This window comes from Prevotella sp. C561, from assembly GCF_000224595.1.
Classification (GTDB): Bacteria; Bacteroidota; Bacteroidia; order Bacteroidales; family Bacteroidaceae; genus Prevotella; species Prevotella jejuni.
On the sequence record NZ_JH114141.1, the window covers coordinates 90,389 to 145,801 of the forward strand.

The following is a 55,413-nucleotide window of genomic DNA, read 5'->3' on the forward strand; positions in this document are numbered from 1 at the left end:
CCCCCAGATGCACACTTCATCAACACCCATCACTCAACACTCATCACTCGTCAAACACGTTCCCTCAGATGCGCACCTCATCAACACCCAACACTCAACACCCACCACCCGTCAAACATGTTCCCTTAGATGCGCACCTCATCAACACCCAACACTCAACACCCACCACCCGTCAAACATGTTCCCTCAGATGCGCACTTCATTAACACCCAACACTCAACACCCATCACCCGTCAAACATGTTCCCTCAGATGCGCACTTCATCAACACCCAAAACTCAATACCCATCACCCAATATTCAACACCCAACACCCATCAAAGGCACCACATACTTTGCAAGACAATACCCTCCACCAATCAGCCAACACCACAGGATAGCGGCCAAGAGGAAAGGCTTAAAGCCAGCTTTCTTAAACTTATCAATACTCGTTTCAGCCCCTAATGCCGACATGGCCATGGTAAGAAGGAAGGTGTCAAACGTATTAATGAAATCAACACATGCCTTCGGAATTAAATTCAAGGAATTGAAACCGATGACTACAAGGAAGAGGATAGCAAACCAAGGGATGTTGATCTTACTACCACCGTTGCCCTCTGCCTCTCGTTCGGCAACATTCTTTGCAACAAAGAAGGCAATGACGAATAATACAGGTACTAACATCATCACACGAATCATCTTAACGATAATCGCTGAGTTGCTCACTGCAGCACCCATCGCATTGCCTGCTCCAACAACATGAGCCACCTCATGAATCGTCGAACCAGCAAAGATTCCCATTTGAGCAGGCGGCAAATCGAATATACCCGCACGATAGAGAATAGGATAAAGAAACATCGACAGTGTACCAAAGATTACTACCGTCGCTACAGCCACAGCTGTTTTATAAGGCTTCGGACGGATAGCACCATCCACACCCAACACTGCTGCAGCCCCACAGATACCACTTCCACAAGCTGCCAAAAGCGCAATGCTACGGTCCATCTTCAATAGTCTTCCCACTAAAACACCTAAGAGAATCGTTCCACATACGATAATCGCATCTACAACAATGGCTGGTAACCCTACTGCAACCACGTCTTGAAAGGTCAAACGAAAACCATAAAGGATAATACCAAAGCGCAACACACGCTTCCCACAGAAGGCAATACCTGGCACCCACGTGTCTGGGAGATTGTTACGAAGGCTGTTGGCATAAAGCATACCTAAGATGATACCAACAACCATCGGGCTCAAAGAGAGTGCTTTCACCCATCCCATATCACCGATATAGAAGGCGGCACACGCAAACAAAGTAATCAGCAGTACACCATGAAGCATACTACTACGCTGTTCTGTTAACTTCATAGACTTATACTATAATTATAGATAAAGTTAAAAATATCCATGCTACAAGACTACAAAAGTAATAAAAACGAGCCAAATAATTAGTCTGAACCTCCTTTTTATCATACACAAGAGAATTTATTTGGGATCTTCTGACCTTAGATGCGATGCTGTAAAGACATTAGAAGAGCAAGATGAAGCAAAATAAATTAGGTGAAGTGTATATTTCACCCACACTTACTTTGAGTTCTTTTACGGTTCTTCCGTTAAATGTGTGGACGCTTTTCGTAGTGCTTTAACGTAAGAGCCAAAGTTACTCATTAAACAAAAATATAGCTGAGACAGTCAACTATCTATCCTATTTTCATCCTCTTTCATTGAAAATCTTTACGTTTTAAGACTTCGAAAATATGCAGACAAGGGATTGAAAAATCATTACATAATTTCAAGGAAAACACCTATAACTAACGGCAAAAACACACACATGAAGCAGGTTTACAATCAACAGGGTATCAATTAGTTACCAAGTATAAAGTAAAAGGTGCTTAATTGGACTTTAAAAGGGCGTTAGCAAGGGTCTTAAAGGGCATCTTTTACAACCCAAAAGGGCGTCTTTTAGAAGCCAAAAGAGCATGTATTGGGTTTGAGCTGTACGAAAACAATTTACAAACATGATTTAATAAGGGAATAAGCAGGTTATAGATGGCAAATAGACATCGCACCTAACTATATTTGTCATGTAGTTTATCCCCCGTTCTTAAGCCATCCAATAGGGGGTAATCATACCATGTATTCAGATTAATCTCATTCTATTAACAATCTACACATTTAACGGAAGAACCTCTTTTACTGCTATCTTATTCAAAAGTCTTGCTGGTAGTGAGTCGTAAAAATCATCTTTAGTCACCCAGGAGGATTAACATTCATTCAATATTCAGCACTTTCTTAAAGTGTACTGATTACATTCTGATATATTTATAACGCTATATAAAATATATTTACGTTATTTTCATACAAAAACTTATACATTATCACCACTCATTATTAATAAATGTAAAAAACCAATCAATTATTTTCTTTTCTGCTTGGAACTTTAAAAATGGTGCACTATCTTTGCAAAGTGTTAAATATAACACCTACCTTTACTCGCATATAGCTTGTGATACCTTACGTTGTTAGTATTTTGGTCTGAAATAGTTTATTTATTATATTAACTAAAGCGAGAATTTATGGAAAAAAGACTAATGATGTTTTTAGTCGGCCTCTTCCTAAGTTTAGGAACAGCGCTGGCGCAAACAGAGATTAGCGGAACTGTAGTTTCCTCAGAAGATGGACTACCAGTCGTTGGCGCTTCTATCCTTGTAGCTGGCACACAGATGGGTACTGTCACTGACATTGATGGTAAATTCCACCTTATTGTACCAGCTGGGAAAAATCAGTTACGTGTACAATATGTTGGCTTAAAAACTCAGCTCGTACCAGTCTCAGACGGTATAAAGGTGGTAATGAAACCTGACGCAGGCTCACTTGAAGAAGTTATTGTTACAGGTTATGGTAACTTTAAGAAATCAAGCTTTACAGGAGCTGCTGCTAACGTTGACCCTGGTAAATTGTCTGATGTGCCTGTAGCTTCTGTTCAAGACAAGATAGCAGGTTCGGTTCCTGGTGTTACTGTGACAAGTGCATCTGGTGCTCCTGGTTCTGTAAGTAATATCCGTATTCGTGGTATGGGTTCAATCAACGCTGGTAACGAGCCTTTGTATGTTATAGATGGTACACCTATGATATCAGGAGATGTCAATGGCTTCGGTCAAGGCAACTATAATGAATCCGGAACAAACGTGCTTGCAACTCTTAACAGTAATGATATTGAGTCAATTACTGTCATAAAAGACGCTGCAGCAGCATCCCTTTATGGTTCACGTGCAGCAAATGGAGTAATTGTAATCACAACAAAGAGTGGTAAGAAAGGAAGGACACATGTCGATTTCCGTAGTGACTGGGGATTCTCTAATGTAGCAATTAATTATCGTCCAGTATTAGGAGGAGACGAACGACGTGCGCTGCTGTTCCTTGGCTTGAAGAACTATGCTCTTTATAAGGAGGGTAAGTCTGAGACTGATGCAGAGACTTTTGCTAAGGATAATATTGAAGACTATGCCTCAAAGCCTACAGTGGGATATGATCAAAGTGGTAAGCCTATTAAGGAGTGGACCGATTGGAAGAGTCTTCTCTTTAAGACGGGTCATCACCAAAACTATCAGATTAGCTTGAGTGGTGGTGGTGAGAGTACACGTTTCTACACCTCACTTTCTTATATGAAGCAAACAGGTATCTTCTCTAATCAAGGTATGGAGCGATTCACTGGCAATGCTAATATAACACATAAGTTTGGCCATTTCACATTGACATATTCTTCTTTATTCTCAAAGGTTAATCAAAGTCTTACCAACGATGGAGGAGCTTCTTTCTCAAGTCCTATAGCCAATTATGCATTTATTCAGAGTCCGTCTTCTATCGCTTACTTACCTGATGGAAACTTAGCTCGTGGAAGTGAAACAAATAGTTTGGTTAGTGTAAACCCAATCTATGAGGCTTTGCATACGTATGATAAAACAGATATCAAGCGTGCGTTTAACTCATTGAAGTTGGATTGGAATATATGGGATGGTCTCCGTTTGAGCGAGAAGATGACATACGATTATACTTCAAATAACGAAGATGTACTTTGGGACCGTTTGTCAAATGATGGTAGTCCTGGGGGTACACTACAACGCTACACAGGTTCTATCAGCCAGTTAAATGGTCAAACACAGTTGGCATACGTGAAAACGTTTGGTCTACACAATATTGATGCCCTTTTAGGCTATGAAACAGAGAAATATGTCACAAGGTATAATTACATTAATGGTAAAGATTATCCTGGTGACCTCTACGAATTTGGCAATGCTGGTACGACCAGTGCAGAGAGTAAAGTAAGTGGTTACACTCTTGCAAGTTGGTTAGGACGAGTAAACTACAACTATGATAATAAGTATTATGCTGGTGTGAGTTTCCGTCGCGATGGTAGTAGTCGCTTGGCTAAAGACAATCGATGGGGTAACTTCTGGTCAGTTTCTGCAGCATGGCGTTTTGGTTCTGAGAAATTCATGGAGCCTATCAAGCAGGTTGTTAGCGATGGTAAGTTACGTGCAAGTTATGGCGTGAATGGTACGCTACCAAGTAGTTTCTATGGTTACCAAAACTGGTACAAATATGGTCAATATTATAATGGAAAATCTGGTATGGCTATTGTTGGTATTGGTAATCCAGAATTACAGTGGGAGAAAAACCGTTCTGTCAACTTTGGTCTTGACTTAACGTTACTTGATCGTATATCTGTGACATTCGATTATTATGTACGCACAACGTCTGACCTAATCTTTGATTTACCAATATCAGCAGTTCCTGGTTATTATAATAGTGATAGATTTTCCAAGAAAGCTGTTAATGTAGGTTCACTACGTAATAGAGGTTATGAAATAACTATTCAAAGTAACAACCTCCAAACAAAAGACCTTACATGGACAACAATGCTGAACTTCGGACATAACCATAATGAACTTACTAAGATTTATGGTGAAGAAAATCAGATTATCAGTGGTGTTCGTATCCATAAAGTAGGTGAACCTTATTATAGCTACTATGGCTATGAGTATGCTGGTGTTGACCCAAATACTGGTAGAGAATCTTACTACCTCAATAATGGAACAAGCAATGCACGTAACACAACAATCAATCCTAATGAAGCGAAAAAAGTTATTATAGGAAATCACGAAACAAAGATAGAAGGTGGCTTCAGTAATAATATCACATGGAAGTTTATTGATTTCGGTCTGAACTTTACATTCTCTCTTGGAGGTAAGGCTTTTGATGCTGCTACATGGCAACATAATAATGGAAACTATACCTTTGGTGGTCAGTTACCAACTTATTATGACATCAATAAGATGTGGACAGGTCCTGGCGATACGAATGCCTCACAGCCAGTGTTCCAGTATGGTAATTCAAGTGAAGTATCTTCTCGTTGGTTGATGCCAACAGATTATCTGCGTTTGAAGAGTCTGACGCTCGGATTTACGGCCCCATCACAATGGGTAACACGGATTGGTTTGAGTAAGGCACGTGCTTTCTTCTCTGCAAGTAACTTGTTGACATGGAAATCAAAGGATCTTTACGTTGATCCTGAAATGCGTGTCGATGGTGTATGTACATTCCAGACACCTGCACTCCGCACCTTTACTTTCGGTATTGAACTCGGTTTTTAATGTCTATTAATTAAAAATATTGTTTATGAAAAGAACTTATAAGAAAATATATAGCCTTATGCTTGCTGTCGTTGTAATGACTGGTGCGGCATCATGTGGTGATGAATTTCTCGATCAGAGACCGAGTGATGGTGTTTCAGAAGGAACTGCCATCAAGAGTAGTTCTGACATGGTCACAGCTCGTACAGGTATGTATGCAGCTTTGAAAGGTTCGTCCGGAGCCCAGGATTATTATGGCTTACAAATGTTTCTTTATGGAGAAATGCACGGAGAAGATTTGCAGTATAATTCTAAGTATGGTAGTAATCGTGCTTCGTTCTATTATAAGATGGAATATACTACAGCCTCTAATTTTAGTACTACTACTGCGATTTGGCAGTCACCTTATGTCGTAATTCAAACTGCAAATCATATCATAGAAGCGGCTGATGGTGGAAAACTAACAGATAAGGATGATGCAAAAGGAAAGGCATTGATAGGTCAAATCCGTGCCGAAGCTTTAGTTTTAAGAGCTATGGCAACCTTTGATTTAACTCGTGTCTATGGAAAGACTTACACCGAGGATAATGGTGCATCGTTAGGTGTACCATTGGTGACAAAGGTAATCTCAACAGAGGAGAAACCTTCCCGTAGTACAGTTGCAGAGTGTTATACTCAAGTAATCAAAGACATAAATGAGGCTATTAGCTCTGGTAATTTACAAACAAAGCCAGAGACTGGTTATATGAGTCTTTATGCAGCTAAGGCTTTGCTATCACGTGTTTATTTAACAAAAGGTGATTGGGCAAATGCTTTGTCTACTGCCGAAGATGTTATTAATAATTCGGGTAAAAAACTTTGGACTGCCGATGAGTATGTTCAAGCTTGGAAAAAGGATGATAAAAGTCATTCTAATGAGATGATTTTTGAACTCTCTGTTACCAATTCACAAGATTGGAATGACAGAGTGGGAATTGCTTATATCTATGCAGAGAATCGCCCTGACCTTCCTGGCTATGGAGATGTATGTGCAACAAAAAACTTTGTGGAACTCCTTGCAGAAGATCCACAAGACGTTAGAGCTAACGTGTTCTTAGTCCCATCAGCTGATAAAAAGAAAGTATTTAATGGTGCTAAGGTCTATCTAAATAAGATGCCTGCATATAACGGAGATGTTCGTTATGCGAATATTCCTTTACTTCGACTCTCTGAAGTTTATCTCAATGCAGCAGAAGCAGCCTTTAGATTAGGAGATATGACAAAAGCGGCTCAGTACTTGAATGATATTATCAAAAATCGTACAAGTGATACAACTAAGCAAGTTACAGCTTCAGATGTTACGTTAGCGCGCATATTGTTGGAACGTCGAAAAGAACTTGTAGGTGAAGGACAACGTTTCTTCGATGCACTCCGTAATAATGAGACTATCACTCGTTATACAAGTGATGCAAATCGTGGTTGGCATGACGTCTTAACGACAGAGGCGCGTAGTTACAACCGAGACTATTATAAGGCATATCCTGCTATTCCTGGTTATGAGGTTGACGCAAACGCTAATCTCAAAAATCAGCAGAATAATGGATATAATAACTAACAATTAACTGGCTCTTCCGAAATATGGAGTGATAAACTAAGGTCCTTACATAATAAGGCAGACAGAATCTCTGATTAGAAAGAGCTAAACACAACATCACAGAGGTACCAACGGTACAAAGAGTAACAGCGGTGTAGCATACAGATTCCTAATGACCTTTGGAATAAATGCTTTGGGTATAAAGTCTCTAATAAAACCCGCAAAACACCCCGTTGCTCCATGTACCGACGGTACCTCTGTGATTTTTAGGTTCTTCTGTTAAATGTGTGGACGCTTTTCGTAGTGCTTTAACGTAAGAGCCAAAGTTACTCATTAAACAAGAATATGGCTGAGACAGTCAACTATCTATCCTATTTTCATCCTCTTTCATTGAAAATCTTTTCGTTTTAAGACTTTGAAAATCTGCAGACAAGGGCTTGAAAAATCATTACATAATTTCAAAGGAAACACCTATAACTAACGACAAAAATAAACACATGAAGCAGGTTTACAATCAACAGAGTATCAATTAGTTATCAGGTATAAAGTAAAAGGTGCTTAGATGGACTTCAAAAAGGCGTTAGCAAGGGTCTTAAAGGGCGTCTTTTGTAACCCAAAAGGGCGTCTTTTAGAAGCCAGAAGAGCATGTATTGGGTTTGAGCTGTACAAAAATAGTTTACAAACATGATTTAATAAGGGAATAAGTAGGTTATAGACGACAGATAGACATCACACCTAATTACATTTATCATATAGTTTACCCCCCCCCTTATAAAACAATCTTATTGGAGGTAAGCTTACCATGTATGTGGATTTATCTCATTCTATTAACAATCTACACATTTAACGGAAGAACCGATTTTTATGGCTTTGTTTTAATAATCATCCGTACTCTCCATCTCTCTGTGTGCCATTTCTTCTAAACCCTAAACTTAGGCTAAACCTTATCACTACAAACTTCTGAAGAGCTTTTATTCGAACTTTTCTGCCTTTACACACAATATTGTAAAGACATCTGAAGGGATTGACATACCAAAACAAAACAAGTGAAGTGTATATTTTACCTACACTTACTATCCGTTTTTTTACCACTATCTTATTCGAAACCCTTGCTCGTAGTTAGTCGTAAAAACTGTCTTTAGACACCCTAAATAATTAACATTCATTTAATATTTAACATTCTCTTGGAGTGTAATACTTACAGTATGATGTGTTTATAACGTATATTAAACAATAATTCCTTTATTTTCATACAAAAAGCTTATACTCTCTTACTATGTATTATTAATAAATGTGAAAATTAGTCTATTATATTCTTTTCCATTTGGAACTTTAAAAATGGTGCACTATCTTTGCAAAGTGTTAAATATAATACCTACCATTACTTGTATATAGTTTGTAGAACCTTACGTATTAATATTTGAATCTGAAATAGTTTATTTATTATATTAATTAAAGAGAGAATTTATGGAAAAAAGACTAATGATGTTTTTTGTCGGTCTATTCCTAAGTTTAGGAACAGCGCTGGCGCAGACAGAGATTAGCGGAACTGTAGTATCCTCAAGTGATGGGCAACCTGTTGTGGGTGCGTCTATACTCGTGTCTGGTACTCAAACAGGTACTGTAACCGATATTGATGGTAAGTTCCGTCTCTCAGCACCTGCAGGAGCAAAGCTCGTTATTTCTTACGTTGGTATGACAACAAAGACTGTCACAGCTTCAAACAACATGAAGGTTACCTTAAATGCTGATGACAAGAATCTTGATGAGGTCGTTGTTGTGGCATACGGTACCGCTAAGCGTCAATCAATTACTGGTTCAGTTGCCGTTGTCGACTCTAAGAAGATTTCTGATCGTATTAGTACTACGGTAACGGGTGCATTGGAAGGTTCTGCTCCTGGTGTACAGGTAAACAACTCTTATGGCGAACCTGGTGCTACACCTAAGATTCATATCCGTGGTGTGGGTACATTGGTTAAGGATGCTGACCAGCCTCTTTATATTGTTGATGGTACTCCATTTGAAGGTAATATTGCCGAGTTAAATCCTGGCGACATCGAGTCTATGTCTGTTTTGAAGGATGCTTCTTCTGCAGCTCTCTATGGTAACCGTGCAGCTAATGGTGTTGTCTTGATTACAACAAAGAAGGCTAAAATTCTCTTCTAAACCAAATATCTCTTTGAAGATGGACCAGGGTTTCTACAGACGTGGTATCCCTGAGTATGACCGCTTAGGCCCAAACGAATGGATGGAGGCTTCTTGGGTAGCAATGAGAAATTATGCCCTCTCTGGAGGTATTGCTTCAACTGAGGCTGCAGCTGGTACTTTTGCTACTGAGCATTTAATGAGTGATTATGTAAAGCGTAATATCTATGATGCTGCTGACAATGCCCTCTTTGATGCAAATGGTAAGCTGATTGCATCTATTCGTCCTGGTTATGACGATCTTGATTGGCAGAAAGCAGTTGAACGTACTGGTCATCGTCAAGAGTATAGCCTTTCTGCTGGTATAGCAGGCGATAAGTACAATATCTACTCTTCTGCTGGTTATCTGAATGAGCAAGGTTATACCTTAAACTCTGGCTATGAGCGTTTTACTGGTCGTATTAATACACAATATACAGCTAACAAGTGGCTTGAATTAGGTTTAAACCTCTCTGGTACTTCTTCTGTAAGAAGCTTTAACTCAGATGCTAAAGGTAGTTTCTATGCTAATCCATTCTATGTAACTCGTTACATGGCTCCTGTTTATCCTGTTTATTTGCATAATGCTGATGGCACATACGCTTTGGATGCAGATGGCAACAAGCAGTATGATACGACATCTGAGTATCTTGAAAATCGTAACCTCCCTTACGAGATGACAATGGATATGGACCGAGTACGTAGAAACGTATTGGATGGTTTGTTGTATACAAAAATTAGTTTGCCATACGGTTTCTCTTTGACAGGAAAAGTAGACTTGAACCATTCTAATGAAAATCGTCAGACCTATAACAACCCTGTTATCGGTGATGGTGCTTCTAACAATGGTCGTCTGACTGAGCGTTCTTACCAGTATATCTCCTACACAGGACAGGAACTCTTGAACTGGGATCATAACTTTGATCTCCACCATGTTGATGTTCTTCTCGGTCATGAGAATTATAGCTGGAATCGTAAATATGCACGTGTCATGAACACGAATGCTGCTATTGAAGGCTTACGTGCGTTGAGTAATTTCGTATTAAACTCTGATACAGAAGGTTACTTTGAGGATTATAGAACAGAATCTTACCTTGGTCGTCTCCGTTACAACTATGACGAGAAGTATTTCTTAGATTTCTCTCTCCGTCGTGATGGTTCTTCTAAGTTCCACAAGGATAAGCGTTGGGGTAACTTCTTCTCAGCTGGTGTAAACTGGAATATCAAGAAAGAGAAGTTCATGGAGAATGTAAAGTGGGTAGATGCTTTGCGTGCTCGCGCTTCATACGGTGAGGTTGGTAACGATGCAGCTGTTAACTATTATGGTTATCAGGCACTTTATTACATTACTAAGAATGGTGGTAACCCTGCTTTGGTACGTCAGAAGTTAGCAGCTCTCGATTTGAAATGGGAGACTACACAGACTTTCGATTTCGGCGTTGAGGGTACGCTCTTTGACCGTTTGAACTTTAGCTTGGGTTATTTCGATAAGCGTTCTAAAGACTTGCTCTTCGAAGTTCGTTTCCCATTGTCAGCAGGTTCTTTCTTCGGTAATGATGCTATTGAGAACCTTACACAGTATCAGAATATCGGTACAATCTCTAACCGTGGCTTCGAAATCATGTTAAATGGTGATGTTGTTCGTTCTAAGGATTGGACATGGAACCTCTCTTTTGACGCTACCACATTGAGTAACAAGGTACTTAAGTTGCCTAAGGGAAAAGATATCTTGCATGGTCAGCAGAACTATTCAGAGGGACATTCTGCTTATGAGTGGTATACTTATCACTTTGTAGGTGTTGATCAAATGACTGGTAAGTCTCTCTATGACCTTGACCCGGAAAAGGAGGCTACTGCTTCTGCAGCAGGTGACCTCGTTGAAATCAATGGAACAAAGTACACTACATCTACTTCTCAGGCAATCCGTAAGTGGGCTGGTACAGCTCTTCCTTCTGTCTATGGCTCATTTGGATCTAACCTTCGTTGGAAGGATTTGAGTTTATCAATGTTGATGACTTACAGCCTTGGTGGTAAGACAATGGATGGATCTTATAGGTCATTGATGTCTACTGGTTCGGCTTCTTCAGCAGCCGCACTCCATAAGGACGTACTTAACTCTTGGAATGGTGCACCTGATGGTATGACAGCTACTTCTCCTAACCGTATCGATCCTAATGGTACACCTATCCTTGATTTCAATGGAAGCAATGATAATAATGCTGTTAGTGACCGTTGGTTGACAAGTTCTTCTTACTTCATTATGAAGAATATTATGCTCACTTATCGTTTGCCAAAGGCATTGGTAACCAAGTGGGGTCTTGGTGGCATTTCAGTAAAGGCTGGTGTTGAGAATCTCTTTACACTCACAAGCCGTAAGGGTTTGAACCCACAGTATAGCTTTAATGGTGACAGTGACGATACTTATGTATCTGCACGTGTGTTCAACTTCGGTTTGACAGTCGATCTCTAATATTGTAGAATTTAAAAAGGGAATAATATGAAATATTCAATAAATAAATTCACCGCAGGGGCTTTTATTGCAGTAGCTGCTATAACAGCTTCTTGCTCCAGTGATTATCTCAATGTATCACCAGCAGAGTCGGCTGAGCCTTCTGCAGCATATGCTAATACAAGCAATGCGCGTAACACCTTGAATGGTATTGCAAAGTCGATGACTGTACAGCAGTACTACTATGGTCAAGGATTCGCAGGTGAAAATGCGATAATGCGTCTCTATGAGAATCTTCCAAGTCAGAACTATAACTATAACCGTTATGCTTCAGGTTGGGCTCCTATCCATAATCAGACATTCCACTTCCGTTCAACAAGTATCTATGATTCTTATGCGTGGACTTATTACTATCAGATCATTAACAATGCAAATGCTCTCCTTGCAAATATTGATAATGCTAAGGGTACTGATGCTGATAAGAAGTTTATCAAGGCTTCTGCATTGACTTTCCGCGCATACGCATTTGAGAAGTTAGTACATTACTACTGCTATCGTTGGCAGGATAGTAACAATGGTGCTTCTACGGGATTGCCTTTGCGTCTTGACACTTCTACGGGTGAACTGAAGGCTTCTACACTTGCTGAGACTTATGCTCAGATTTACAAGGACTGTCAGGAGGCGATCAAGCTCTTCGGTGAAAGTGGTGTGACACGTTCAACATCAGAGTGTTGGATTCCTGATTTAAATACAGCTCACGCTGTCTACGCACGTGCTGCTTTGACTCGTCAGGACTACGCTACTGCTTTGGCGCAGGCTAAATTAGCTGAGGATGGTCGTCCTTTGATGACAGGTGAAGCATACGCAGCTGGTTTCTATAAGCCAAATGATGAATGGATTCTTGGTAGCTATGGCGATGCAAGTGAGCAAAACTGGTATTGGGCTTATGGTGTACAGGGCGCTTGTAACGGTCACTATGCAACTACGCAGAGTACGGGTGCTGGTACTATTGGTCATGAGTTGATTACTCGTATTCCTAATAATGATGCTCGTAAGCAGCTCTTTATCACTGAAGATAAATTCCGCAGTATTAATATTACTGACAATTCACAGGTAAATCAGACCTATGGAATCTTAGGTCAGGGTAATGAGAGTGTGTTGGCACAGGCTGACTCTATCGTCAAGAAGCACCAGGTTTCTGGTCTCTCTGCTGCTTACGCATCAGGCTATATCTATTTGGATGGCCAAATGAAGTTCTGGGTAACAGCACAGCCAGGTGTTAGTTATGTTCCTTTCATCCGTGCAAGTGAGATGGTTCTCATCGAAGCTGAGGCTAATTATTTCTTGGGTAACACTGCTGATGCACAGGCAGCATTGGTGAAACTAAATGCTACAACTGGTCGTAACGCAAGCTACACCTGTACAAAGACAGGTACTGACCTCTTTAATGAAATCAAGGATTACCGTGAAGTTGAGCTTTGGGGTGAAGGCTTTGCATGGAGTGATTATAAGCGTTGGAACATTCCTGTTGTTCGCCACTCATTTGCTGAAGGTGGTAATGCACACGCTGCTGTTGCAAAAACAATTGCAGTAGGCGACGGAAATAAGTGGACTTGGGTAATTCCACAGAACGAGATCGATTATAATGATCTTGTGAGGAACGAATAGGTCTTATGTTATTATAAATGTAAAGGCAGGGAGAACAGGTTTTCTTTCTGCCTTTCTTTGTTTTTTAATCAAATCGTTTATTAGCGCCTAAACATATTTTGTTTTATTACCGAGAAGATTGTTTGTCTCTCTAAAACTAATTTTCCTGTCATTCCTGTCATCCAAAGTACTTGTCTAACTCATTTGTTTACAGTGGAGTTATGTGAAATGTTAAAAGTGACAGTAAATCAAAATAAAACTATTCTTGTACGTTGCATAAAAATATCACTCTTGGTAAGGAATCATTATATCTTGCTATGAGAAGAGTCTTTTGTTATAGAGGATAGTGTCAGTGGTTAGATATGATTCGGCATAAAAAAAATGCTGTAGAGATTAATAAAAGTGTTCTTTCTGCGTTATATATCATATATCTATTCATTATAAGAATGAGATTTGATAAATTAAAGAAGCAGTTAGAGCTTTTGATTCTATTGTCTGACGGACGCAACTATACGGTCGAAGAGTTGTGTGAGCGGATGAACTTGTCGCGTAGGAATTTCTATTACCTACTCGATTTCATCAAGCATGCAGGTTTTATCGTGTTCAAGAATCAAGGCTATTACCATATTGACCGTCGCTCTCCTTTCTTCACACAGTTGCTGCAGACAATTCAGTTTACAAATCAAGATGTGAAGACTATCCATAGTGTGTTGACGATAGCGGGTAATGACAGCGAAATGGTAAACCAACTAAGAGAGAAGTTAGAAAACACTTATAATTTCTCTGTATCCATAAATTCGCCCATACATAAGCAAATGGATAGTAACATAAAACTTTTGCGAAAGGCAATGGCAGAGAAGAAGACGGTTCGCTTAATTGGCTATTCAAGTCCGCATAGCCATACACTAAAAGACCGAATTGTAGAACCTTACCTCTTGTTAAATAACAATGAGGATGTACGCTGCCATGAATTAGTATCGAAACAGAACAAGACATTCAAGATATCACGTATGGAAGGAGTAGAAATATTGGATTCGCCATGGCTACACGAAGACAAGCATAGGCAGATGTTCACGGATATCTTTATGTTTAGTAGTGAGGAACGATATCGTGTGAAGTTACATTTAGGACAGTTATCCCATAATCTCTTTAAGGAAGAATATCCGCAAGGGACACATTATCTTACACCGAATGAGGATGGCTCGTGGCTCTTAGACATAGAAGTCTGTGACTATCGTGGTTTGGGCCGATTTGTTCTCGGGCTTTTCAAAGATATAGAAATCATCGAAGGAGATGGTTTTAAGAAATACATGAGGGAGGAAATAAAGAGCCTCATCAATTCGTTAAACCTACAGTAACATGATTTAGGAAATTTATCCTTTATTGTATTATACATCAAAATATATCATTATTTATCATCATCCTTCCACCAACAGAGATACGCTTTCTGATAGTTCTCATTCACAGAAGACATTAAGGAGGACTTGGGAGGAAATAAATTCAGGACAATGTGTATACGTAAGATTTTATTCGTTTTATTGCTTTTTATCACACTCAACGCTTATGCACAGCAAGAACGTTGGGTAGGTACATGGGCTTGTGCGCCACAGACAGTTGATAAGGGTTTTATGCCTTATAATAACCAGATGACGAATCGCTCCGTACGACAGGTAGTGAAGGTGAGTATCGGTGGCCCTGTTATTCGTTTGCAGTTGAGTAATGAACTGTCTTCTGAGCCTGTTGAGATTACCAGTATTTATATTGCAAAGGCTGGAGAAGGGTCAGAGATACAGAAGAATTCAGCTAAGTATCTCCGTTTTAATAATAAACGTCGGGTAACGATACCTGCTGGTAAGGCTGCCTTTTCTGATGCGTTGAAATTCGATTTACAACCTTTGGAACGTTTGTCAATTACGATTAACTATCTTAAAGCACCAAAAGAACCTACTGTTCACATGGGTTCACGTACTACATCTTATATATTACGTGGTGTGACAAATGCTAATACTGATTTCTCAACAGCTTTCAAAGAGGACCATTGGTTTAATATTTCTGCTATTGATGTTCTTGATGCCTCTGCTTCCAGTGTGGCTATCCTTGGTAATAGTATTACCGATGGAAAGGGTTGTGTGACAAATGCACAAGACCGCTGGCCTGACTTTATGTCAGCTGTACTAAATGGCGAACATGACCCAAAGAGTCCTCAAACAGGTGTGTTGAATCTTGGGATTGGGGATAATCGTATCCTCTCTGTGGGTTTAGGACAGCCAGGAAAGGAGCGTTTCGATCGTGATATCTTGGGACAAAGAGGGCTTCGTGCCGTAATCATCTTCGAGGCTATTAATGATATCGGTACGTCAACCAATCCAGAAGAAACTGCTCGCCAGTTGATAGAAGCCTATCAAGTGATGATTAAGAAGGCTCGCCAGCGTGGCTTGAAGGTTTATATGGGTACGATAACTCCTTTCAATGGTTGCAAAGGTTACTTTACAGAGGCACGTGATGCAGCACGTAAGACGGTGAACGAATGGATAAGAACAAACCATGAAATCGACGGTTTCATCGACTTTGATGCACTCATGCGTGATCCGTCATCACCCGACAGACTACGCAAAGACTGCCAGATTGGTGATTGGTTACACCCTAACCCTAAGGGGTATAAGATGATGGGAGAATATGCTGCCAAGAGACTCGAAGAGATGAATGTACCAACTTCCTCCAGTCAACGACCATTGACAGAAAGGAAGTAATAACATCCACATCGTTCGACTCCTATACGATAATGTCTATCATTCTTATTGAAAGTGAAGTATCACTTTAGAATGATAGACATTCTCTTTCTATAGCAAAGCAAGAATCTATAAATAAAGTTTCCTGTCATATCCGTCATCCATTATAGCCATTTAAGTTGTTAATTTACAGTGGACTTACGCGAAATATTAAATGTGACAGCAAAAGAAAATAAAACTAATTTCGTAATATTATGTACTATATTCTGACCGTAATAGATGCTATCACTTCCTAATTTAGAAAAATCTACTGCTTCGTATATTCCAAGATGAAAGCAGTATCTGATCACTATTACTCATCGTTAGTTGTATCGTCTTCTTCCCAATGTACCATGTCATAAGGATAATATGGATTATCCTTTAGGTCGGAATCATCTATCTGCAGTATTTTTGCTACGGCTGCGACCTCCCAAGCCCAGTAACCACGATAACAGCTTGTTTTCAAATGATTATTATACCAAGGGGCATCCTTATTCAAGTTATACCATTTCCCGATGTAATCTATCAAAGCCTTCTTCGCAGCTTGTGCATCAGACAACTGTGTTAACTTAAAAAGTCCTTTATACAACTTAGGGAAGGCAAGCTTATTTGCATGCGTTTGTATCTTATCCTCGCCCATCCGAGAGTTCAGCATAAACCAGAGTAAAAGGTCTGGAGTCCAATCAGCTGGCTTTGCCTGTTCGTCCATCTGCTGAACATAGGTAATCAACTGTTTAATGTTATTATCTGGAATATTTAACAATACGGCTAATGATACACGGTTTAGAATGTCATTATATATAGGGTTTTCTTTTTCAAATCCATGTAGAAAATAGCTTAATGAATCCATATAGATATCTTTTAGGGGTCTTCAGGATTTTGGAGTGATAAGGTTTGCCACTTGTGTTTAGAGTTTGAAGCAATGTCACACGGAGACACGGAGAGAACGGAGGATTATTAAATACAAAGCTATAGTAGTAACAGAGGCACCGTCGGTGCATAGAGCAACGGAGCTTGTTTGCCAATTCTATTAGCAATTTATATACAAAACGCTTATTCCAAAATATTTGTCAAGAATCTGTATGCTGCATCTCCGTCGCTCTTTGTGCCCTCGGCACCTCCGTGACATTGCGTTACCTCCGTCCCCTCCGTGACTCTGTGTGCCTTATATGTAAGAGTTTTAGTTTATCACTCCATATTTCGGAAGAACCTCTTTTAGTTCTTTAATATCTGCATCCATTGAGTATTTTACAAAGATGACATCTATACTATTATCTGCAATAACACGATTTATAAATAAATTATTACAACCATTTGAAATAGTCAGTTTATCCTCACGAATCTCTGTCATTCTCTTTTCCAAGACTTTTTCAAAGTGCTTCCTATTCTTTATTTTATCCCTAATAGCTTTATCTTGCTTCTGTTTAGCATGGCTAAAGAAATAATCAAATATACCCATAACTTATTCTTTTATTAGGAAATACAACCCAATAACATTATTGCTGTATTGGTATTGACGAGGAACTCTTAGAGTCATGATATAATTCCTCTATGCTCTTCCAATCAGTAGGACAATCATCCCGAATTGTTTCAACAGCCTTTTGGATATATAATGTCTCTCCATTAATCCCGTCAATAAGATAAATGTCATTCCTATTATCTTTCCAATGAGCACAGACTATATAAATCGGCCGCTTAATATACGTTCGTTCTTCATAACGTCTTACACTAAACACTTCCTTCTTATCCATGAGATTAATACCATATTGGTGCAACATTTTTACTTTTAATGAATCTATACTAAACTTATAAGGCAAATCATAATCTACACATTTTACTTCATGTCCATGACCATCGAATTGATATCCTTTACCTACTGGCATTTGGTAAAGATATGCCCAATATGCCGTTATATTTCCCACTGTGTTATACAGATAGATATATTCGTATGGAGAGTCTCTATATGTATGAGACTCCCGAAAGCCTGCAAAGGAGTTTTTTTCGTATTCATCTCTTAATTCTATAAGCTCACCCAACTTTCCTTCTTTGCGTATACGATAAGCTGTAGGACTTTTTCTTGCTAACCTCTTATACTCCTCAATATCAAATCGCTTATATCTTAAAGAATCCTTGTCACTATTATTACCTAAATTATCTTGCCCAACACATGTTGTCGCAAACAATAATAACCATAGAATTACCGATAACTTACTCATCATTAAATATTCTTCTTTTTAATTATGATTCGTGATATGCCACACACACACTTACATTATTGCGATTATAGATTTCTACTCTGCATGGGAATAATACCTATCTAAAGAATAAGAAAGGCTTACTCTGCAGTCAGTTCGAGGGCTCTACTTGAACCTTCATAAGCTGAGAGGACCATCAAACCTACCTTCATCAAATAGTCCCCTGTGTACCTTTGTTCGTTACAACTTAATGATGACGTCGTGTTAGGCATAAGGCTGATTTATCCTCTGCTGCAAGTTCTATATCTGTTTCAGGAAGTTCTTCTTGTGACTTTTCCATCTTCTTTTTCATTCTACTTTTAATCGATCTAATGGCTTGTGACGTACAACAGAAGGCATCGGCTTTCTGCTCGTCGGTCATCCCGTTGTGTTCCATTATATAGTAGAATGTCTCCTTAGGAGTGAACGCATAGCGAGGATTATTGAGGATATAAGCAAGGTCGTAATCGAAGTTAGGCATTATAGCGTTGAGAGCCTGCTGTTCACGTTTTCCCATCTGTGAGATATTTCCACCTTTTAGAATGGTATAGAGCGTATCTATTCCTAACTTAGTTTGCTCGATGGAATCGGCTGTTTTTGTATCTCCGTTATGTGTAGGAGTCTTCTGTTTCAACTGTTCTAACTCATTGATTTTACTGTCAACTTCAGCCTTCATCTCATCTATCGTTGCATCTTTTCGTCGGAGCAACTGCTGAATATTCTGCTCTGTCATCTCTTGTTGTCTGCGATAGGTATGTAGCTGTTGGCGCATACGACGGCGAAACCATACTACGATACCCGTTGTAAGGAGTATCAAGATGATAACAAGATAAGCTATATATAGTTGAAGTTGCAAGGCTTTACGTTGTGCGATAGCCACTTCATAACGGTCTTGTATCTGTACAATCTCAATATCTTTCTCCGGTGAAACCGATAAAATCTGACGTTTCTCAATGCGTGTTCTTAGTTGATTAATACTCTGCTCTTGGTCTTTACGAATACGAGGCTTGAAGGCTTCAGCCTTCTTTACGTACAGCAGGGCAGAGTCACGTTGTCCGATTTGGTTGAAAACAGAGGCTTTACCGAGGTAAATATCTGTCAACCTGTGACTCTTTTTACTATCATTTGCATAGCGAGCAGTATGGGCGAAGTAGTCAAGTGCCAATTTATAAGCACCATTTTGGGCATTCAATAGAGCAATACGATAGTATGTAGCAAACTTCAAAGAGTCTTCCGTTACGTTGAAAAGGTGCTTTTCTGCCGATTTTAGCTGATACATCGCATTCCTTGTGTCATGTTTAGCCATGAAGAAAGCAGCGCTATCGAGCCTCATCCGAGTGATTCCTTCGTCTGTTGCAGGATAGTTAGGCAGTTTTCTTTGGCTGCATGAAAGCAAAGTCAAAAGAGTAATCAGTAATAAAATCGGTCTTTTCTTCATATTTGCAAAGATACACATTCTACTGCGTATTGCCAAATTAGGATGGGAGGAAAGGGGACGAAAAGATATCTTAAAGCTTGGTAAAGTGCGAAAACGAGGGAACTTTTATAAGCTTTATTGTGTCAAAGAAGTGAAGTTGTTAGTCGTAAATTATTGATAGTCAAATGTTAACTTGTTTTACATGTGTCAACTCTAATGGGGCTATTGCATTGTATTATATTCTTCTTTACCTTTGCATCGACAATAAGTTCCAATATATGTCATCTGCATTTCATAAACCTGCGGCGGCGTGATTGCGTTTAAGCGTTGGCGCAGGTTTTAAATTAAGAATGTTCGAAAGACTCTTCAAAGCAAAGAGTTTGTTTATAATAATCTCTCGAAAGGCTGCGTTTAGTAGCTGTAAAGGAGAATAAAACAAAAGGTTTATATGATGAAGCGAATTTTGTTAGCAATGTCACTTAGTATCTGTATGGCAGCAACTGTAAATGCTCAACAGGAAAAGATGTCGATGAAATCTTATGAAAATGAGGTTCGGAAAGATACAATCGATACCTTAGGAGTGAAAAAAGAAATGCCCGAGAAGATTATCTGTTGTTTTTCTCCAATGCCATCTTTCCCAGGTAATATTCAACAATTCCTCCGTACTCACCTTGTATGGCCAGCTGGTCGTAAGAATAAGAATGTTGAAGGGAGGGTGATTGTCAAGTTCTATATAGACCGCGACGGTAGCTGTTCTCAGTTCAAGATACTTCGTTCGTTGAGTCCTGCTTTTGATACAGAGGCGTTAAGGGTATTGAAGTTAATGCCGAAGTGGAATGTGGATTCAACGGCTAAGGGTGGTACTTGGTATGTCTTGCCAGTTTCTTTTAAGAAACAAAATGTTCAACAATAAAAGTTCATGGTTATGATAAAGAAACTGTTTTTAGTTCTATTTTTAAGTTTTGTAGTCGTTGGTAATATCGATGCACAGAAGCATAAAAGAACGATGAAACCGAAGAAAAAGGAGCAAACTGAGCAGCCTTATTGTGCTGAACCAGCCTTTGCTCTTTGTTATGATACATTGAATGTGGACACCTTAGGGGCAAAGATGTTCGAAACTGTTGAGGGATTGAAACCTTCATTCCCGGGTGATCTCTTCAAATTTATAGCGGCACATCTTCAGTATCCTCCTGAATTGGCAGAAAACTCAATCTCGGGAAAAGTCATAATAAAGTTCTTTGTAACCCCTTCTGGTCATTGTTGTCTGTTTAGAATTATGCGTTCTGTATACCCATGCCTCGACCGAGAGGCACTCAGAGTACTCAAGCTTATGCCTGCGTGGAAGTGGGAAAGGCGACCAAAGCAAGGAGTTTGGCAACTTGTACCAATCATTTTCAGATTATTATAAGCCTGCAAAGTTCTGTTTATAGCTATCTATCACAAGATTATTTATCGTTAACGAGACAGCGGTCCATGCTCCGCACCACTCATGCAGGGTGTTATCATGTCATTTGAGGATAAGTGACAAGAGCGATAACAGTCATGCTAAGAACTCTCAACTCATATCTTTTCACATCATAAAAGCCTTATTTACAGACTGCTATCATCTCAAATTAGACTTTCGATGGATAGGAGAAAGAACGGAGTAGACCTATATCTCTTATTCAACACACTTCTGCCTCAAATTTCCACAGGCTTTTTGCACCCATCTTATTCTTTTATCGTACCTTTGCAGGAACGAAGATAAAAACAATATATAAAGGTAAAATTATGGCAAAGAAAGCTTTATTGATGATCCTTGACGGATGGGGTAACGGTAAGCATGGTAAGGGTGATGTTATCTATAACACCCCAACACCCTACTTAGATTATTTGAATGCTGTTAGTGCACACTCTGAGTTGCAAGCATCAGGAGAAGATGTAGGTCTGCCAGACGGCCAGATGGGTAACTCTGAGGTAGGTCACTTAAATATAGGTGCAGGTCGTATTGTTTATCAAGACCTCGTAAAGATTAACAAAGCATGTCAGACAGGTGACATCTTGAAGAACCAAGGTATCGTCGATGCATATAGCTATGCACAGAAGACAGGTAAGAAGCTTCACTTGATGGGTTTGACCTCTACAGGTGGTGTTCACTCTTCTCTCGACCACCTCTTCAAGCTGATTGAGATTGGAAAGGAGTACAACCTCAAGGATGTTTACGTTCATTGCTTCATGGACGGACGTGACACTGACCCAAAGAGTGGTGCTGGTTTCGTTGGAGACATCCAGAAGGTGTGTGACGCAAATGGCGCACATATCGCTTCAGTCGTTGGTCGTTTCTATGCAATGGACCGTGACAAGCGTTGGAACCGTGTGAAGGAAGCATACGACTTGCTCGTTGAAGGCAAGGGTGTACAGGCTACTGACATGGTTAAAGCGGTTGAGGCAAGCTATGCAGAGGGTGTGACAGACGAGTTTATCAAGCCTATCAACAACTCTTCTGTAGATGGAACAATCCAGGAGGGTGACGTCGTTATCTTCATCAACTTCCGTAATGACCGTGCTAAGGAGTTGACCGAAGTACTCACACAGCAGGATATGCCAGAGGAAGGGATGCACACAATAAAGGACTTACAGTACTACTGTATGACTCCTTACGATGCTAACTTCAAGAACGTTCATGTCCTCTTCCCTAAGGAGAACGTAATGGATACATTAGGTGAATACCTCAGTAAGCTCGGTAAGAAGCAGCTTCATACAGCCGAGACAGAGAAGTATGCACACGTAACCTTCTTCTTCAATGGTGGTCGTGAGCAACCTTACGAGGGTGAGGACCGCATCTTAGTTCCTTCTCCAAAGGTGGCAACATACGACTTAAAGCCTGAGATGAGTGCTTTCGAAGTGAAGGACAAGCTCGTTGGTGCTATAAAGACACAGGAGTACGACTTCATTGTTGTGAACTTTGCTAACGGTGATATGGTTGGTCATACAGGTGTTTACAATGCTATTGCAAAGGCTGTTTGGGCTATCGACCATTGTGTTAAGGAGGTTGTTGAGACTGCAAAGGCTAACGATTATGAGACGATCATCATCGCTGACCATGGTAATGCAGACAACGCAATCAATGAGGATGGCACACCAAACACGGCTCACTCACTCAACCCAGTACCATTCATCTATGTTACAAACAACAATTCTGCAACGGTAAAGAATGGTCGTTTGGCTGACGTTGCACCTTCTATCCTTCATATTATGGGCTTAGAGCAGCCAGCAGATATGACAGGTGAGAATCTTATCACAGACTAAGTCAACGTTAATAAAATCAAACAAAGCAAATCCCAAAGGCATTTTATGGCTTTTGGGATTTGTTTTTTATTACCTTTGCCACTGTGTGTCTTACTGTTGACTCACCCATAATTAGGTGTTAGTATTTATTTTTAAGATTAAAGACAATGAAGAATCGTAAGTTAGTATTATCATTAGTAGCCCTTGCAGGACTCGCTTCTCTCAGCGCACAAGCACAGACCAACAATACAGAAAAGCCTCATGAGACTATCATGCAGCGTGTTGACACGTTGGCAAAGAAGGTAGGTGCTGCTGTTAAGAAGGCTGAAACTACTGAGAAAGCAAAGCTCAACGCAGACAAGCAGAGAGTTAAGGCTGACCTTGCTAAGGACAAGGAGAAGGTAAATAAGGCTTATCAGGATAATAAGGAGAAGTTCTATACAGACGTAAAGAATGCTGAGAACGGCCTTGCCAAGGGCGAGCAAAAAGTAAAGAACACCTATCGTAAGGATGAGGCAAAGGTAAAGCAGGGTGTTGCGAAGGATAAGCAGAAAGTAAGAAACGCATATCGTAAGGACAAGGCAAAGGTTAAGGCTGGCGTAAAGAAGGTTAAGCAAGGTCTTGCTAAGGACGGACAGAAAATCAAGAACACTTATAACAAGGACAAGGCAAAGGTTAAAGCGTTCTTTAAGAAGAAGAAGTAATCGACTTAGATAGAGACAATTATTTAATTGAAGATAAAAGAGTCGTGTTCATTCACGGCTCTTTTTGTTTGGTGATTTAGAAGAAAAACAGCATAAATCACGGTTTACATAAATTCACTAAACAAATGGCTAAATTGTAATAAATCTAAAATTCACAAACACAACGAGCTTTTTTTGCCGTTGGAAAATCTTTTTTCATTACCTTTGCGACCATAAGGATTTATATCCTTTTCGAGTTTTATAGGTATTAAAGTGTAATTTTTAAACAGTAAAAGATTATGGATTTTAAGAAAATAGCATTATCATTCGTAGTAGCATTCAGCGTATGTTCACTCAGTGCACAGGCTCAGAGCCAGTGCTCAAAGAAGTGTGACAAGGCTCCTAACGAGCAGGTAGAGAAGCAAGCTAAGCAGTGTCCACAGAGCGGTAAGGCTTGTGACGAGAAGGCACAGAAGGCATGCGACAAGCAGAGCAAGGAGTGCTCAAAGGATAAACAGGCTTGCTGCAAGGGCAAGAAAGACGCTAAGAAGCCTCAGCGTAGCTGCTGTAAGAAGCAGGCTCAGCCTAAGAAGAACAAGTAATAGATTAACTTGAATAGAAGAAAGTCGTGTCGAAAGGCACGACTTTTTTGTTGTTATCAGAACTTTATCGTACTTTTGTAGTAACAAAACTGCGTGTAATAAGACGAGATAAGTAAATCTTCTCTATCGCTCCTATTACGCTTATAGACAACAATCATAGCTATGGATGTAAAGATAGAGCCTTCATGGGCAACGCAATTAGGGGGAGAGTTTGAGAAACCCTATTTCCTGCAGTTGATAGAACAGGTGAAACAAGAGTACGCTCAGTTCCCCTGCTATCCTCCTGGAAGACTGATTTTCAATGCTTTCAATCTCTGTCCTTTCGATAAGGTGAGGGTTGTGATAATCGGTCAGGACCCTTATCACGAACCTGGACAGGCAATGGGATTGAGCTTCTCTGTGCCTGATGGGATACAACTCCCGCCATCACTGCAAAATATCTATAAGGAGATTGCAGCCGATTTGGGTACTCCTATCCCACAATCAGGCGACCTTACGCGATGGGCTAAGCAGGGAGTTCTCTTACTGAATGCAACACTTACTGTTCGTGCCCACATTGCTAACAGTCATCAACGATTAGGATGGGGACTCTTTACAGACGCTGCCATCAAGGCGCTCAGCGATGGTCGAGAGAACTTAGTATTCATGCTTTGGGGCGGATTTGCACGAAGTAAGAAGGCACTTATCGACCAACAGCGTCACTGTGTCATAGAGAGTGTACACCCTTCTCCACTCTCTGCGAACCGTGGAGGGTGGTTTGGACAGCATCAATTCTCACGTTGTAATGCCTACTTAACCGCTTGTGGACTGCAAGCGATTGAGTGGTAAGTAGAGAGGTCGACGAGTTTTAGGGTTGACAAGTTGCTTATTATTAGGCTTATAAGGCCCATTAGCCTAATAAGCCCAATAAGAAAAGAATAATCAAATAAGCTCTTTATAGTCCCGAAAGAATGTTAGGACGGAATTATTCTCACGAAAAAAAGAATTTATTTTCATGAAAGAAAATATTTCTTTTCATGAGAGAAAATATTTTTTTTCATGAAAATAATTTGAAGAACAAGACTGAGACTGTAAGAAAAAACTGTTAGGTGAACAGTAAGACACAGTTAGGAATGAAATAATTTAGCGCAAAGAAAGATGGTAAATACGTATGATCATATCTTTATGGTGGGTGATGTGCTTGTCTCACCAGACATAATTAATGTGAAGTTCTGCTGCGATCTTGACAAGTGTCATGGTCAATGCTGCATTGAAGGAGATGCTGGCGCACCCGTAACCTTGGATGAGACGATGGAAATAGAGAATGTCCTCGACACTGTTTGGGGCGATTTGTCGGCTTCTGCACAGGCTGTTATCGACAAGCAGGGTGTTGCCTATACCGATGAAGAGGGCGATTTAGTGACGAGTATCGTAGGTGGTAAGGACTGTGTCTTCACCTGCTATGAGAATAACTGTTGTCTTTGTGCTTTAGAGCGTTCCTATCGTAGTGGCAAGACAGGCTTTGTAAAACCTATTTCCTGCTCATTATATCCTATCCGAGTAAAGGAATTTAGCAATGGAACCTGTGGTATTAACTACCACCATTGGCGCATCTGTGCCGATGCAAGAAAGAAAGGGGAAGAGCTGAATCTTCCCTTATATAAGTTTTTGAAGGAGCCTCTTACACGAAGATTTGGCAAGGAATGGTATGACGAGTTGTGCGAGGTTGCGGAACAGTTGTTAGGCTAATTACTATTAGGATTATTAGCCTTATGGGCCTTATTGGGCTAATTATCTTATTAGCCCTATGAGGCTTATAGGTCTAATAAGGCCAATTATATTATTTGCCTTATGAGCCTTATGGGCCTTATTAGGCCAATTATCTTATTAGCCCTATGCGGCTTATGTGCCTAATAAGGCCCATAATCCCCTATTATCCCTTCCTAAACCTTGAAGGACTAACGCCCACATGCTCCTTAAAATATTTCCCTAAGAAGCTCTGATTAGCAAAGTTGAGTTCCTCAGCAATCTGCTTGATGCTCATTGTCGTATTCCTTAACATCACGAGTAACTCACGTGTTACGTAGGAGTCAATCCACTCACTCGGTGTTCGCCGACTAACACTACGAACAGTCTCAGAGAGGTATTTCGAGGTGATACATAGCTGTTGGGCATACCAACCGACACGACGTTCCGTGCGGTAGTTCTTCTCCACCGACTGAATAAACTTATGAAAGATAACCTCTGCGCGTGTCTTTGAGTCGTCACCTATTTGCTGGAATCGATAGATAACATTACTCATATCGATGATAAGGGCCTTGAGCATGGTCATAACCAGCTCACGACGGAAACGATGACCAGTATCTTCAATCTTCCTTTTGATGCGCTGTACATCGTTCTCCAAGGCCTTTGTCTGTGCATTATTAAGGTGGAAAACAGGGTGAGTACGGGCAAAGAGGAAGAGAGCTGCCAGTTCGTGAATACCACTTACGATGTTTTGAAAGAAGTCATACGACATGATTAACGCTATACCCTCGCAATCAGGCGAGAGATGATAGTCGGCTACAACCTGTTCTTCACTAATGATAATGACATCTCCAGCACTCACTTTATGTTCCTTAGTATCAACAGTATATTGTGCACTACCGCCAGTACAGAGTGCAAGAAAGAGTGACTTCATGCGAGAAGCACTTGCAGGAAGTGGTACTTTGGTGATATCCTCGAAGAGAATAATATCATTGTCAATGTAGTCACCATCAGGATATACAAGTTTAGCCTGTGCTACATTAACTTCACGGAGTCGTATGTTTCTGTTCATATCCTCATTATTTGGGCCTACAAATATACTCATTTATTTCTTTTTAAGAGAAATTTATGTAGAGAAAAGAGCTATTAGAAGAGAGAATATAAGTGTTTATAGGAGTAATATAGACAATTAATAATTTTTTGAAAGGGACTTTTAGCATAGTTTTAATACGCTATCTACACAATAAGATAAGGTGTTTAAGTAAGCTGAAAGAACTGATTTTCAGGGGTATTATAAGTATCATAGCAATATATTCAACCATCAATAGCCTACGCATTAACCCATAATGTAAAATTAGAAGACGGATAGTAAGGTCTTTTTATGACTATCGTCAAAAAAGAGAAAATAGCAGAATAACAAAGGTGAACCATGTATTTACTTATGGTATAACGCAAATATTTCTTGCTTTTGTATAGATCTTTCTGATTTCATAACGCCAACCCTATCACTCAAGAAGACGGATGGGTAAAAGAAAAAGACTCCCTTTCTCATTCCGTGAGAAAGGGAGTCTTCATTATATTCTTAGCCTTAAAAGGCTGCTTTTAGTATATTGCAATAGGCTTATGCATCAATGTTAGCGTAGGTCGCATTCTTCTCGATAAACTCACGACGAGGCTCAACATCATCGCCCATTAGCATAGAGAAGATCTCATCAGCATCAGCAGCATTCTCGATAGTAACCTGCTTCAAGAGTCGTGTCTTTGGGTCCATAGTTGTCTCCCAAAGCTGTTCTGGGTTCATCTCACCAAGACCTTTGTAACGTTGTGTGTGTATAGCCTTGTCTTCTTCATCGCCATTTGCATACTTATCAATGAAGGCCTGGCGCTGTTGCTCAGTGTAGCAATACTCACTAACCTTCTTGTAAGTACACTTATAGAGCGGAGGCGTAGCAATGTAGAGGTGTCCGTGCTCGATAACCTTCGGCATATAACGATAGAAAAGAGTCATAATCAGTGTGTCGATGTGGGAACCATCGACGTCGGCATCGGTCATTATGATAATCTTATCATAGCGGAGTTTATCAGTGTTAGCCTCAAAGTCGCCTTCACCCTCTACTCCAAAGCGGACGCCGATAGACTGAATAATATTCATAACAGACTCAGCCTCGAATACACGATGACGCTGAACCTTCTCTACATTCAGAATCTTACCACGGAGAGGAAGGATAGCCTGTGTATAACGGTCTCGTCCCTGCTTAGCAGAACCACCGGCAGAATCACCCTCGACGAGGAAGATCTCACAGTCCTTAGGGTCCTTGTTAGAACAGTCAGCGAGCTTACCAGGCAAACCTCCACCGCTCATCACGTTCTTACGCTGTACGCTTTCACGTGCCTTACGGGCTGCCACACGAGCTGTAGCAGCAAGGATAACCTTGTTACAAATCATCTTTGCCTCGTTAGGATGTTCCTCAAGATAATCAGTCAGCGCCTCACCAACAGCCTGCTGTACGGCTCCTGCGACCTCACTGTTACCCAGTTTCGTCTTTGTCTGACCCTCAAACTGTGGTTCAGCAACCTTGATAGAGATGACAGCTGTCAATCCCTCGCGGAAGTCTTCACCTGCTATTTCAATCTTAGCCTTCTCTAACTGCTTTGAAATCTGTGGGTCGTTGTCCGCGTATGCCTTCAGTGTACGAGTCAATGCAGCACGGAAACCCTGCAAGTGAGTACCTCCCTCGATAGTATTGATATTGTTAACGTATGAGTGGATGTTCTCTGTATAATCAGTGTTGTACATCACAGCCACCTCGATAGGAATGTTTTGCTTCTCGGTCTTGAGATAGATAACATCATCGAAGAGATGCTGACGATGGCGGTCAACATAACGAACAAACTCCTTCAAACCGTCCTTAGCATGGAAGACTTCTGTACGTGTCTTACCTGTCTCTGGGTCTGGACGAAGGTCGGTAAGTGTAATCTTAATACCAGCATTGAGATAAGCCAACTCACGCATACGGCGTGCTACGATTGACCATTGGTAGACTGTCGTAGAGAAGATATCTGGGTCTGGCCAGAACTGCTGTCGTGTACCCGTCTTATCGGTCTCACCAACAACCTTCACTGGGTAGAGAGGCTTTCCTTTCTCGTACTCCTGCTGATAGATCTTACCATTACGAAAGACCTGAGACATCATGTGTGTAGAGAGAGCATTTACACAACTCACACCCACACCATGCAAACCACCGCTGACTTTGTATGACCCCTTGTCAAACTTACCACCAGCGTGGAGGACGGTCATCACGACCTCAAGGGCGCTCTTATGCAGCTTTTCGTGCATATCAACAGGGATACCACGACCGTCATCTTCAACGGTAATGGAGTTATCCTCGTTTATCGTAACTTCAATATTATGACAGTAGCCCGCCATGGCCTCGTCAATAGAGTTATCAACGGTCTCGTTTATCAAGTGATGGAGTCCCTTTTCACTGATGTCACCAATGTACATAGCAGGACGCTTGCGCACTGCTTCCAAGCCTTCTAAGACCTGAATGTTACTGGCGGAGTAATTATTCTCGTTTTCTGGATTTGCCGTCATTGTTGTTTCTGATTGTACTTACTAGTATGCAAAGATACACTTTTTCCTTTATATTTGAAAATAAAAACCTGCAAAAAACACAAAAGAAAACATATCAAATTGCTGTTTTGTGCTGATAATTAGCTTTTATTCTTTTTAGTGGTAATATTTAATTTCCTTATAAATGAGGATTGTTCGAAAAAGTCATTATCTGTACCTTTGCAACACAAAAACATTAACAAAAACCATCTTTATGTTAAATACCTTATTACTTGCATCCCTTGCTATCAGTGGGGTAGCTGGAGTGACTCCAGACTCAGTAGTGAACAAAGATGTATCACTTAACGAAGTAGTCGTTACTGACTTCAAGCAGAACAAAAGAAACCTAACTTCTATTGCAGTTTCAACCATTAACAGTCAGCAATTACTGAACCAACAAATTGTGAATTTGAAGGAGTTAACGGCAGTTATGCCTAACTTTTACATGCCCAACTATGGTTCATATGCTAACACACCTATCTTTATTCGTGGTATCGGAGCAAAGACGAAGGGTTCTGCTGTGGGTTTCTATGTAGATGGTGTGCCTCATTTTGAGTCTTCAGCATTTAATATTGACCTCAGTGATATTGCTGCTGTAGATGTGTTTCGAGGTCCACAAGGAACCTTATATGGGCGCAACACTATAGCAGGTGTTATCAATGTCTACACACATAACCCTCTTGATTATCAGAAGACACGTATAAAAGTAGGCTATGGAAGGTATAACGACGTTGTAGCACAGGCTTCTAACTATTCTAAGCTGACTGATAAACTTGGTTTGTCGAGTGCTATTTCTTATCATCATAACGATGGTATGTTCACCAATCAGTTCCTGAATGTTAAAGCGGATAAGGTGAATGAGGTTGAAGGACGACTCGGACTTTATTGGCAACCAACCACAAATTGGCTTATTCATCTCAATAGTACCCTTACTCATAGTAAGCAGAATGGTTATCCATATGCACCATACGACCTGACGAAAGATGCACTATCACCTATTAGTTATAACCGCAATAGCACTTATAAACGTTTGATTTCAACAACAGGTCTTAATGCTCGATATGAGAATAGTCGTATTAGTTTCAATAGTCAGACGTCTTATCAATTCATCAAATCACATCAGGGGATAGACCAAGATTTCACACCAAAGGACCTCTTCTATGCTGATAATAGTTATCATCAGAATATGCTTTCGCAAGAGCTAACCTTGAAATCGAATGATAAAGGTCGTTACCAGTGGATTATTGGTATGTTTGGTATGCTACTCCATTCTGACCCCTTTATAGAAACAAGCTATTATACAAAGGATTTCTCTACTCCAACTTCCTATAAGAACCCTACAGCGGGTTATGCTATCTATCATCAGAGTTCTTATAATATATGGAGGGGTTTATCGGCAACGGTTGGTTTACGCTTTGATTATGAGCATGCGAAAATAGACTACAATCAAGATAAGGTAACGTTAACAACAGGTGCTAATGCACATGTAAAGGACTTTATTAGTATTGCTAACTTCCGCCAGTTCACTCCTAAGTTTACGCTTCAATATCTTACAAACAGGGACAATCTCTACTATGCGAGTGTCACTCGTGGTTATAAGCCAGGTGGATTTAATACTATCTTTAAGACCGATGCAGAGCGTGCATACGACCCAGAATACAGCTGGAATTACGAGGTAGGGGCGCGACTAAAGTTCTTGGATGGACGATTGACAGCTGAAGCAGATCTTTTCTACATTGATTGGCGACACATGCAGACTACCTATACTGTTCCTGCTGTGGGTAATCTAATTGCGAATGCAGGACATACGGATAGTAAAGGATTCGAACTTTCACTTGCTTATCATCCAATAAAGAGCTTACAGTTTAGTATGAACTATGGTTACACCCACGCTCGTTACTTGGAATATAAGAAGAGTGCTACAGAGGATTTCTCGGGTAATAGACTTCCAATGGTGCCTAACCACACACTCTCAATGGATGGGACTTACACCGTTTTGCAGGCAGGTTGGTTTGATAAGATTGTCGTTAATGCAGGCTTAACAGGTCTCGGTCGTATCTATTGGGCTGATGATAACGTTGTACGCCAGAACTTCTATGCGATGCTTAACGCAAAGCTTAGTCTCACAAAAGGTATATTCACATGGGATTTATGGGGTAAGAATCTGACAGGAACTGACTATATAGCGTACAGTTTCAAGATGTCAACTGGTAACTATGCACAGAAGGGTAAGCCTCTTACCTTTGGTACTTCCCTCAGCGTATCATTCTAAGGAGAGAATGAAGGATTGGAGAAAAAGGATGCTGCAGCTAATTCTGCTCACTTCTCCTAAAGTCCTTTCTCATGATATGTAACACGTTGCTCTATTTATATAATTCACTACATGTTCAACAGCATTTCATCAAAGAAACTAAGTTTTGGTACGTTCTTCTGTCTATATATCGCACAGATGGTACCGTCATCCTTTCTTATGACAGCCTTACAGGTTATCATGAGGGAAGGTCAATATAGTCTTGCAACCATTGGTTTGCTAAACCTTGTCCGAGTTCCATGGACGATAAAGTTCCTATGGTCGCCTTTTGTTGACCGCCACTGCGTAACAGTGCGTGACTATAAACGTACGATTATCGCTACAGAGTTGATATATGCCGTTGCACTCTTAGCTACAGGGCTGATTAATGTACGTTCAGAAATCATGCTTGTGGTTATTTTGGCGTTTATCTCTATGCTTGCTTCGGCTACACAAGACATTGCTACAGACGCGCTTGCCATCCTCTCTTTTAAAAAGCATGACCATAGTATGCTCAATAGTATGCAGTCTATGGGAGCCTTCGGAGGTGCTGTCATTGGTGGAGGAGTCTTACTTATCTTACTGAAAAGCTATGGTTGGAATGTAGTAGTACCCTGTTTAGCCTTGTTTGTTTGTATGATGATTATTCCTTTAATGTTTAATCCTCATATCAAGATAGAGAATGAGAAACCAAGAGAACGTGCCAAGTGGACTGACATCTTTAGCTTCTTTGGACGTAAGGAAATATGGCGGCAGATAGGTTTCTTGCTGCTGTATTACATGGGAATCATCGGTATTCTTTCCATGTTGCGTCCTTACCTCGTTGATAAGGGATACGACATGAAGGAGATAGGATTCCTTACTGGTATCGTTGGAACTGCTGCTTCCTTCGTTATGGCGTGGTTTTCTGGAGTGCTTATACGCCGAATCGGAATTTATAAGGCTCGTATTATCATTGCAGGACTTATTATTCTGGCACCTATCTACTTCCTTGCAATGACTTTTGCCGACTTTAACAAGACAGCATTTGTCATCGGAATCATTTATATCCAAGCTTGTTACGGATTGGCAACTGTGGTTCTTTACACTACAGCCATGCGATGCGTACGTCCTGGTAGAGAAGGGACTGACTTCACCATACAAATTGTTATTAGTCATGTAAGCGGTCTGCTCGTTGCGGTATTGGCGGGAACGGTGGCGCATATCTTCGACTATCGTGGTCTTTATATAGCTGAGACAGTGGTGGCTATCGTTAGCCTCATCTATGTTTTATCAGCCTTTAAAAAGGAACAATAAACCATGTGTTCCTTTACAGAGGAACGTGGCTTTGCCCCAAACCGATCAAGTATTGTGGTCTAATGACCTATTCAGATTATATCATAGTAAAGTTAGGCTTGTAAGCCTATTGTGCTTTCCTTATAAATGAGGATTGTTTATGTTAGGAGGTATTCGTACCTTTGTCATATAATTTATTTCGACGAATGAAGCAAGAACTGATTGATAAATACAATGTATCTGTACCTCGTTATACGAGTTATCCACCAGCTAACTTCTTCCGACCTTTTACTGGGGAAGAGTTTTTGAAGGAGGTTGATTATAGCAATGAGGTGCGTGAGAAGAATCTTTCCTTTTATTTTCATATGCCTTTCTGTCGGCGTCTGTGTCATTATTGTGGCTGCAACTCTTACCCTATGGCAAAGGAAGAGCGTGTTGAAGCTTATGTGCAAGCGTTGCATAAGGAGATCGATCTCGTAGCAAAGCATATAGATAAAAGTAGACGTATATCGCAGATTCATTATGGCGGTGGTAGTCCAACTGCTATGCCTGTAAGTGTTCTTAAAGAGCTGAATGAGCATCTGCTGTCACTCTTTTCTACGATAGAACAGCCAGAGATAGCCATAGAATGTCATCCAGGTTATCTAACAGCAAAGGACTGGCAAGGACTGTTGGATGCACGATTTAATCGTTTTAGTTTAGGCGTACAGGACTTCAATGAAGAGGTGTTGAGACTTGTTAATCGTACGCCTTCTGAATTGCCAACAGAGGAAATAGTATCAATTCTTCGTAGTGCGGGTGTTAATATTAATATGGATTTCCTCTTTGGCTTACCACTTCAGACATCGGATAGCTTTAAGAAGACGATAGAGCGTGCAGTAGCAATGCGCCCCGACCGTGTTACAACATTCAGTTATGGACACTGCCCATGGATATTTAAACGTCAGATGATACTTGAAAAGGCTGGTCTTCCTGATACGGAGGAGAAGGCTTTGATGTTCCAAAAAGCTAAAGATGTGCTGCATGAGGCGGGTTATCTTAGTGTTGGTTTGGACCATTTTGTACTTCCTAATGATGAACTGTCTGAGGCTTTACAATCTCATAGACTACATCGAAACTTCCAAGGTTATTGTACACGTCGTACAACAGGACAGGTGTATGCCTTTGGTGTGACGGGTATCAGCCAATTAGAGACTGCTTATGCACAGAATACAAAGTCGATAGACGAATATATAGCAGAAGTCTCTGCGGGTACGTTGCCTATCCGAAAAGGCTACCAATTAACGCCCAAAGAACGTATAGTACGTGAGGTAATTGAACGTTTGATGTGTAACTATCATGTTGATTGGACACATATTGCGGAAGACCTTGCTGTGTCGGTAGCTGACGTGAAAGGGGCTATCAATTATGATGTTGAGCGTCTGCAAGAGATGGAAAGAGATGGTATTCTTTGTTTGACAGAGAATACCTTGGAGATGACAGGGGAGGGAAATCCCTTTGTTCGTACTGTGGCTGCTGTGCTTGATCCGATGATGGTGGCTACGGATAAGAAGTTTTCTAAGCCAATATAAAAGTTTTACACTCCCTTTACGGTGGGGAGAGATACTTTGGAGAGGAATCTATATAGCATTAATATTATGGAAGAAAGAAAGATAGTTGTCGTTGGTGCAGGTCTTACTGGTCTTACTTGTGCTGCTTATCTACGTCGTAAAGGTCAAGATGTAGTGGTCTTGGAGGCTACCGACCGTATCGGTGGACTTATGCAGACGGAGGAGGTTGACGGCTTTGTGATGGAACAAGGACCGAGTACGGGTACTATTAAACACCCTGAAGTGGCTGAACTCTTCGATATGTTAGGTGATGATTGTACGCTGGAGATGGCACAGAGTTCTGCTAAATGCCGTTTGATATGGAAGGATGGACGCTTTCATGCCTTACCTTCTGGACTTTGGTCTGCTATAACGACCCCTCTCTTTACGCTGAAAGATAAGTTCTGTATTCTTGGTGAGCCATGGCGTAAGAAGGGGACAGACCCTAATGAGAGTGTGGGAAGCCTCGCAGAACGACGCTTGGGACGGTCTTTTGTGGATTATGCCGTCGACCCTTTCCTTTCTGGCGTGTATGCTGGTAATCCTTATCAATTACCAACTCGCCTTGCTTTGCCTAAACTCTATGACTTAGAACAGCGTTATGGGAGTTTTATCAAAGGGGCTATAGCACTTGCAAAACAACCGAAAACGGACAGGGAAAAGCGTGCAACAAAGGCTGTCTTCTCTACTCGTGGAGGTTTCCGTAGCCTTGTTTCTGCGTTAGGGAGAGTGATAGGTGATGAGAGAATCCTAACGAATTGCAAAGAACTAAGTATAGAGCCGTTAGGAGATAAGTGGAAACTATCTTGGGGTAAGAATACTATAATAGCTGAGCAGGTTGTTACAACTTGTCCTGCTTATGCCTTACCAAAGTTGTTGAGCTTCTTACCTAAGGCTCAACTTGACGATTTAAGCAATCTTTATTATGCTCCTGTGATTGAGATTGGAGTAGGAATGAAGAATACAGGGGATGTACATTGGAATGCTTTTGGCGGATTAGTACCGTCTAAAGAAAAACAGAATGTGTTAGGAATTCTTATGCCTTCGGCTTGTTTTCAGGGGCGTTCGCCTAAGGATGGGGCTAATTATGCGTTCTTCATTGGTGGTGCTTGTCATCCAGAATATCTCAATAAGACGGATGAAGAACTGACAGAATTGGTTAATACGTCCCTTCATACGATGTTGGGATATCCCAAAGGTACCCGAGCCGACGTCATTCGTATTTATAGGCACAGTCATGCTATTCCACAATATATGCCCGAAACGGATGTGCGCCTTCGTACTATTGATGCCGTAGAACGTGCTTATCCAAGTTTACATATTATTGGTAATCTGAAAGATGGTATCGGTATGGGCGATAGAATCAAGCAAGCTATGGATATGGCAGAGAAGATTAATTTAGCTTTATCGTAAATACAGCTGTCTTACATGTAATATTTTTTATTTTAATTTGCTGTCACTTTTAACATTTCATTTATACCTTTGTAAGCGAATAAGTTAAGTGCTTATAGTGGATGACAGCAGTGACAGCAAATTGAAATGCCTCCATTTGTCCAAGCACTTTCTATAAGTCTAACAAGTGTATAATATGCAAAAAGCCATAATCCCAATAGGATTACGGCTCTTATTGTTCTTTTCAGCTATGACTGAAAGTATTTTTTTTATCCCAATGCAGCTACGTGCTTGCAGAGAGCAGACTTCAAATTAGCTGCCTTGTTCTGGTGGATAACGTTAGTCTTTGCCAACTTGTCCAACATCTTCTGTACAACAGGGTAGAGCTTAACAGCCTCTTCCTTATCCGTCATGCTACGCAACTTGCGAACAGCGTTACGCATAGTCTTTGCATAATATCTGTTGTGCAAGGTCTTAACCTTGTCCTGACGGATTCTCTTCAATGATGATTTGTGATTTGCCATCTTTGTTTTCTTCTTTTATTTTTACTTGTAGTCCCTAGCAGAGTCGAACTGCTCTTTAGAGAATGAAAATCTCTCGTCCTAACCGATAGACGAAGGGACCATAGCTGATTTTGCGGGTGCAAAGGTAGCCCATTTATTTTAATCAGCCAAACTTTTCGCTAATTAATTTTCATAAGAGGCTGTATTTTTGTAATTTTGCATTGTTTTTTATATGATTTTGAAGTCGAAAGCTATCGTTTTGCATTCTCTTAAGTTTGGTGATTCATCGTTGATAATCGACATGTTTACCGAATTAGAGGGTCGTATTTCTTTTATAACACGCATACCCAAGACGGCAAAGGGAAAGATTAAGAAGCAGTATTTTCAACCATTGACAATGCTTGATCTTGAATTTGATTACCGCCCACGAACATCCCTACAGCGTATAAAAGAAGTACGTATCCTTCGACCTTATGGCTCTATACCCTTCGACCCTGTGAAGTCGGCTATCCTCCTCTTCCTATCAGAATTCCTTTATTATGTTACACGTGGGGAGCAGCAAAACATCCATCTATATAAGTATGTGTGTGCAAGTATGGAATGGCTGGATGAAGCAGAACATGACTATGCAAATTTCCACCTTGTCTTCATGATGCGCCTCAGCCGTTTTATAGGTTTCTTTCCCAACCTTGATGCCTATCAAGAAGGAGCATGTTTCGATCTTCGCAATGCCACCTTTACAGAGCATGCACCCCTCCATTCTGATTATCTACTTCCTGTAGATGCTGCAGAAATTAACCAACTGATTCGTATGGACTATGAGAATATGCACCTATTCCGTCTTTCTCGTCATAATCGAAACCGAATCTCTGACATTGTATTGCATTACTATCGACTCCATGTACCTGATATGCCTGAACTAAAGAGCTTCCACGTTCTGCGTGAACTATTCAGTTAACGTTTCCTATGATGTCTCTTATAGCTTTATAAACATTTCTATCTGTCAGGTGTTACTGTCTCGCACGAATGGTACTGATAAAATCCACCATTAAGAAATTAGGTTCCGTTTAACGCAAAATGTTGGTTCTTCCGTTAAATGCGTAGGTTGGAAATAGGATAAAGGCTTATGCACTTGCAAAGTATGACTGTCCAAAATCAGATGGTCTTACATCGGAAGATAAACTACAAGATAAGATGCAGAAAAGGTAAATTGATGCTGTGTCTGTTCATTAGCATGTCATTCTACCTTTACTACCATAACATCGTTGTATGTAAATATTTTTACCCAGTTCAAAACTGACACATGCTCTTCTTGCTTCTAAAAGATGCTTGATTAGCTTGCAATAGATGCTCTTTTAGCGTGTTACTAACGCCCTTTTGAAGTCTAATTAAGCACCTTTTAAGAATGACTTGATAACCATTTGATTGGCTGCTGGTTATAAACTTGCTTTTTTGCAATTGCTTTTTATATTTGCAGATGATTTGTTTGAAATTATGTAATGACTTTTCAAACTCTTGTCTGTATTTTGAACGTATTAAAATGAAAAGGTTGTTTTGCATCGGAGGGTGATGATAGAATGGACAGTTGGCTGTCTTGCCCATGTTTTTGTTTGATGAATCACTTTGGGTCTTACGTTAAAGTTGTACGAAAAGCATCCACGCATTTAACGGAAGAGCCAAAATGGTTAACCTTCAAATTCCATCATACAATTCAATCGACTCTTTCTAAAAGTCAAGTGTTAGCTGACCATCGCCCAAAAGGTTGAAACTCTTGCGATGATAGGGTGTAACTCCATGTTCGCTGATAGCCTGCCGATGCTTCTTTGTAGGATAACCCATATTTGACTGCCAATCATATTGCGGATATTCCTTTGCCAGCGCCTGCATGTAATCATCACGATAAGTCTTAGCAAGGATTGATGCCGCTGCTATAGAAAGATACTTTCCATCACCTTTTACTATAGTAGTAAAGGGAAGCTCTTGATAAGGTTTGAAACGATTGCCATCAACAATGACAGCTTCTGGGCGTACTTTCAGCTGGTCTAATGCTCGATGCATTGCAAGGAAAGACGCATTCAGAATGTTTATTTTATCAATCTCTTCTGGAGTCACAACACCTACCGCCCATGCAACAGCGTCCCGTTCTATCTCTGCACGAAGTGTATAACGCTTCTTGGCTGATAGTTTCTTCGAATCATTGAGTAACTCGTTTTCGTAGTCAGGAGGTAAAATAACCGCTGCAGCGTAGACACTCCCAGCAAGACAGCCCCTACCTGCTTCGTCGCAACCAACTTCAACAAGACCTTCGTAATAATGACTTAACAACATACAATAACCCTTAAGATGTTAAAGAACCTTTCAAATTAAATTTATATAACAAATAAAAAATACGGAGTGAACATTCATTGCACAGCCTGTTTCTATTTTTGCAATCGTAAACCAAAGATGGGTTTTACACCTATTATATATATAGCAAACAATTAATAAGACATGAATATGAAAAAGGAAATGACTCTCACAGAACGTAACACTTCGTTTACTGAGCTTAGCAACTTTATTACAGATGCCACAGCATGGTTTCAGACCCCAATGGAATGGTTGAGAAAATACTACAGTGCTGTACTCGAACGAGAGGTAAGTAGCAAACAGGCTTCTTATATCACACAAGCACAATTGGCCCTTATCTTAGCAATATTGCCTATCATCCCTTCACTATTAGTACAAGTTCTCAACTTTGCTTGGTTTGGATTTGCACTTTATAAATGCAAAAAAGCGAATAAGTCAACATGATCTTTACCCACAAAGGAGGGAACTACAGAAAAGAGATAGGTGTTCATAAACGTAATTGAACGCATAAGAACACCTATATTAAACTGCTTATAGTCTTAGAACATCATGGATACACGCTTGATACCAGATACCAAGGCGTCTACTTCCTCACGGGTGTTATAAAGTCCAAAAGAGGCACGAACAGTTCCGAGAACACCCAAGCGATCCATCAAGGGCTGGGCACAATGATGACCAGTCCGGACTGCAATGCCAAGTTGATCGAGGAGTGTACCGAGGTCCATGTGGTGGATATTGCCTACATTGAAGCTGATAACGGCATCGCCACTATCACCAGCATGCCCGTAGATGTGCATTCCTTCTATCTCACGCAACTGCTGAAGGGCATAATGTGTGAGGTCTTGCTCATGCGCAAAGATGTTATCCATTCCCAAAGCATAGACATAATCGAGGGCTTTGGCAAGTCCGTGAGTAGCTACATAGTCGGGAGTTCCGGCTTCAAACTTCAATGGTGGACGCTCAAAGGTGGTCTTCTCAAAGCTGACATGCTCTATCATCTCACCGCCACCTTGGTAAGGTGGCATCTTATCGAGCCATTTCTCTTTACCATAAAGAACACCTACACCCGTAGGACCATAGACCTTATGCCCACTGAAAGCAAGGAAATCACAATCTAAATCCTGTACGTCAACAGCAAAATGCGGTACGCTTTGTGCACCATCAATCATAACTGGTACACCATGTTCGTGGGCTATCCGAATCATTTCCTTTACTGGATTGATGGTGCCAAGAACATTACTTACCTGCATTACACTGACGAGTTTCGTACGTTCGGAGAAGAGTTGCTCATAAGCCTGTAGGTCGAGAACTCCCTCATCGGTCATCGGGATAACCTTCAAAACAATCCCTTTGCGCTGTTCTTGCAACTGCCATGGAACGATATTAGAGTGATGTTCCATTGTAGAAACAATCACTTCGTCGCCTGCTTGCATACATCCTTCAGTGAAGCTGGAGGCAACAAGGTTCAGACTCTCCGTCGTTCCACGTGTAAAGACAATCTCCGTAGTGGAGCGAGCATTGATAAACTTCCGCACTGTTTCGCGTGCCGCCTCGTGTAAGTCAGTTGCCTGTTGCGACATCCAGTGTACTCCACGATGCACATTTGCATTCACATTAAGATACTCTTCACGCATGGCGTCCAGCACACAGAGCGGTTTCTGCGTGGTAGCACCATTGTCAAAGTAAACCAACGGCTTACCATAGACGGTGCGAGAGAGTATCGGGAAGTCTTCTCTAACTTTATTAATATCGTACATCTTCTATTGGGTTAATGGGCCATATTAGGTTAATTGGGCTAATGAGGCTTATTGGACTAATTGGACTAATTGGGCCAATAAGGCTAATTAGCCCAATATCAAATTACTTACACAAGTTGCAACCTTCGCACTTATCAAGCTCACCACGGAAGCGCTTTTCTACCAAATGGTGGAGACGGTCACGCAGTGGTTCGAGTTCCATCTTGTCGATGACTTCATTGATAAAGGCAAACTCAAGGAGGAGTTTAGCTTCTTTTCTATCGATACCACGTTGCTCCATATAGAAGAGAGCGGCATCATTGAGCTGTCCAACCGTTGAACCATGATTACACTGAACATCATCAGCATAGATCTCAAGCATTGGCTGCGTGAACATTCTGGCAGTCTTGCTGGCACAGAGGTTACGGTTATTCTCTTGTGAGAGTGTCTTCTGTGCGCCCTTACGAACGAGTACACGACCGGCGAAAGCACCCACAGCATTCTCGTCGAGTACGTATTTATAGAGTTCGTTGCTTGTACAATGAGGCACTTGATGGTCGATAAGTGTGTTGTTATCAACATGCTGATTCTTGTCAGCTATCACACAACCATTACAGAAACATTCGCTACCCTCACCCTTAAAGACAAGGTCGAGCATGTTTCGGGTTACTCCATTGTGCAACGTGATGACGTTATGACTTGCACGTGAATTGCGTTGCTGTTCGATATAAACATTTGAAACACGCACATTCTTAGCATGTGTTTCTTCCATACAGTTCAGTTCCAGGTTCGCATTATCGCCCACAAAGGCTTCGATCACCTGTGTTGCAAGGAAGTTTCGGTCGTCAGCTGCGTGGTCACAGAAGAGGAATTGCGCCTTAGCACCTTCTTCGAGCACAATAAGTACACGCCGATTGACCATCAAGTCAACATCAGAACGGAGGATATTTATTACCTGCACCGTACGGTCAAGTTGCACATTCTTAGGCACATAGATAAAGAGTCCGTCTTGTGCTAACATCGTATTCAGTGCCGTAACAGCATCTTTCTCTGTGTCAGCCAGCTTACCATAGTACTTCTTCACCAACTCAGGACGCTCTTTTGCCACACGACTCAAACTGTCAATGACTACTCCATCGTTGAGTTTTACGTTTGGAAGTGCCTTCGTATAGAACTGATCGTTGACTATAAAGTAAAGAGAAGTACTGAGATTGGGCACATCACATCTGAATGTCTCGTATGGATTAACGGGTATTTCAAGCCTGTTGAGGTTCAAACCATAATCTGGTTCGAATAGCTTTTGCATGTCCGTGTACTTATAGCGTTCCACCTTCTTTGATGGAAAGCCCAGCCGACGGAAATCGTCAAAAGCCTTATCGCGCACCTCATTCATCACAGGAGCAGCGTGATCCTTTATGATTTGCTGCGCCTCTGTATAGAGGTCTATATATTGTTTTTCGCTTTGCATGTTTGTTTTAAGAAGTTTTGAAGCAGTGAAAGAGCAGTTGTTTGTAATCCTTTTTTACCATTTATTACAACCTAAATAGTAGTTTTATAACTCACTGAGAGCCATTATATTACAGACAATCAAAATTTTCTTATAAGGCAATTTAAATTCTCTTATAGGACAATTTGAATTCTCTTATAAGACAATTTCAACTTTCTACTAACTCTTTTCCTACTCGCTCCATTATGTAAATACTTTTTCTTACACGACGTTATCAGTCGTTATCCACTTCTTCCTTTATCCAATCGTAACCGCGTTGTTCAATCTCCTTCGCCAATTCTGGACCTGCCGTCTTCACGATACGACCTTTATAAAGAACGTGAACAACATCTGGTTTGATCATATCAAGCAGTCGCTCATAGTGCGTGATGACAATGTATGAGGTTTTATCAGTATGCATCTTGTTAACGCCATCAGCTACAATGCGCATAGCATCAACGTCAAGACCGGAGTCCGTCTCATCCAAAATACTGAGTTTTGGTTCTAACATTGCCATCTGGAAAATCTCATTACGCTTCTTCTCACCACCCGAAAAACCTTCGTTTACACTGCGACGAGAGAGTGTGGAATCCATCCCCACCAACTGACGTTTCTCACGCATGAGTGCCATAAACTCAGCAGCCTTCATTGGATCTAATCCTTCATAGGCACGCTTTGCATTAATAGCAGCCTTCATAAAGTTAGTCATACTCACGCCAGGTATCTCAACAGGATATTGGAAAGAGAGGAACAAACCCTCGTGAGAGCGGTCCTCCGGCTTCATCTCCAATAGGTTTTTGCCATTAAAAATGGCCATACCATCGGTCACCTCATAGAGAGGATTGCCCGTCAGTACGGCACTCAGTGTTGATTTACCCGAACCATTAGGTCCCATGATAGCATGCACCTCACCATCTTTTATCGTGAGGTTGATACCTTTTAATATTTCTTTTCCTGCGATGGTTGCATGCAGGTTTCTTACTTCTAACATATTATCTTTGCTTTAATTATCCTTCACTAAAAATGAATTAACAACATCTAACAGCGTATCGAATATGAAATCAGAGAAGTGATACTCACCACGAGCCATCTTTTCTACTCTCTCTTGCTCTATTTGCTCTTCAAGGAGCGAGGACGAATAAGCATCTTTACCAAAGAAAGACTTTGATTTCTTCTTGTAAGCTGGCAAGTTACCTATCATCTCCGAGCCCGTAACTGTACGATAGAGACGAGTATCAAAGGGCTTGGGTGTATACGGCAACCCCATCACCGACCGGCATATAATCGCCGTATCCTGCTTTACTTGCTCATCAATCAAATACTTCTGCCACGGCTTTATCTGCCATGATTGGGCTTGAAGCATTGTTGTAAGCAGCAAACCAAACGTGATAAGAATGACCTTTCGCATGTTGTTTATTCAGTTATATTATCCTACTGTTCCTTCAAGTGTTACAGAGAGAAGTTTCTGAGCTTCAACAGCAAACTCCATTGGAAGTTTGTTGAGAACATCCTTCGCATAACCATTGACAATCAAACCAACAGCATCCTCGGTAGGAATACCACGCTGATTACAGTAGAAGAGTTGGTCCTCACTAATCTTCGAAGTGGTTGCTTCGTGTTCAACAATAGCAGTATCGTTGTGGATGTCCATATAAGGGAATGTATGTGCACCGCAATCGGAACCTAAGAGAAGAGAGTCACAACTTGAGTAGTTACGAGCGTTCTCCGCATTGGCTGTAGCACGAACCAGACCACGATAAGAGTTCTGACTGTGTCCGGCAGAGATACCTTTCGAGATGATTGTACTCTTCGTATTCTTACCTATGTGAATCATCTTCGTTCCCGTATCTGCCTCTTGGTAGTTGTTGGTTACAGCAACAGAATAGAACTCTGCCTGTGAGTTATCACCCTTCAACACACAAGAAGGATACTTCCAAGTAATAGCCGATCCAGTCTCTACCTGTGTCCATGACAGCTTAGAGTTCACTCCACGCAGTTCGCCACGCTTTGTAACAAGGTTCAAGACACCACCCTTACCATTCTCATCACCAGGATACCAGTTCTGAACAGTAGAGTATTTAACCTCAGCATTGTCTAACACAACGATTTCAACTACTGCAGCATGCAACTGATTCTCATCACGCATAGGAGCAGTACAGCCCTCAAGATAGCTAACATACGAATCATCATCAGCTACAATCAATGTACGTTCGAACTGACCAGTGTTGATCGCATTGATGCGGAAGTACGAACTAAGCTCCATCGGACAGCGGACACCTTTAGGAATATATACGAAGGAACCATCACTAAAGACCGCAGAATTGAGTGCTGCAGAGTAGTTGTCACGGTAAGGAACAACACTTCCAAGGTATTTACGCACCAAGTCAGGGTGCTCTTTGACAGCTTCACCAATAGAACAGAAGATGATTCCCTTCTCTGCTAACTGCTTCTTAAAGGTTGTCTTCACTGATACTGAGTCCATGATGGCATCAACTGCCGTCCCACTCAGTGCTAATCGTTCTTCCAAAGGAATACCTAACTTATCGAAAGTCTTCTCTAACTCTGGGTCAATCTCCTTATTCTTAGGCTTCTTCGCCAATGGATCAGCATAATAAGAGATATCCTGCAAATGTAGTTCTGGCAAATGCAAGTGTCCCCACGTTGGTATAGGGAGCGTCTGCCAGTAACGGAAAGCCTTCAAACGAAAATCGAGGAGCCACTCTGGTTCCCCTTTCTTCTGCGAAATAAGTCGAACGACATCTTCGTTCAGACCCTTCGGAATGACCTCCGTATGTACATCAGTCGTAAAGCCGAACTCATACTTCTGCTCTGCGACCTTCTTTACAAATTCATTATTCTTGTTCTCAGACATTTGTTTTGTGATTAAAGAGAGGAGAGGCTGTTCAGTCGTTAAAGAGGTTAAAGGGTGTCAGAGAAATCAAGATCAATACTTACAATTGCCGTAGACCTCTTTATCTCTAACGTTTAGCCCATCTGAAAAACACTCTTTACCTTTCTTATACCTATTGCTTGACGCATCAAAACCTATCGCTCATGTTCATCCAACAATAAGTCTTTTTAGCTCTCGCCATCTCTATTCTCAATATTAAATATACACTCTATGACCATACAAGATGTATGCCATGAAGTTCTACGGCAACATTTGTTACCATGAAGAAAAAACCGTCTTTACTCCTTTACCGGAGAGAAGACGGTTTTTTTATGTTGTTACAATTTCTGTTCAACCTCAATCTCCGTGAAGGTTTCGATAATGTCACCCACCTGTAAATCATTATAATTGACAAGCGAGATACCACATTCGAGTCCCGTTGCGACTTCCTTCACATCATCTTTATAACGTTTCAGAGCGTCGATAGGAGCTGTATGAATAACAATACCATCACGAACTACGCGACCTTTATCCTTGCTGTGAACCTTACCTTCAGTAACCATACCACCGGCAACCGTTCCAACCTTGGATATCTTGAAGACTTGTTTCACCTCAAACTGACCAGTGACTATCTCCTTCTTCACCTTGTCAAGCATACCCACCATCGTTGACTTCACATCGTCGATAGCATCGTAGATGACAGAGTAAGTATTGATCTCAACACCCTCACGGTCGGCCAAGCGGCGTGCATCGGCAGAAGGACGAACCTGGAAGCCGACAATGACAGCATCAGAAGCAGATGCTAACATAACGTCACTCTCAGAGATTTGACCTACCGCCTTACTGATCACGTTCACATTAACCTTCTCTGTTGACAGCTTGATGAATGAGTCAGACAATGCCTCGATAGATCCATCGGTATCACCCTTCACGATGATATTCATTTCATGGAACTCACCACGAGCGATTCGGTGAGAGATATCAGACAGAGTAAGACGTGTCTGTGTTCGCAAGCCCTGCTCACGTTGCAACTGCTCACGCTTGTTAGCAATCTCACGTGCCTCCTGTTCAGTCTCCATAACATGGAAGGTATCACCAGCTGTTGGTGCACCATTCAGACCAAGGATAATAGCTGGTTCTGCTGGTCCTGCACTCTCGATGCGTTGGTTACGCTCATTGAACATAGCCTTGATACGACCCCATGAAGTACCAGCGATAACGTTATCACCAATCTTCAACGTACCATTAGACACAAGAACCGTACTTACATAACCACGACCCTTATCAAGAGAAGACTCAATGATAGTACCTGTAGCCTTGCGGTTAGGGTTAGCTTTAAGATCCATCATATCGGCTTCAAGAAGGACTTTGTCAAGAAGCTCATTTACTCCCAATCCCTTCTTAGCACTGATCTCTTGACACTGATACTTACCACCCCACTCTTCAACGAGCAGATTCATCTGTGACAAGTCTTCACGTATCTTATCAGGATTAGCTCCTGGCTTATCAATCTTATTGATAGCGAATACCATTGGTACACCAGCAGCCTGTGCATGTGCAATAGCCTCCTTGGTAGTAGGCATGACAGAGTCGTCCGCCGCAATGATGATAATTACGATATCGGTAACCTGCGCACCACGAGCACGCATAGCAGTAAAGGCTTCGTGACCAGGAGTATCAAGGAAAGTAACCTTACGGCCATTCTCCAAAGTTACACTATAGGCACCAATATGCTGGGTAATACCACCTGCCTCACCAGCAATCACATTCGTGTTACGGATATGGTCGAGCAAAGAAGTCTTACCATGGTCGACATGACCCATGACAGTAACGATAGGAGCACGTGAAACGAGATCGTTCTCATCATCAACCTCCTCGCTAACAGCCTCCTGCACCTCAGCACTGACATACTCTGTCTTGAAGTCGAACTCATCAGCAACGAGATTGATAGTCTCAGCATCCAAACGTTGGTTGATAGAAACCATGATACCGACAGACATCAATGTTGAGATGACATTCGTTACAGGAACATTCATCATTGTAGCCAATTCAGAAACAGTAACGAACTCTGTCAGCTTCAATATCTTACTTTCCTTGCGCTCTGCCTTAGCCTCCGCATTCAGACGCTCTTGAACAGCATCACGCTTCTCCTTACGGTACTTAGCACCCTTCTTGTTCTGGCTCTTACTTGTCAGACGAGCAAGTGTCTCCTTTACCTGACGTGCTACTGCCTCATCATCAACCTCTAATGGTTTCTGATTACGGTTGCGGTTCTTCTTACCCGCATTCTTGTTGCCACCGCCATTGTTATTACCTTTCTTACCATTCTGGTTTTGCTGTTGATTAGCGGCAGCATTGATATCTACGCGTTCCTTATTAATACGAACGCGTTTTTTCTTGCCCTGACCATTATTCTGACCAGCCTTCTCCTCACGCTCTTTACGACGTTCCTCCTTACTCTTCTTCTTAGGACGAGTACTCTGGTTCAGCGTACTAAGGTCTATCTTACCTAAGACATTCACCTTAGGAGTATTCAAGATCTTCTTCTCGTTCTTGGTCTGGAACAAGCCATTATCTTTCTTCTCTTCTACAGCAACAGGCTCAGCCTGAGGCTTAGAAGTAGCAGGTTCACTCTTAACCTCTGGTTTAGTCTTCACCTCAGCCTCAACAACAGGAGCCTCCTTCTTTACAGGCTCAACCTTCTTCTCTACTGGTTTCTCAACCTTAGGAGCCACCGGTTTAACCTCTTCCTTGTTTGTTACAGGCTTTTTACTTGTCTCATGCTTCTCTACCTTCTTCTTCTCTTCTGCTGGTTCCACGGCAGCTGCAGCAGGAGCAGGAGCAGGTTTATCCTCTGTAGGAGCAACAGCTTTCTTAGCAGCGGGCTTATTCAGCTGATCAAGGTCGATCTTTCCAACAGGTTTATACTGCTGACGTTCAGCCTTCAAGATCGTCTCACCTTTATGATCAGCAGCGCCTTTCTTCTCCTTAGTCTTCTTCTGTAAGAGTTTAGCTGCGTCCTTCTTTACCTCCTTATCATTGTTGAAGGCACCTACGAGAGCCTTATACTGGTCCTCGCTTAGCTTAAAGTTAAGCTCGTTCTTCACCTCGCCTAACTCTGGCTTCTTCTCCAAGAACTCCACTGCCGTTTGGAGTCCTATATTCAATTCACGAATTGCTTTGTTTAATCTGATGCTCATTAACTTTATTTTACGGTGTAGGGTGTTGGTTGTTGAAATGCCTTTTGGTAGAGAGGGGTTCCGAACATGGAGTTGCTGAATAGTCACACCCGTTAGCTTTCAGTCAACAACCATCACCCACCAACCAATCACCTTTTACTGTTCAAACTCTGATTTCAATACGTTCAACACGCTGTCTACGGTCTCTTCCTCCAAGTCTGCCTTTTCTATCAGCATCTCTCGTGGGGCATTGAGCACCTGGCGTGCTGTGTCGAGTCCGATACCCTTGATGGCATCGATAACCCACTGGTCTATCTCATCAGAGAATTCATCCAAGTAAATATCCTCCTCTGCGTTCGTTTCGTCAAGTTCACGGAACACGTCAATGGTGTATCCTGTCAGCATACTTGCCAACTTGATATTCATACCACCACGACCGATAGCAAGACTAACCTCCTCTGGCTGCAAGTAAACCTCGGCCTTCTTATTCTCTTCGTCAACTGTCAAGCTGCTCACCTTAGCTGGTGCAAGTGCGCGCTGAATGAAGAGTTTGGTATTTGCTGTCCAATTGATAACATCGAGGTTCTCATTGCAAAGCTCTCTAACAATGCCATGAACACGGCTACCACGTACACCTACGCAAGCACCTACAGGGTCGATACGCTCATCAAAGCTCTCAACTGCAATCTTTGCACGCTCACCAGGCATACGAGCAATCTTACGAATAGCTATCAAACCATCGTTGATTTCAGGTACCTCAGCCTCAAGCAGACGCTCAAGGAACTCTGGAGCAGTACGTGAGAGGATAATCTTTGGATTATTATTCTCGTTATCAACGCGATGGATCACTGCACGAACAGTCTCGCCCTTACGATACTGATCACGTGGAATCTGCTCGCCCTTAGGGAGAATCAACTCGTTATTCTCTTCGTCAACAAGCAGTACTTCACGTTTCCAAGTCTGATAAACCTCACCAGAGATAATCTGACCCACACGGTCCTTATACTTATTATATAGAGAATCGTGCTCCAGCTCAAGAATCTTAGAAGCCAATGTCTGACGAAGATTCAAGATAGCACGGCGGCCAAACTTATTGAAATCGACCTCTTCACTAACATCTTCACCAACCTCATAGTCTGCTTCTATCTTACGTGCATCCGTAAGGCTAATCTCCTTATTCTCATCCTGAACCTCGCCATCAGCCACAACCACGCGATTACGATGTATCTCGAAATCACCCTTATCAGGGTTTACAATCACGTCGAAGTTCTCGTCACTACCGAATATCTTAGCGAGTACGTTACGGAAGCTCTCCTCCAAAACGCTCACTAACGTGGTACGATCGATGCTCTTGGTATCCTTAAACTCCTTGAAAGTCTCGATCATATTCGGACGTTCTTCCTCTATTTTCCTTGCTGCCATAGCTTTACTTGAAACTTATTATGTATTTTGTATATTTTACTTCATCCATCTTGTACGCATGGTCTACGTCCATCTTTACAGGACGCTTCTTGCCTTCCACTTGTACCTTCTCGTTGACAGCCACAATAAAGTCGTTGCCATCAACACTCTTCAATACGCCTTTGACTTTCTTTCCATCCTTACCAAGCACCTCTACTTCCTTTCCAATGAAGTTCTGATACTGCTGTGGGACTTTGAAAGGTTGACCTAATCCTGCAGAGCCTACCTCAAGTTCATAGTCTTCCTCATCACGGGAAAGACGGTCTTCGATATACTTGCTCAACTCTACACAGTCTTCGATCCATACGCCATCGGCATGGTCAATCTCAACGACAATCTTGTCGTCAGAACTGATCTGTATATCAACCAGGAAGTACTCCTTACCTTCCAGCCACTCGTCAACGAGTCCTTTTACAACGTTTTTATCTATCATAAGCGTTTTAATATGAAAAATGAGGGACTATTAAAAAGCCCCTCATTCCTCTGAACGAGTGCAAAGTTACGAATAATTTCGGCATAGACCAAATGTTTTAAAGCTTTTTTTTATCTGCTTATAAGCGATTTAGACGAAATATATCCAAGGTTTTTCTAATCCGAAGAAGCCTTCGATTCCAAATTCTTTTCATGAAAAAAAATATTTCTTTTCATGAAGAAAAATATTTTTTTTCATGAAAAAAAATTCTTCTCGTCATGAAAATAATTCTAAGTCTACCTTTATTTAGATTGATAGAACATAGAGTGGAGCAATATAAAGTTCATTAAATCAGTTATTAATAACTATATACACTCTCTTAGAAATCCATTAGGAACAACCAAGTTGATAGCTTATTGTTTGATAAAACGGACGATATCTTCTAAGACTTCTGGTGAGACAGTTTCTTCTATTATCCTATACTCTGAGACATTTCCCGTCTTACAATGTTGGAATAGATGGTTAAGCGAGGGATACTCTTTGATGATGTTTTTCGGATTAGGCTTTAGATGGGCCTTTATCCCCGCCAGATTAAGCGACGATATCACCTGAACATCACGACTCCCATTAATAGCCATAACAGGACAAAGCGTCTTTGAGATATCCGCTGATGGGTCATAATCAATGAAGAAGTTCAACCAAGGTGACCTCTTTATAATTGCATTCATGCGATACTGATGCGTGGAGAAACGCATTGATTGCCCCGTAAGTTCGAGTATCTTATTTGTTTGTGCTGTCAAAGCTGTGTCTCCTTTCACGCCAATTCCAGCCATGCTAATGACAAAATCAACTTTCCCTTTCGCACCCAACATGAAGGCTATAGACCCACCTTCACTATGTCCGAGTATGCCGACCTTACCAAATTGCTTCGAAGTGCGCAGGAAATCAACTCCACTTGCAGCATCTCGCATAAAGTCAAGCGTCGTTGCATGCCCCACATCTCCGCCTGTCGATTTACCAAAACCTCGGTCGTCATACCGCAAAGTGGCTACACCATGTCGTGCCAGATAGTCTGCTATAACAAGGAAAGGCTTATGATCGAAGATTTCTTCGTCTCTGTTCTCCTGCCCACTCCCAGTAACCATCAAGACGACAGGTGTCTGTCCTTTCTTATAACCAATAGGGTATGAGAGTGTTCCTACAAGTGTTGCGCCATCTGCAACGTTCTTAAAAGCCACTTCTTCTGTCTTGTATGGATAAGGAGCGACAGGGTTCTGCGGACGATTTAGTTTCTCTTCTCCTCGCTTCAAGACTAACGGGAAGGATTGACCTTGTGTAAAAGTACCGACTATCTCATCTCCTTTCAATTTTCCTTGAAAGCTGAGAGCCAAACTCGCAAGGCTTACACTGATAGAGTCAGACGAGCAGTAGTCTGTCTCTACCGCTATTCCCTTCGCCCCTTGATCGGGACTATCGAGCGTACTTTCAGCCTTTCCTTGTGCATCACAGTTCACATGCAACACAATAGTCAAGGATTGTGGACCGAGGTTCAGCTTGCCCATCCAATCTCCTTCTATGGGTTTCTGCGCAAAAGCTCCAGCCCACGAAAACAATAAACAAATGCTTAAAATAATCTTTTTCATTACTATAAAAATTAAAGAACAAAGTATTATAAGGGAAATATGCAACTAAGAAAACATCGTTTCTAAGTCGCTCTCTTTTATCATTCCACACCCTCTTTGGTGCTGAATAACAAGTAAATAGCGTTTACACAGGACAAAGATAACAAAAAAACTTATAAGTCAACTCCTTTGAGAAGAAATATATCATATAAACGAAAGATATTTCACATAAGAAATAGTTTACCTTCATTTTATTTAATAACACGTAAACAGATAAATAAAATGGCTATATAAAAATAAGGCCTATAAGTCCCTACCGAACTTATAAGCCTTATTCTTTCTTTTATAATGTTCCCTCTATTTCGCCTTTGTTTTGTTCTTTTTATCGACGACAACACTGCTTGCGGGTTCAATCTTGACTAATGGCTGACTAACAACTGGCTGTAGAAGTTTCTTATACTCAGCTGGATGCTGCAAAATCTCCACAGCCTTTTTCCACTGCTTATCAAACTGCAGACTATTCTCTATCGAACCTTTCTGATAGTAGTAAGCTGACACAAGATCGCTTGTCAACAGCTTCTTTAGTGCCTGCTTGTTATATTCAAGATCTTTGGCAAGGTTATGTGTGAGTTTCTTCTCCAAAGCGTCAAACTCTGGTTTAGCATCATCATAATAGCCTTCGAACCTTGCTAACTTCACAAGATTCTCTAAATACTTCTGACTCTCACGGTCGTATTTGAAGCCACTCTTCATCACTGCTTGCTTAAAGTCCTCAAAGTCGGCATCTGAAATGACGAATGTCTTTGCAGGACCGATGGTTGGATGCTTCTTAATATACTGTAATTCCCAGTTCCACATCACCTCCGTAGAATCGCGACCAGAGGAGGCAAGATAGAAAGCAATGTTTGGTAGAGAGTCTGGACGTACCTCTATATCTGGCTTAATACCACCACCATCACGCACTTCACGTCCGTTTGCCGTATGGAATACATGTGTTAATGAGTCGGGAACATGCTCTGTGTACCCGCCATTAGCATGCTTGTAGTTGATTGCCTGTATGCAACGCCCACTTGGGATATAATACTTACTTGACGTGAGCTTTAAGTTTCCATTATAAGGGAGGTCCATTGACACCTGTACAAGCCCTTTACCGTAGGTGCGAGTACCAAGGACTACAGCACGGTCGAGGTCTTGTAGACTACCACTGGTAATCTCACTTGCACTTGCAGTCTCGTCATTCACCAATACAACAATCGGCATAACAGTGTCGATAGGTTCGACTGTCGTCTTATACTCTTTGTTTGCACGCTCCATCTTACCTACGGTCTTGACAAGGGTTATACCCTTCGGTACAAACATATTTACGATGTTAACCGCTTCTTGTAAACTACCGCCACCGTTGTTGCGAAGGTCGAAGACAAAGGAGGTCATACCCTGCTTCTTCATATCAAGGAAGGCACGACGCACATCCTTAGCACAACCCGTTGTGAAAGAGTTGAGGTTTAAGTAGCCTACTCCACCATCCTGTACACCATAATAAGGTACGGCTGGGAGCTGGATAGCACGACGAGTAATCTTAAATTTCATCTTCTTATTCGTTGATGGACGCTGAATAGTCAGGATGAAGGTTGTACCAGCATCGCCACGCAGGTGATTGCTTACGTATGTAACATCCTTTCCCACCATTGAAGAGTCGCCTATAGCAAGGATGACGTCACCCTTCTTCAATCCAACCTCCGCAGCGGGCATATTCTCGTATGGCTCATCTATCACTGTGTTCTTTATCAAGAAATTATAACGAATCAATGCACCGACACCAGCATACTTACCCGAAATCATCAAGTCGAGGTCTTTAACCTTGTCTTCTGGGTAGTATATCGTATAAGGATCAAGTGAACGTAGCATGTAATTGATACCATTACCGATTACTTCGTCGGCATTCAGCGTATCAACATACATCAAATCAAGATACTTATAAATAGCCGAAAAAGTCTCAAGGTTCTTTGCTACATTGAAATTATGCTCCTTCTCCGCAGTGCTTTGTGCCATTACAGACCCGCTGAAAGCAAGTAGCCAGAGTCCGAAAGCCAAAAAACAATTTTCTCATTATATATTATTCGTTTGTTATTTAATACTGTTATAGTGGGACAAAAGTACATTATTATAATGGAAAACACGCCTTCCAACGTACGAAAATAAAGAAAATTACGATTTTATTGAAATTTTCTTCAAAAACATTTGGCTGTTTCAAAGAAACATACTACCTTTGCAACCGCTTACAAGAAATAAGCAATACAAACTGCTTCAGTAGCTCAGTTGGTTAGAGCACCTGACTGTTAATCAGGGGGTCGTTGGTTCAAGCCCATCCTGGAGCGCATCAAAAGGAATTACGAAAGTAATTCCTTTTTTGTTTTTTATACCTTTCAAGAGACTTTACTATTAGTTCTGTAGCAAGATGTGAGAAAAAGATTAATTAGCCTAATTGGGCATATTAGGCTTAATATAATAACAGAAAGTATAGGAAGACAGAAAAGAAAAAGGGTGTATGCACTCCTTTTTAAGAAGACTCATACACCCACTATTATATGTAAGTTTGAAAAGTTGCTCTTACTTTGAGCGCCAAAGACCATGGAGGTTGCAGTACTCACGTGCGTAAACCTCAGTTGCATCAGTCTTAAACTCAGCTACTGGACGGTCTGTTGGCTCGAGATACTTACGGAGAACCTCGTTGTTATTAGTTACCAACTCAATCCAAAGGATAGAGTGTGCCTCTGTCATTGGGTGCTCAACCTCACCAACAGTTACACGGTAGCCACCTTCAATCTTCTCAACAACTGGTACGTGCTTCTCAGTAGCAGCATCAGTAGTATTCTCAACTACATGCTCCATACCAGCAACACCACACTCACCGCCTACTAATACTTCAACGATTTGACCACTCTCTGAACACTTATATAATTCGTTTCGCTTTGACATAATAAATTATTTCTTAATGTTTTATGTCTGCAAAGATATATCTATTTTCCGAAAGAAACAAACTTTCCGCTTGTAAACATTACAAAATTTACATACTTTAAGACTTTATTCGCTACAATGATTACCGTGAATTCAACAAGCAAGTGCAAATTTACTTAATTAGTTCGTAAAAGCAGTCCTGTGGTGTTTTAAAATCTAATTTCTTTCTTGGCCTCATGTTAATTTTCTTTGAATACTTCGTGATTTGTTGCTGGCTGATATGCTCAAAGGTTTCTTTTTTTGGCACGTATTGCCTAATTAGTCCGTTAGCATTTTCTATAGCCCCTTTCTGCCATGAAGCGTATGGGTCAGCAAAATATATGGTAACACCAAGGCTTTTGGCTATCATTTCATGACAAGCGAATTCTGTACCATTGTCAGTTGTAATAGACTTGATATGGTCTTTGAAAGGAGATAGTAAGTGTATTACAGTTCGTGCCAGTTC

The 55,413-nt window shown here is 41.1% G+C and carries 39 protein-coding genes, 1 tRNA gene and 1 pseudogene; 20 read left to right on the top strand and 21 right to left on the bottom strand.

Annotation, left to right across the window (positions count from 1 at the left end; all coding sequences use genetic code 11):
- Positions 1 to 298: 298 nt before the first annotated feature.
- Positions 299 to 1,345, bottom strand: coding sequence for a YeiH family protein (locus HMPREF0666_RS03285; protein WP_009010897.1), 1,047 nt, complete (start codon positions 1,343 to 1,345; stop codon positions 299 to 301).
- 1,208 nt (positions 1,346 to 2,553) lie between these two features.
- On the opposite strand from HMPREF0666_RS03285, the gene HMPREF0666_RS03290 reads away from it, so the two are divergent.
- The 6 genes and pseudogenes from HMPREF0666_RS03290 to HMPREF0666_RS03315 all read left to right on the top strand — a co-directional run bounded on the left by HMPREF0666_RS03290 (position 2,554) and on the right by HMPREF0666_RS03315 (position 16,213).
- Positions 2,554 to 5,631, top strand: coding sequence for a TonB-dependent receptor (locus HMPREF0666_RS03290; RefSeq protein WP_042855946.1), 3,078 nt, complete (start codon positions 2,554 to 2,556; stop codon positions 5,629 to 5,631).
- A 25-nt stretch (positions 5,632 to 5,656) separates the two neighbouring features.
- Positions 5,657 to 7,204 carry a RagB/SusD family nutrient uptake outer membrane protein gene (locus tag HMPREF0666_RS03295; RefSeq protein ID WP_009010899.1) on the top strand — a complete coding sequence of 516 codons (1,548 nt, stop codon included), beginning with the start codon at positions 5,657 to 5,659 and terminating at the stop codon, positions 7,202 to 7,204.
- A gap of 1,446 nt (positions 7,205 to 8,650) precedes the next feature.
- A pseudogene (locus tag HMPREF0666_RS03300) lies at positions 8,651 to 11,837 on the top strand (SusC/RagA family TonB-linked outer membrane protein).
- Between the two features lie 27 nt (positions 11,838 to 11,864).
- On the top strand, positions 11,865 to 13,484 hold the full coding sequence (locus HMPREF0666_RS03305) for a RagB/SusD family nutrient uptake outer membrane protein (RefSeq protein ID WP_009010902.1): 1,620 nt from the start codon (positions 11,865 to 11,867) through the stop codon (positions 13,482 to 13,484).
- Positions 13,485 to 13,909: 425 nt separating this feature from the next.
- Positions 13,910 to 14,821 (top strand): YafY family protein, encoded by a 912-nt coding sequence (locus HMPREF0666_RS03310; protein WP_042855948.1) that lies wholly within the window; start codon positions 13,910 to 13,912, stop codon positions 14,819 to 14,821.
- 150 nt (positions 14,822 to 14,971) lie between these two features.
- Positions 14,972 to 16,213, top strand: a complete 1,242-nt coding sequence (locus HMPREF0666_RS03315) for an SGNH/GDSL hydrolase family protein (protein ID WP_009010904.1) — start codon at positions 14,972 to 14,974, stop codon at positions 16,211 to 16,213.
- A 331-nt stretch (positions 16,214 to 16,544) separates the two neighbouring features.
- Here the strand turns inward: HMPREF0666_RS03315 and HMPREF0666_RS03320 are convergent, their stop codons facing one another.
- The 4 genes from HMPREF0666_RS03320 to HMPREF0666_RS03335 all read right to left on the bottom strand — a co-directional run bounded on the left by HMPREF0666_RS03320 (position 16,545) and on the right by HMPREF0666_RS03335 (position 19,921).
- On the bottom strand, positions 16,545 to 17,081 hold the full coding sequence (locus tag HMPREF0666_RS03320; RefSeq protein WP_009010905.1) for a PoNe immunity protein domain-containing protein: 537 nt from the start codon (positions 17,079 to 17,081) through the stop codon (positions 16,545 to 16,547).
- 330 nt (positions 17,082 to 17,411) lie between these two features.
- Positions 17,412 to 17,690 carry a hypothetical protein gene (locus HMPREF0666_RS03325; RefSeq protein ID WP_009010906.1) on the bottom strand — a complete coding sequence of 93 codons (279 nt, stop codon included), beginning with the start codon at positions 17,688 to 17,690 and terminating at the stop codon, positions 17,412 to 17,414.
- 37 nt (positions 17,691 to 17,727) lie between these two features.
- Positions 17,728 to 18,450, bottom strand: a complete 723-nt coding sequence (locus HMPREF0666_RS03330) for a hypothetical protein (RefSeq protein WP_009010907.1) — start codon at positions 18,448 to 18,450, stop codon at positions 17,728 to 17,730.
- A gap of 223 nt (positions 18,451 to 18,673) precedes the next feature.
- On the bottom strand, positions 18,674 to 19,921 hold the full coding sequence (locus HMPREF0666_RS03335; RefSeq protein ID WP_042855949.1) for a photosystem I assembly protein Ycf3: 1,248 nt from the start codon (positions 19,919 to 19,921) through the stop codon (positions 18,674 to 18,676).
- Positions 19,922 to 20,330: 409 nt separating this feature from the next.
- Between HMPREF0666_RS03335 and HMPREF0666_RS03340 the strand changes: the two genes are divergently transcribed.
- The 7 genes from HMPREF0666_RS03340 to HMPREF0666_RS03370 all read left to right on the top strand — a co-directional run bounded on the left by HMPREF0666_RS03340 (position 20,331) and on the right by HMPREF0666_RS03370 (position 26,162).
- The gene (locus tag HMPREF0666_RS03340; protein WP_009010910.1) at positions 20,331 to 20,795 is read left to right on the top strand and encodes an energy transducer TonB; all 465 of its coding nucleotides are present in this window, start codon (positions 20,331 to 20,333) and stop codon (positions 20,793 to 20,795) included.
- Between the two features lie 93 nt (positions 20,796 to 20,888).
- On the top strand, positions 20,889 to 21,290 hold the full coding sequence (locus tag HMPREF0666_RS03345) for an energy transducer TonB (RefSeq protein ID WP_232214053.1): 402 nt from the start codon (positions 20,889 to 20,891) through the stop codon (positions 21,288 to 21,290).
- A gap of 362 nt (positions 21,291 to 21,652) precedes the next feature.
- On the top strand, positions 21,653 to 23,170 hold the full coding sequence (gene gpmI, locus HMPREF0666_RS03350) for a 2,3-bisphosphoglycerate-independent phosphoglycerate mutase (RefSeq protein WP_009010912.1): 1,518 nt from the start codon (positions 21,653 to 21,655) through the stop codon (positions 23,168 to 23,170).
- A 146-nt stretch (positions 23,171 to 23,316) separates the two neighbouring features.
- Positions 23,317 to 23,853 (top strand): hypothetical protein, encoded by a 537-nt coding sequence (locus tag HMPREF0666_RS03355; protein WP_009010913.1) that lies wholly within the window; start codon positions 23,317 to 23,319, stop codon positions 23,851 to 23,853.
- A gap of 278 nt (positions 23,854 to 24,131) precedes the next feature.
- Positions 24,132 to 24,434, top strand: a complete 303-nt coding sequence (locus HMPREF0666_RS03360) for a hypothetical protein (RefSeq protein ID WP_009010914.1) — start codon at positions 24,132 to 24,134, stop codon at positions 24,432 to 24,434.
- Between the two features lie 162 nt (positions 24,435 to 24,596).
- On the top strand, positions 24,597 to 25,262 hold the full coding sequence (gene ung, locus HMPREF0666_RS03365) for a uracil-DNA glycosylase (protein WP_009010915.1): 666 nt from the start codon (positions 24,597 to 24,599) through the stop codon (positions 25,260 to 25,262).
- A 309-nt stretch (positions 25,263 to 25,571) separates the two neighbouring features.
- The gene (locus HMPREF0666_RS03370) at positions 25,572 to 26,162 is read left to right on the top strand and encodes a DUF3109 family protein (protein WP_009010916.1); all 591 of its coding nucleotides are present in this window, start codon (positions 25,572 to 25,574) and stop codon (positions 26,160 to 26,162) included.
- A gap of 184 nt (positions 26,163 to 26,346) precedes the next feature.
- On the opposite strand, the gene HMPREF0666_RS03375 is transcribed toward HMPREF0666_RS03370, so the two are convergent.
- Positions 26,347 to 27,231 (bottom strand): helix-turn-helix domain-containing protein, encoded by an 885-nt coding sequence (locus HMPREF0666_RS03375; RefSeq protein ID WP_042855978.1) that lies wholly within the window; start codon positions 27,229 to 27,231, stop codon positions 26,347 to 26,349.
- Between the two features lie 549 nt (positions 27,232 to 27,780).
- The gene (gene gyrB, locus HMPREF0666_RS03380; RefSeq protein WP_009010918.1) at positions 27,781 to 29,754 is read right to left on the bottom strand and encodes a DNA topoisomerase (ATP-hydrolyzing) subunit B; all 1,974 of its coding nucleotides are present in this window, start codon (positions 29,752 to 29,754) and stop codon (positions 27,781 to 27,783) included.
- 232 nt (positions 29,755 to 29,986) lie between these two features.
- On the opposite strand from gyrB, the gene HMPREF0666_RS03385 reads away from it, so the two are divergent.
- From HMPREF0666_RS03385 to hemG, 4 genes are all read left to right on the top strand, one after another.
- On the top strand, positions 29,987 to 32,044 hold the full coding sequence (locus HMPREF0666_RS03385) for a TonB-dependent receptor (RefSeq protein ID WP_009010919.1): 2,058 nt from the start codon (positions 29,987 to 29,989) through the stop codon (positions 32,042 to 32,044).
- Between the two features lie 111 nt (positions 32,045 to 32,155).
- The gene (locus HMPREF0666_RS03390; protein ID WP_009010920.1) at positions 32,156 to 33,358 is read left to right on the top strand and encodes an MFS transporter; all 1,203 of its coding nucleotides are present in this window, start codon (positions 32,156 to 32,158) and stop codon (positions 33,356 to 33,358) included.
- 185 nt (positions 33,359 to 33,543) lie between these two features.
- On the top strand, positions 33,544 to 34,908 hold the full coding sequence (hemN, locus tag HMPREF0666_RS03395) for an oxygen-independent coproporphyrinogen III oxidase (protein ID WP_009010921.1): 1,365 nt from the start codon (positions 33,544 to 33,546) through the stop codon (positions 34,906 to 34,908).
- Positions 34,909 to 34,974: 66 nt separating this feature from the next.
- Complete coding sequence (gene hemG, locus HMPREF0666_RS03400; protein ID WP_009010922.1) at positions 34,975 to 36,339, top strand: protoporphyrinogen oxidase; 1,365 nt, start codon at positions 34,975 to 34,977, stop codon at positions 36,337 to 36,339.
- A gap of 248 nt (positions 36,340 to 36,587) precedes the next feature.
- Here the strand turns inward: hemG and rpsT are convergent, their stop codons facing one another.
- Positions 36,588 to 36,842 (bottom strand): 30S ribosomal protein S20, encoded by a 255-nt coding sequence (gene rpsT, locus HMPREF0666_RS03405; RefSeq protein WP_004358670.1) that lies wholly within the window; start codon positions 36,840 to 36,842, stop codon positions 36,588 to 36,590.
- 211 nt (positions 36,843 to 37,053) lie between these two features.
- Here rpsT and recO point away from each other — a divergent pair, with 211 nt between their 5' ends.
- Entirely contained in the window at positions 37,054 to 37,779 is a 726-nt protein-coding gene (gene recO, locus HMPREF0666_RS03410; RefSeq protein ID WP_009010923.1) for a DNA repair protein RecO, read from the top strand.
- A 767-nt stretch (positions 37,780 to 38,546) separates the two neighbouring features.
- Here the strand turns inward: recO and HMPREF0666_RS03420 are convergent.
- Positions 38,547 to 39,149, bottom strand: a complete 603-nt coding sequence (locus HMPREF0666_RS03420) for a ribonuclease HII (protein ID WP_009010924.1) — start codon at positions 39,147 to 39,149, stop codon at positions 38,547 to 38,549.
- Between the two features lie 168 nt (positions 39,150 to 39,317).
- On the opposite strand from HMPREF0666_RS03420, the gene HMPREF0666_RS03425 reads away from it, so the two are divergent.
- Positions 39,318 to 39,611 carry a hypothetical protein gene (locus HMPREF0666_RS03425; protein WP_009010925.1) on the top strand — a complete coding sequence of 98 codons (294 nt, stop codon included), beginning with the start codon at positions 39,318 to 39,320 and terminating at the stop codon, positions 39,609 to 39,611.
- A 95-nt stretch (positions 39,612 to 39,706) separates the two neighbouring features.
- Here the strand turns inward: HMPREF0666_RS03425 and HMPREF0666_RS03430 are convergent, their stop codons facing one another.
- From HMPREF0666_RS03430 to HMPREF0666_RS03475, 10 genes are all read right to left on the bottom strand, one after another.
- Complete coding sequence (locus tag HMPREF0666_RS03430; RefSeq protein WP_009010926.1) at positions 39,707 to 40,924, bottom strand: cysteine desulfurase; 1,218 nt, start codon at positions 40,922 to 40,924, stop codon at positions 39,707 to 39,709.
- Positions 40,925 to 41,027: 103 nt separating this feature from the next.
- Entirely contained in the window at positions 41,028 to 42,371 is a 1,344-nt protein-coding gene (gene sufD, locus HMPREF0666_RS03435; protein ID WP_009010927.1) for a Fe-S cluster assembly protein SufD, read from the bottom strand.
- A 253-nt stretch (positions 42,372 to 42,624) separates the two neighbouring features.
- Positions 42,625 to 43,380: a Fe-S cluster assembly ATPase SufC gene (gene sufC, locus HMPREF0666_RS03440; RefSeq protein ID WP_004382862.1), complete on the bottom strand. Its 756-nt coding sequence runs from the start codon at positions 43,378 to 43,380 to the stop codon at positions 42,625 to 42,627.
- Positions 43,381 to 43,392: 12 nt separating this feature from the next.
- The gene (locus tag HMPREF0666_RS03445) at positions 43,393 to 43,797 is read right to left on the bottom strand and encodes a hypothetical protein (RefSeq protein ID WP_009010928.1); all 405 of its coding nucleotides are present in this window, start codon (positions 43,795 to 43,797) and stop codon (positions 43,393 to 43,395) included.
- 18 nt (positions 43,798 to 43,815) lie between these two features.
- On the bottom strand, positions 43,816 to 45,261 hold the full coding sequence (gene sufB, locus HMPREF0666_RS03450; RefSeq protein ID WP_009010929.1) for a Fe-S cluster assembly protein SufB: 1,446 nt from the start codon (positions 45,259 to 45,261) through the stop codon (positions 43,816 to 43,818).
- Between the two features lie 356 nt (positions 45,262 to 45,617).
- Positions 45,618 to 48,479 carry a translation initiation factor IF-2 gene (infB, locus tag HMPREF0666_RS03455; protein ID WP_009010930.1) on the bottom strand — a complete coding sequence of 954 codons (2,862 nt, stop codon included), beginning with the start codon at positions 48,477 to 48,479 and terminating at the stop codon, positions 45,618 to 45,620.
- Between the two features lie 135 nt (positions 48,480 to 48,614).
- Entirely contained in the window at positions 48,615 to 49,880 is a 1,266-nt protein-coding gene (gene nusA, locus HMPREF0666_RS03460; protein WP_009010931.1) for a transcription termination factor NusA, read from the bottom strand.
- 4 nt (positions 49,881 to 49,884) lie between these two features.
- On the bottom strand, positions 49,885 to 50,352 hold the full coding sequence (gene rimP, locus HMPREF0666_RS03465; protein WP_009010932.1) for a ribosome assembly cofactor RimP: 468 nt from the start codon (positions 50,350 to 50,352) through the stop codon (positions 49,885 to 49,887).
- Between the two features lie 392 nt (positions 50,353 to 50,744).
- Complete coding sequence (locus HMPREF0666_RS03470; RefSeq protein WP_009010933.1) at positions 50,745 to 51,974, bottom strand: S9 family peptidase; 1,230 nt, start codon at positions 51,972 to 51,974, stop codon at positions 50,745 to 50,747.
- A 336-nt stretch (positions 51,975 to 52,310) separates the two neighbouring features.
- Entirely contained in the window at positions 52,311 to 54,002 is a 1,692-nt protein-coding gene (locus tag HMPREF0666_RS03475; RefSeq protein ID WP_050803224.1) for a S41 family peptidase, read from the bottom strand.
- Between the two features lie 252 nt (positions 54,003 to 54,254).
- On the opposite strand from HMPREF0666_RS03475, the gene HMPREF0666_RS03480 reads away from it, so the two are divergent.
- A tRNA-Asn gene (locus tag HMPREF0666_RS03480) sits at positions 54,255 to 54,328 on the top strand.
- 232 nt (positions 54,329 to 54,560) lie between these two features.
- Here the strand turns inward: HMPREF0666_RS03480 and HMPREF0666_RS03485 are convergent.
- Positions 54,561 to 54,929, bottom strand: coding sequence for a desulfoferrodoxin family protein (locus tag HMPREF0666_RS03485; protein ID WP_009010935.1), 369 nt, complete (start codon positions 54,927 to 54,929; stop codon positions 54,561 to 54,563).
- A gap of 151 nt (positions 54,930 to 55,080) precedes the next feature.
- Positions 55,081 to 55,413: IS30 family transposase (locus tag HMPREF0666_RS03490; RefSeq protein ID WP_009010936.1), on the bottom strand; the 333-nt coding region annotated here is incomplete at its 5' end.

Excerpts from the sequence above, each read along its gene's own strand:
- HMPREF0666_RS03285 (WP_009010897.1), bottom strand. The coding sequence starts at position 1,345 with ATGAAGTTAACAGAACAGCGTAGTAGTATGCTTCATGGTGTACTGCTG.
- HMPREF0666_RS03290 (WP_042855946.1), top strand. The coding sequence starts at position 2,554 with ATGGAAAAAAGACTAATGATGTTTTTAGTCGGCCTCTTCCTAAGTTTA.
- HMPREF0666_RS03295 (WP_009010899.1), top strand. The coding sequence starts at position 5,657 with ATGAAAAGAACTTATAAGAAAATATATAGCCTTATGCTTGCTGTCGTT.
- HMPREF0666_RS03305 (WP_009010902.1), top strand. The coding sequence starts at position 11,865 with ATGAAATATTCAATAAATAAATTCACCGCAGGGGCTTTTATTGCAGTA.
- HMPREF0666_RS03310 (WP_042855948.1), top strand. The coding sequence starts at position 13,910 with ATGAGATTTGATAAATTAAAGAAGCAGTTAGAGCTTTTGATTCTATTG.
- HMPREF0666_RS03315 (WP_009010904.1), top strand. The coding sequence starts at position 14,972 with ATGTGTATACGTAAGATTTTATTCGTTTTATTGCTTTTTATCACACTC.
- HMPREF0666_RS03320 (WP_009010905.1), bottom strand. The coding sequence starts at position 17,081 with ATGGATTCATTAAGCTATTTTCTACATGGATTTGAAAAAGAAAACCCT.
- HMPREF0666_RS03325 (WP_009010906.1), bottom strand. The coding sequence starts at position 17,690 with ATGGGTATATTTGATTATTTCTTTAGCCATGCTAAACAGAAGCAAGAT.
- HMPREF0666_RS03330 (WP_009010907.1), bottom strand. The coding sequence starts at position 18,450 with ATGATGAGTAAGTTATCGGTAATTCTATGGTTATTATTGTTTGCGACA.
- HMPREF0666_RS03335 (WP_042855949.1), bottom strand. The coding sequence starts at position 19,921 with ATGTGTATCTTTGCAAATATGAAGAAAAGACCGATTTTATTACTGATT.
- HMPREF0666_RS03340 (WP_009010910.1), top strand. The coding sequence starts at position 20,331 with ATGATGAAGCGAATTTTGTTAGCAATGTCACTTAGTATCTGTATGGCA.
- HMPREF0666_RS03345 (WP_232214053.1), top strand. The coding sequence starts at position 20,889 with ATGAAACCGAAGAAAAAGGAGCAAACTGAGCAGCCTTATTGTGCTGAA.
- gpmI (WP_009010912.1), top strand. The coding sequence starts at position 21,653 with ATGGCAAAGAAAGCTTTATTGATGATCCTTGACGGATGGGGTAACGGT.
- HMPREF0666_RS03355 (WP_009010913.1), top strand. The coding sequence starts at position 23,317 with ATGAAGAATCGTAAGTTAGTATTATCATTAGTAGCCCTTGCAGGACTC.
- HMPREF0666_RS03360 (WP_009010914.1), top strand. The coding sequence starts at position 24,132 with ATGGATTTTAAGAAAATAGCATTATCATTCGTAGTAGCATTCAGCGTA.
- ung (WP_009010915.1), top strand. The coding sequence starts at position 24,597 with ATGGATGTAAAGATAGAGCCTTCATGGGCAACGCAATTAGGGGGAGAG.
- HMPREF0666_RS03370 (WP_009010916.1), top strand. The coding sequence starts at position 25,572 with ATGGTAAATACGTATGATCATATCTTTATGGTGGGTGATGTGCTTGTC.
- HMPREF0666_RS03375 (WP_042855978.1), bottom strand. The coding sequence starts at position 27,231 with ATGAACAGAAACATACGACTCCGTGAAGTTAATGTAGCACAGGCTAAA.
- gyrB (WP_009010918.1), bottom strand. The coding sequence starts at position 29,754 with ATGACGGCAAATCCAGAAAACGAGAATAATTACTCCGCCAGTAACATT.
- HMPREF0666_RS03385 (WP_009010919.1), top strand. The coding sequence starts at position 29,987 with ATGTTAAATACCTTATTACTTGCATCCCTTGCTATCAGTGGGGTAGCT.
- HMPREF0666_RS03390 (WP_009010920.1), top strand. The coding sequence starts at position 32,156 with ATGTTCAACAGCATTTCATCAAAGAAACTAAGTTTTGGTACGTTCTTC.
- hemN (WP_009010921.1), top strand. The coding sequence starts at position 33,544 with ATGAAGCAAGAACTGATTGATAAATACAATGTATCTGTACCTCGTTAT.
- hemG (WP_009010922.1), top strand. The coding sequence starts at position 34,975 with ATGGAAGAAAGAAAGATAGTTGTCGTTGGTGCAGGTCTTACTGGTCTT.
- rpsT (WP_004358670.1), bottom strand. The coding sequence starts at position 36,842 with ATGGCAAATCACAAATCATCATTGAAGAGAATCCGTCAGGACAAGGTT.
- recO (WP_009010923.1), top strand. The coding sequence starts at position 37,054 with ATGATTTTGAAGTCGAAAGCTATCGTTTTGCATTCTCTTAAGTTTGGT.
- HMPREF0666_RS03420 (WP_009010924.1), bottom strand. The coding sequence starts at position 39,149 with ATGTTGTTAAGTCATTATTACGAAGGTCTTGTTGAAGTTGGTTGCGAC.
- HMPREF0666_RS03425 (WP_009010925.1), top strand. The coding sequence starts at position 39,318 with ATGAAAAAGGAAATGACTCTCACAGAACGTAACACTTCGTTTACTGAG.
- HMPREF0666_RS03430 (WP_009010926.1), bottom strand. The coding sequence starts at position 40,924 with ATGTACGATATTAATAAAGTTAGAGAAGACTTCCCGATACTCTCTCGC.
- sufD (WP_009010927.1), bottom strand. The coding sequence starts at position 42,371 with ATGCAAAGCGAAAAACAATATATAGACCTCTATACAGAGGCGCAGCAA.
- sufC (WP_004382862.1), bottom strand. The coding sequence starts at position 43,380 with ATGTTAGAAGTAAGAAACCTGCATGCAACCATCGCAGGAAAAGAAATA.
- HMPREF0666_RS03445 (WP_009010928.1), bottom strand. The coding sequence starts at position 43,797 with ATGCGAAAGGTCATTCTTATCACGTTTGGTTTGCTGCTTACAACAATG.
- sufB (WP_009010929.1), bottom strand. The coding sequence starts at position 45,261 with ATGTCTGAGAACAAGAATAATGAATTTGTAAAGAAGGTCGCAGAGCAG.
- infB (WP_009010930.1), bottom strand. The coding sequence starts at position 48,479 with ATGAGCATCAGATTAAACAAAGCAATTCGTGAATTGAATATAGGACTC.
- nusA (WP_009010931.1), bottom strand. The coding sequence starts at position 49,880 with ATGGCAGCAAGGAAAATAGAGGAAGAACGTCCGAATATGATCGAGACT.
- rimP (WP_009010932.1), bottom strand. The coding sequence starts at position 50,352 with ATGATAGATAAAAACGTTGTAAAAGGACTCGTTGACGAGTGGCTGGAA.
- HMPREF0666_RS03470 (WP_009010933.1), bottom strand. The coding sequence starts at position 51,974 with ATGAAAAAGATTATTTTAAGCATTTGTTTATTGTTTTCGTGGGCTGGA.
- HMPREF0666_RS03475 (WP_050803224.1), bottom strand. The coding sequence starts at position 54,002 with ATGGCACAAAGCACTGCGGAGAAGGAGCATAATTTCAATGTAGCAAAG.
- HMPREF0666_RS03485 (WP_009010935.1), bottom strand. The coding sequence starts at position 54,929 with ATGTCAAAGCGAAACGAATTATATAAGTGTTCAGAGAGTGGTCAAATC.